Consider the following 57,671-nt stretch of genomic DNA (forward strand, 5'->3'; position numbering starts at 1 on the left):
ACGGTCTTGGTGATCCCGGCCAGCAGCCCATCCGGCCCGACCAGCGACACTCCTTCAGCCTTGGCCCGCTCGATCAGCTCAGCCGCGAGCTGGACATCCAACCCGCTACCTGTCTCGTCCTCATCGTGGTTGGTCACGCATGATCCTTCCCGGCCGGGGCCTCAGCCCCAGCCTTCCGGATCACCACCCCACCCACACGATCTTTCAGACAGTCCCTCCCATCCTGAAGGACGGGGTCTCCACGATGCAATCATGGAAACTGCATCGAGCTCACGAGCTGGTGTAAGGCCTCCGCGAGCGATGCCAGCGGCGGCGACTGCGTTGAGCTCGCAGCGTGGCGCAAGTCGTCGACAAGCGCTGGCAACGGCGGCGACTGTGTTGAGGTCGCTGACTGGCGCAAGTCTTCGGCGAGTGGCTCGAACGGTGGGGCCTGCGTTGAGGTGGGCGACTCGCGGGGCGTAGTGGCTGTGCGGGACTCGAAGGATCCGGATGGGCCGGTGCTGGCGTTCTCGGCTGGTGCGTTCCAGAGCTTCGTCGAGGACATCAAGGGCGGCAAAATCTGACGCATGTCGCCATACTTGGTGGCGTGTCAGTTGAAGTCGCCGCGTTCAACGTCGGCCGGTCTGTAGCGCAGCTGGCCGTGGGGCGATGGCTCGCGGGGCGTTCTACCAGGGACGCGGCGTCCAAGGATCTCGTTGAGCTCATCAAGCTCGGCTTCCCGGACGAGATCAAGCGGCGGCGAGCGCAGCGGCAGTTCGAGGACATCGCCGACTCGGTCGCCGAAAGGCTGCTGGCGTTCGCCCGGCAGGAGTTCGGCGGCCTGACCGAGGGCGATCGCGAGGCGGTTCTCTTCGCCGTCGTCAGAACGCTCGAGGACGCCGATCTCTCGGACGAGGCGTTCTTCGCAGCCGACGCGGACGCGGTGAAGCTGGCGCGCGGCCTGCGTTCACGACTCTCGGCGTACGCGGCGCGCGGGCAGTTCGGCGAGGCGGGGGCACGGCTGTACAACGTCGTGCTCGATGAGTGCTGCGACTGCCTGGCGAACATCCTCATTCACCTTCCGCAGTTCGAACCACGGGCCTCGGTGGCGATCCTCAACCGGCTGAGCGGGCTTGCCGACCAGGTCAACTCGGTGCTGGTCAGGCTTCCCGTGCGTTCTCTGTCGGCGCCCGAGGGCGATGCCGAGGACGAGGAGTTCACCCGCCGCTATCTGACCGCGCTCAGCCACAATCTGGACACCCTCGAACTGTTCGGCGTCCGCTTCAGCCGGCTCAACCGGCCACGCACCACGCTGAGCGTCGCGTACATCAGCCTCAACGTCACCGAGGAGACCGGCAAGCGCCGCAAGACCGAGCCTGCTTCGATCTCCGACTGGCGAGGCGAGCGTGAAGGTGGTGCGGTGCGGGTGGAGTCCGCGCTCGGCGAGCACCGTCTCATGTTGCTACGCGGCGAGGCCGGTGGCGGCAAGAGCACCTTGCTTCGCTGGTTGGCCGTAACGGCTGCGCGGGGCGCGTTCACCGGCGAGCTGACGGGCTGGAACGGTCGTGTCCCGTTCCTGATCAAATTGCGGAGTCACGCCGACGGCGCCTTGCCCAAGCCGGAGGAGTTCCTCGATGACGTGGCCGGGACGCTGACCGGCATCATGCCGCGCGGCTGGGTGCACAGGCGGCTTGAGTCAGGGCGCGTGCTGCTTCTGGTGGACGGTGTGGACGAGGTCACCGGCGGGCGTCGGCAGGCGGTGCGGCAATGGCTCCAGGAGATCGTCGGCCAGTTCGGTGGCATCCGTGTCATCGTCACATCCCGTCCGGCCGCCGCCGAGGTGGGCTGGCTGAAGAACGAGGGATTCACCACGGCGTTCCTTGAGCAGATGGGTCCAGCCGACATCCGCGCGCTCGTCAAGCATTGGCATGATGCGTTGCGCCACTGCGCGGAGACGCCATGCACACCCGAGCAGTTGCCGTCGTACGAGGCGAAGCTGTTGGCTCGGCTGGAGTCGGCCCCGCATCTCCAGGCCCTCGCGTCCAGCCCATTGCTGGCAGCGATGTTGTGCGCGCTCAATCTGGATTTGGAAACGTTGCCCCGCGATCGCATGGGCCTGTACGCGGCGGCCCTCGACCTGCTGCTCGAGACCCGTGACGCCAAACGCAACGTTCCCAGTGCACGCGAAGTCCAACTGCCCCGCGATCGGAAGATCCGGATCCTGCAGGACGTGGCATGGCATCTGTCGACCAGCGGCCGGGTGGAGCTGCCGAAGCCGATGGTGGAACGGCTGATCGCCGACCGCCTCGCGTCAATGCCGCAGGTGGACGTGAACGCCGCGGACGTCCTGGACATGCTGCTGCAACGCAGTGGCGTGATCCGTGAGCCCGTGCCAGGGCGCATCGACTTCGTGCATCGGACCGTTCAGGAATACCTGGCCGCCAAGCAGGCGGCGAGTCTCGGCGACATGGATCTGCTCATCCGGAACGCGCACCGCGACCAGTGGCGCCAGACCGTCGTCATGGCCGCCGGGCACGCCAATGAACCGCAGTGCCGCGAACTCATCGGCGGTCTCCTCGCCCGGATGGAGGCCGAGCCTCGCCAAGCACGGGCGCTCAAGCTGGTCACCGTGGCCTGCCTGGAAACGCTGCCTTCCGTCCCGGAGGATCTTCGCCAGGGAATCGACCGGTGCCTGGACGACCTGGTCCCGCCACGGAACGAGGCCGCCGCGCGTTCGCTGGCCACGGCCGGGGAGCCGGTGCTGGCCCGGCTGCCGAAGACGCTGGACGGCTTGCCGGTCGCAGCGGCGGCCGCGACCACACGCGCGGCATGGTTGATCAACGGGCCGCAGGCCCTTGACCTCCTCGCTCGGTACGCCGAAGACCCGAGGCTCGACGTTCAACTCGAACTGAACACCGCGTGGGACTACTTCGATCCGGCCGAGTACGCCGAACGTGTGCTGGCAACGACGAGGGAGCATGAAAGCTGGGTCTGGGCCCGGACCCCCGGGCAGGTGAGCGCGCTTGACAGGCTTCCGGCTCGCTCTGAGCTCGGCCTGACTTTGGAGGGCCCTACCGACTTCGCCTTCCTTGCCAAGCATGCCGAGAGTCTCAAAGAGCTCTCCCTCATCTGCAGCGCGGACGTGGATCCTCGGCGGATGCCCCCGCTTCCCGAGCTGAGGCGCCTCAGTCTCATTCGGGAGGGCCTTGCGGACCTGGGGTTCCTCAACGACTATCCGCTGCTGGACACGATCAGCCTTCCGCGGTGTGGGAAGGTCGCAGATTTCTCCCCGCTGAAGCGCTATTCGTCGCTGCTGACTCTCGAACTGGGTCATGCCCGACACCTGACCGATGTGGACATGCTCCCGCCACTCCAGAACGTCAGGTCACTAGGGCTCTGTCGAAGCCGCCTCGCCTGCGACCTCGCTGAGATCACCCACTCCACGCCACACGTTCACACCCTCGACCTGTCCGGATGCCCGTGGGTCTCCGACCTGGAGGCGGTTTCCCACCTGCCGCTCCACACGCTCGCCGTCGAACAGTGCCCGATCCGGGATGTGAGTCCTCTCGCCGGGCTCGACAACCTCGATTTCCTGGACGTGTCGCACACCGAGGTCGCGGATCTGACACCGCTCAGCGGCTTGCCGAACCTGCGGGCCCTGCACATCCGGGGCTGCGGGAAGATCAAGGACCTGAGCCCGCTGGCAGACCTGCCCGCACTCCGGCTGCTCTACATCTCCGGTATGCCACCTGGCATCGACCTGTCCCCTCTTGCAGGGAACCGCCAACTCGTCATCAAGCACCACGCGGGCCAGGAGATGCGCGGCGCCGAAGCGTTCCGCCACCGCATGGAGATCTACTAGGGTCGGCTTCATATGCCACTCGCCCTGATCGCACAGTGGGAGCAGGTGGTGAAAGGAACGTCGCTCATGTACTCGTACGTCTCACACTCGACGTCGTCGAGGATCTCCTCCCAGGCCGAGTCATAGCCGTCGGGCACGGCGAATCCGGGCTCCGCCTTCCAGGCGACCGGTGTGAAGGCCTTTGACCCGGCGCGCGCGTCCGCCGGCGATCGTCGACGGCTACCGCTTGGGATGGATGATTGTGCGGAAGGTCATCGACACTCGCCGCCCACGCGGGACGCGCCCTGTCGCACCAGGGTCGCTCTTGCGCGCGGCGATGGCGTGGCGCCAGGTGAATCGGGCTGGACCGGTCATGACAAGAAGGCTGCCCGGCGCCAGACGCACCGCCAGCTTCAAACCGTCCTCGGGGTGGGTGAAGTCCATGAGGCAGCTGGAGCCCAGGGAGATCGCCGCGACGACCGGGCCGAAGCACGGCACGCAGTCGACATGGGCGCTGATCCCCTGCCCCGGCTGATACTCATTGACGATCACTTGATCCGCTTCCCGGTCCATCAGCCCCTCACCGACCAGGCGGGCTGCCGCTTGCCGTGCCCAAACCGGAAGCGGCGGCGAAGCTGCTGCCACGCTGCGGCGACCGTAGTCATATCGATGGCCGTAGTGCTGTACGCGCCGCTTCAGCTCCGTCGACCACGGCTCGGCGTCGATGTCCGCGAGCAGGGCGTCTGTGACGTCTGGACTGATCCAGTCGGCGATGTAGTGCAGTCCCGGCACCGAGGTGGACGGCGCGGTGTGAGATCCGAAGTCGCTGTCGAAGGGGAGCTGACCGGAAATCTCAGACATGAGCGAACAGTAGCCAGCACCGCCGGCCACGCACGGGCATTCTCGCCATCTTGGACGCACCAACGCGATCATGAACTGGACGGCCTCGAAGCTGGCGCGATGACGTCTCGCCCCTTGCCTGATGCCACAGCGGCGCCGTTCACCCGCATCAAGGTTCGCGTCAGATGAGCCGCAGCCACGAGATCGGCCTGATCCAATGGGTGGACTACCGCACGACCGCCGACCTGCCGATCTTCCCACCGATAGGCACGGCCGTCCCCGGTACCTCTGCCGGTCGGGTCGGTGGGTCAGTTTTCGATGCGGCCGCCGCCTCCGCCGCTGGTAGTGGAGCGGACGCAGCTGAGGAAGTAGGAGTTGGTCAGGCCGCCGATCTCCTTGCTCCTGGTGATCCAGTTCGTCGAGGTGACGCGGCCGACCTCGTTGCCGTTGCCCGAATCGTGCGCACGGCACGTGACCGAGACGCTGAACGTGCTCGGGGCGAACGCAGTGATCAGAATCGCGCCGCGAGTCTCCGGGATCGAGCTGGTGGAACAGCCGTATGCGCCGTACGGGATGCTGCATGTGCGGGCCAACGCCAGCGCCGGTGTCGCGGGGACGACGACGATCGCCGCGGTGACAGCCATTGTGAGAGTCGCGCCGACGAACCCATGACGTACTGACTTCTTCATTTCCGCTCCGGTGGGGTCGGGGCCCTCATGGTTTCCCCGGCGATGACCCCCCACAAGCGCAAACCATGTCCGAGTCCGGCCGCCGGTCAGGTCGTGGTGCGTTCTGCGAGCTGGGACCTCAAGGCGTGGAGTATTGGCGAACGCAAGTCTTGCGGAGGATTGACAGGCTCGGGCCGCTCCGTCAATGTAAGCAAGCGCTTCTTTGGAATGCGGGAGTCGCTCTGCGGCATCGGGGGCAGGCGGAAGGAAGTCGGCGGTGCGAAGACCCCTGGTGTTCGGTGTCGCATTGTCCATCGCGTCGTCCGGCCTCGGTGCATGCTCGGACGCTCCGAGCGGCCCGTGTCGAACGGTCGTCGTCGCCGTGGCCGTTGGGGTGGCCGCTCCACTGCGTACCGCGGCCGCGCGGTTCCAGGGGACCAAGGTGGACGGGCGGTGCGTCTCGGTGCGGATCGAGCCAAGGTCCCCCGCGTCTGTCGCCGAAACCCTGGCAGGCACCGTCGAGGAGCCCGGCGCCCCTCCACCGGACGCGTGGATTCCCGATTCATGGCTCTGGGTGCCGCTGGCACGCAGCGGCAGCACAGGCGCCGCGGCGGTGGCCTCAGTCGAGCCCTCGCTGGCCAGCTCGCCCATCGTCTGGGTGCTCTCGGCGAGCACCGCCCGCAAGTTCAGCGCCCAGGGAATGAAGGCGAGCTGGCGCTCCCTCATGCCCGGCGGAATCCCCGACCCCCGGCAGCGAACGGACGCCGACGCACCACGATTCGTCGTCCCCGAACCGGCCACCTCGACCACGGGAATGGGGCCGCTGCTGGCCCTGCACACCCTCGCCGGAACCGGACAGCGCGGCCTGCTGAACTTCGCGACCGCGATGCTGGCCCTACGCACGATGACGGTCAAGGACCCCGTCGCGGTGCACGCTGCGGTCGGCGACACCGGACGGACCACCATCGGCGTTGCTTCCGAGCAGTCTCTGCTGGAGAACGAGGCGGTCGGCGAACGCAGCCTGGTGCCTGTCTACCCTGCGGAGGGCACGGTCGTGCTCGACTATCCGTATGTCCGCGTCACCCACGACAGAAGCCAGGGCAAGGCCGCCGACGCCTTCGGCAGATTCCTCAGAGAACCGGCCACACGTGAGCTGCTGACCGACGCCGGCTTCCGTACCCCCGAGGGTCAAGCCGGCAGCGCCCTGGACCCCAAACTCGGCTTCACCCCGGCACCGCCCCGGCGAATCCAACTGCCCGACTCCCCCACCGCCGTGAAGATCCGCGACATGTGGAACCGGATGCGGCTGGGCGCCCGCTTGCTCGACGTCCTCGACGTCTCACCGTCCATGCGCCAGCCGGTGCCCGGCACGTCCACCAGCCGTCTGACCGCGCTCAGCCGGCAGATCCAGCAGAGCCTCCAGCTCACTCCCGATTTCGTGGAGATCGGGCTCTGGCAGTTCGCCACCAGGCTCGACGGCACCCGAGACCACCGCGAGGCGGTCCCCATCCGGGCGATGGGATCGGTCGACAACGGCGTCAGCCAGCGCGACCGGTTGATCTCAGCGGTCGCCCGCTCCAAGCCGATCCCCGGAACCTACACCGGCCTGTACGACACGATCCTGGCCGGCTTCCGCGAGGTCAGCCGCAATTACCGGCCCGAGGTCTTCAACGTGGTGACCGTCTTCACCGACGGCGAAGAGAGCGACCCGTACAACGGCATGAAGCTCGACGAGCTGATCCGCACGCTCCGCCAGGAGTACGACCCCGCGCGCCCAGTCAGCATCATCATCGGCGCCTACGGTGACGACATCGACACCCGGCCACTCCAACAAATCGTGAACGTCACCGGCGGCAAGGTCTACTTGTCCAAGGACCCGCAACAAGCGCAGCGCATCTTCGGCGATCTGCTCGTACGCATGCTTTGCACCGGCACCCAGTGCCCGATCACCTAGCGCGCCCGCCGCAACGCCACCAACCAGATCCGCTGAACGCGAGGTCACGTGAGCGCTGCACCGGCTCACCGGTCAACGGTGATCTGCTGGCGGTCACCGGACCTGCCGATAGCCTGTGGCCTGCCACGCACGAACACCCGCGCCGCGCCGCCGTCGCTCAGCACCAGGGTCAGCGGAGCGATGTCGAAGTGTACGGACTCGCCGTGCTTGGCGTACCGGTTGAACAACACCTTGTTCCCCGCTGTGCTGGCGAAGACATGGCAACTGGCCCCGGTGACCGTCACGGTCACCAGCCGCTGGGCCGGGCTGGCCTTCTCAGCCACCGTCTCAGCGGGCGCGCTCGGCGATTCATTCCTGTCCAGCAGGCCCACCGTGAGCACGCCGCCGCCCACGCAGGCGAGCACGGCGACAAGACCGATCGGTATCCCCACAGACATGACATGCCGCTTGGCGTTCACCTTTGCCCGGTGCCGAGCCATAGCCCGGAGGCTACAGCCGACACCCTCACCCGGCCAGAGGCACGTTCAAGCCCCGATCGCCACGATCGAGCCGCCCTGCACAATGCGCGGCCGTGGCGGGTGGGGTGTGATGCGGCTGTCCTGCGTCACGCCACTCAGAGCCGCCCGCAGGCCCGCTAGGTGTGGTGTGGGTCACAGATGAGTCGAGTGGTCTCGACGGCCTTCCTCTGTGACAGCGACGTACGGAGGCGCGATGAGGAAGGTCCGCTGGAGCTCATGGACACTCGCCGTTTCGGTTCTGGAAACGCGCTGCTCACGTACCGGCCAGGGCGAGTGTCAGGTATGTCACATCGACTTGCCCTCAAGTTTGGTTGAGGTTCCATCCTGAGGGGGTGGGACCAGCGCAGAATGTCCGAGGCTCCCGGAATACTCCTGGGACGAGCCGGGTTTAATCGCTCGCAAAGTGTCAGTCACTGCAGTATTTTCCAGTGACACCCCCAACATGATCTTTCACCTCTGGCGCCCGTGTGCCCGAGCCTGACGATTGGAAGTTTCACTTGACCGCCCCAGCATCCCCAAAGGTGGCCGACACTCCACCGGAACCCTCCGGTTCCGGCGGTGGCCTTGATCGTGGCGTGCTCGCGGTGGCCATGGTCGTCGTGCTCGGCGCGATCATGTCCATCCTTGACGTGACCGTCGTCAATGTCGCGATCAACGACCTCGCCAAGGAGTTCAAGACTCCGCTCGCGACCATCCAGTGGGTGGCCACCGGTTACACCCTCGCGCTCGCCACCGTCATCCCGATCACCGGCTGGGCTTCGGCGCGGTTCGGCACCAAGCGCCTCTACATGATCTCGATCACGCTCTTCGTGCTGGGGTCGATGCTGGCCGGCGCGGCCTGGTCGGCCGAGTCGCTCATCGCGTTCCGCGTACTGCAGGGCCTCGGCGGCGGCATGATCATGCCCGCCGGCATGACGATCCTCACCCAGGCCGCGGGCCCGTCCCGGGTCGGCCAGGTGATGAGCGTCGTCGGCATCCCGATGCTGCTCGGCCCGATCATGGGCCCGATCCTCGGCGGCTGGCTGGTCGATGACGTGTCCTGGCGCTGGATCTTCTTCATCAACCTGCCGATCGGCATCATCGCGCTGGTCATGGCCGCGCGGATCCTCAAGCCCGACAGCCCGCAACGCGGCGAGCGCCTGGACTTCTTCGGGCTGCTCCTGCTCTCCCCGGGTCTGGCCTTGCTGATCTACGGTCTGGCCAAGGGCGCGGAGCTGGGCGACTTCACCGAGACCGAGGCGCTCATCCCCACCGTCATCGGCGCCGCGCTGACGGTCGCGTTCGTCTTCCGCGCGCTCAGCGCCGAGAGCCCGCTCATCGACCTGCGCCTGCTCAAGCGCCGTTCGGTGGCCGCCGCTTCGGGCACCATGGTGCTCTTCATGGCGGCGTTCATGGGCGCCATGCTGCTGATGCCGCTGTACTACCAGTCGGTCCGCGGCGAGGGCGCGCTCATGTCCGGCCTCCTGCTCGCTCCGCAGGGGCTCGGCGCGATGGTCACCATGCCGGTGGGCGGCAAGCTCACCGACAAGATCGGCCCCGGCCGGGTCGTCCTGGTCGGCCTGACGGTCGTCGTGTTGTCGGTGGCCGGCTTCGCCGCGCTGCTGCAGGCCGACACCTCCTACTGGAGCCTTGGCGCCGTGCTGTTCGTGATGGGTCTCGGCATGGGCATGACGATGATGCCCACCATGGCCGCGGCCATCCAGACCCTGGTGCACGACGAGGTGCCGCGGGCCAGCACGATGCTCAACATCATCCAGCAGGTGTCGGCGTCCGTGGGCACGGCGATGATCGCGGTGCTGCTCGCCAACCAGCTGAGCGACAGGCTCGGCAGCGGTGGCGGCGGCGAGATCGGCTCGGCGGAGAAGGTCCCGCCGGAGGTCCTCGCCAAGATCGCGCCTCCGATGGCCGACGCCTACCAGCACACCTTCTGGTGGGCCGCGGGGCTGCTGCTCCTGGCGTTCCTGCCGGCGCTCCTGCTGCCGCGCAAGAAGCCGGCCACTTCGGCGGTCGACGCGCCGATGCCGATGCACTAGAAGATCACCGAGCGACCCCGCCAGGGGCGCTCAGCGGCCGAACGCCCCGGTCCAGGGATCAACTCCCCGGCCCGGGGCGTTCGCCGTGTACGGGCCCCTCAGCGCCCTCAGGGCGCTCTCAGACGAGGCACCTCCTACCAGAGCCGCCCCAGGCCCGGCCACCGCCAAACGGGGCCATCCCAGACCGAACCACTCCCGCCAGAGCCGCCTCAGGCACGGCCCGCCCGAGACCAGACCGGGCCACATCACAGGGGCCGCCCCAGACCAGGAGCAGGCTCAGGCCCGAGCCGCCCAAGACCGGGTGCCGCCTCGAACCGGGCTGCCGAGACCACGTGCCGCCTCTGACCGGGTGCCATCTCAGACCGGGTGCCGCCACGGGCGGGAGCGGCCTCAGGCCGGGGTGGGGCGTTGCTCCTGCCAGTACTCGTCCTTGAGGAGGCGTTTGTAGAGCTTGCCTGTGGGGTGGCGGGGTAGTTCGGCGCGGAAGTCGACCGAACGCGGGCATTTGTAGTGGGCCAGATGTTCGCGGCAATACGCGATCAGCTCGGCTTCGAGCGCGGGGCCGCCGTCGTCCATCGACAAAGGCTGGACGACGGCCTTGACGGCCTCGCCCATCTCGGCGTCGGGCACGCCGAACACCGCGACGTCGGCGACCTTGGGATGGACGGCCAGGACGTTCTCGGCCTCCTGCGGGTAGATGTTCACGCCCCCGCTGATGATCATGTACGAGCGCCGGTCGGTGAGGTAGAGGAAGCCGTCCTCGTCGACGTGGCCGACATCGCCGAGGGTGGTCCAGCCGTGCCCCCACGGGTCGCGGGACGCCTCGGTCTTGGCCTTGTCCCCGTGGTACTCGAACGCGGGCCCACCGCCGAAGTAGAGCGTGCCGGACGTCCCCACCGGAAGCTCGTTCCCTTCCTCGTCGCACACATGGATCTCGCCGAGCAGCGGTTTGCCCACCGTGCCCTTGTGGGCGAGCCAGTTATCGGAGTTGGTGTAAACGAAGCAGTTGCCCTCGGTGCCGGCGTAGTACTCGTGCAGCACCGGCCCCCACCACTCGATCATCTGCTCCTTCACCGGCACGGGACACGGCGCCGCGGCATGCACCGCACACCGGAGGCTGGAGAGGTCATACCGGTCCCGTATCTCCCGGGGCAGCTTCAGCATCCGGATGAACATCGTCGGCACCCACTGGCTGTGCGTCACCCCGTACCTCTCGATCGCCGCCAGAGCCTGCTCAGGATCGAACTTCTCCATCACCACCACGGTCGCGCCGAAGCGCTGCATCGTGAGGCAGTAGCGCAGCGGCGCGGCGTGGTAGAGCGGCGCCGGTGACAGGTAGACCGAGTCGCCGTCAGGCTGGAAGAGCAGCGACAACAGCTGGAAGAGCACGCCCGGCGTGCCCATCTCGGCGAGGGAGATCTGCGGTTTGACACCCTTGGGCCGTCCCGTCGTGCCCGAGGAGTAGAGCATGTCCGAGCCTTCGCGTTCCTCTGCGATCGGCGTGACGGGCTGGGCGCCCACCTGCTCCTCGTACGAGAGGAAGCCCGGAGCCGTCCCGTCGAGCATGAGCCGCAGGGGCACGCTGACCGTCCCGGCAGCGGCTTCGAGCGCCTTGCTCGTGATGAACGCCTTGGCCTCGCAGTTGTCGACGATGTACGCGATCTCGTCGGGCTGCAGGCGCGAGCTGATGGCCGTGTAGTAGAGCCCGGAGCGCTGCGCCGCCCAGGCGATGGCGAGGAAGAGCGGATGGTTCTCGAGCATGAACGCGATGTGGTCCCCGGGCCGCAGCCCCTCTGTGTAAAGCAGATGCGCGAGCTGGTTGGAGGCCTCGTTCAGTTCCCGGTAGGTGATGACGCGGCCGGAGCCCGCCATGATGACGGCGGGCTTTTCGGGCGTCTGCTCAGCAATCTGCCCCAGGTGCATGCGACCGCACGGTACCTGGCCCGGCCGCAGAATGGAACGCGATTCGGTTTACTGAGCGTTCAGACGAGCATGTGATCGAAGTCGCCGTCCTTGGCGCCTCCGACGAAGGCCTCGACCTCCTCCCGGGTATAGACGAGGACCGGACCCTGCGGGTACCGGGAGTTGCGCACGGCGATCTCCCCGGTGGGGAGTTCGGCCATCTCAACGCAGTTGCCGCTCGGGTTGCTGCGGCGGCTCTTCTGCCAGACGAGTTCCCAAGCAACGAAGTCCGACAGCTCGTCGTCCATCTGTTTGCCCCCTTTGAAGGCGTCTGCGCCTCCCTCTCGGGAGGCCGCGGATCTCGCCCCACCCGTTGCCATGGTACGAGATGCACGTGCATTCGTTCTTGCATTCGTTCATGCAGACGGTCTTGCATCTGCACGACATGGGGAGCAAGATAGCGAACGCCCGCCACCGACCGACCCGCACGCCCCTGGGGTTTGACAATGATCGTTGACCAGGCAGACGTCGAAACCTTCCCCGCCGACGGTGCGCGGCGCCCATGGCGGCCGCCGGCGCTGGACCATGAGCTCTGGCCGGACACCCATCAGTCCGCCGACCAGACACCCGGCGCCGTACCTGCCGTGACCGTGGCCGTCGTCCCCGGGCTGGCCGGCCGATGGCCGACCCCGCCCGCCGGCGACCCGCGCACCGCCCGGCGCGTTCTGCGCGCCGACGCCACCTCCTCGAAGACCGCGCGCGACTTCACGCTCGCGACCCTCGCCGAGTGGGACCTCACCCACGCCGCGGAGGACATCGTGATCGCGGTCTCCGAACTGGTGACAAATGCGTTGCGCCACGGTCTGCGAGACCTCCCCCAGCCGGCGCCGACCCACCCGATCCAGCTCGTCCTGCTCGGCCACCCCCGCCGGCTGGTCGTCGCCGTGACCGACCCGGGCCCCGGAACCCCCGTGCCGGTGGAGCAGATCCCCGAGCGCTTCGGCGAAGGCGGCCGCGGCCTCCTGGTGGTCGGCGCGATCAGCGGTGCCTGGGGCTGGGCCCCCCTGACGACCGGTGGCAAAGCAGTCTGGGCCGCCTTCGACCTCCGCCCCGCCCAAGCCGCCTGACCAGCGAACACTCCCATACCGCAGGCCACCCGCCCGCGGAAGGTCCCGCACGCCACATCCAGGCAGGCGGGCCCAGGACGGCCACCCCCGCCGTCACACACGCCTGACGCGCCATCCCCGCATGCACCCGCTTACCCACGGACGGTCATGCGCGCCGTCACGCATGCCACGCACATTAAGCGGTACCACCTTGCCGTCAGGCGGGCCGACACACTCGTGCTGTCGCCCTCAGGCACGCATCCGGCCGCGTGGCGTCCACGCGCGCCTGATAGCCGCAGAACGGCCGCAGCCACCGCCATCCAGACACGCAACCCGCTCGCACGTGCCGCCAGATGCGCCGACACAGACAGGCTGCCACCCTCGGTCGTGTGGCGTACACGCACGCCTGGCAGCCGCAGAACGGCCGCACCCCACCGCCACCCAGGCACCCGAGCCGTTACGGACATGCCGTACAGCGGGCCGACACCGCGAAACTGGCACCCTCAGGCCCGCATCCGGTCGCGTGGGTCCACGCGCGCCTGATAGGCGTGGAACGGCCCGCAGCCACCGTCCAGGCACGCGAGCCGTTACCCACGTGCCGTCAGATGGGCGGACACACGCGCGGTGGTGCCCTTAAGCACGCATCCGGTCAGGCAAGCACTCGGTCCAAATGGCGCCTACGCGGCCGGTCTGGTGCGTGCGTCCATGCCACGCGGGCTCCGCGTGGGGCTGGTTCGCAGGGGTCATGCAGATAGAGCGTCGTGCACGCGGCGGTGCAGGTTGGTGGCTTCACCCCGGGGTTCGCGTACGCGCGCCCTGCGTTCGTGGCGGCCAGATCACATCGGCACGTGTGGATGGCGGCCATGGGCGGCGTTTCTCCTGGGCATGCGGCTCCGCTGCTGTTGGAGCTCATGACCTCATGTACGCCACTTTTCCTCCGCCGACGGCTCGCTGGTCGCGGTCGCGGCTGGGGGTGGGAGATTCAGGGACGTGGGATTGCTCCAGGGCGGTCAGGAAGTCTTGGGCCCAGCGGTCCACGTCGTGTTCGATGACGCGTTTGCGCATGGCTCGCATGCGGCGGCCCTGCTCCATGGGGTCGGCGTTCAGAGCGGTGAGGAGGATGCTCTTCAGGCCGTCGATGTCGTACGGGTTGACCTGGAAGGCGCGCTTGAGCTCGGCGGCGGCGCCGGCGAACTCGCTGAGGACGAGGGCGCCGCGCAGGTCGCTCCGGCAGGCCACGTACTCCTTGGCGACGAGGTTCATGCCGTCGCGGAGTGGGGTGACGACCATGACGTCGGCGGCGAGGTAGAGCGCGGCGAGCTCGGATCGGTCGTACGAGCTGTGCAGGTAGTGGACCACGGGGAAGCCCAGTTCGCCGTACTCGCCGTTGATGCGGCCGACCTGCTGCTCGATCTCTTCGCGGAGGAGCTGGTACTGCTCCACGCGTTCGCGGCTGGGCGTGGCGATCTGGACGAAGACGGCCTGGCCCGGCTTGAGGTGGCCGTCGCCGAAGAGCTCGCCGAACGCCTGGAGGCGCTGGGTGATGCCCTTGGTGTAGTCGAGGCGGTCTACGCCGAGGAGGATGGTCGCGTCGCCCAGGTCGGTGCGGATCTCCTCGGCGCGTTCGCGGACGGCGGGCTGGGCGATGAGGTCGTTGAGCTCGTCCACGTCCACGGAGATGGGGAACGCGCGGGCGCGGACGATCCGGTCGTCCCAGAAGACGTCCTGCTTGACGTAGCGCGCGTCGAGTAGGCGGCGGCAGAGGCGGACGAAGTTGGACGCCGCGCCTGGGAGCTGGAAGCCGACCAGGTCGGCTCCCAGGAGGCCTTCGAGGATCTGGCGGCGCCACGGCATCTGCCAGAAGAGCTCCAGGGGCGGGAACGGGATGTGCAGGAAGAAGCCAATGCGGAGATCTGGGCGCAGCTTGCGGAGCATGGCCGGGACCAGCTGGAGCTGGTAGTCCTGGATCCACACGATGGCCTCGGGCGCCGCCACCTTGGCGGCGGCGTCGGCGAAGCGCTGGTTCACGCGTACGTAGGCGTCCCACATCGCGCGGTCGTAGATCGGCGGCGCCACCACGTCGTGGTAGAGCGGCCATAGGGTCGCGTTAGAGAAACCTTCGTAGTAGAGCCGCACGTCCTCTGCCGACTGGGGCACGGGAAACAGGTGCATGCCGTCGGTCTCGAACGGCTCCAGCTCCTCGTCGGCCGCGCCGGACCAGCCGATCCATGTGCCCTGCCTGCTTCGCATGACCGGCGCGATGGCGCTGACGAGGCCACCCGGGCTGCGCCGCCAGCCGTCTTCTTCTCCAGCCCGGTCGACCGGCAGCCGGTTGGCCACCACTACGAACTCACTACCGCCCGACACGCGACCTACTTCCCGAGAAGTCCATTCAATGATCAACATGCCCAGAAAAGGTCATCTGGGAACATCTTGCCATGGCTCGGCCAAGCAGATCGCGACCGGACACGCCGCGGCCGGTGTACGCCTGCGCGCACACCGGCCGGTGACGGGTCAGGCGGCCACCGATTCCCGTTCCCGGCTGCCGCGACCGAAGAGCACGCCGTCCAGGCTGAGGCGGCCCGCGCCGGTGAACGCCAGCGTCAGCGCCGCGGCGCCGAGGATCATCACGAACTCGTAGCCGCCCTTGTCGGCGAAGAAGCCCTTGTCCATGTGCACGTACCAGAACGCGCCGGCCATGTTGACCGCGAGGAGCACCCCGGCGACCGGCACGAGCAGACCGGCGATGAGCGCGATGCCGCCGAGCAGCTCCACCCAGGTCGCGAACGTGGCGGACACGGCGGGGAGCGGGATGCCGATGCCCTCGAACATCTTGGTGACGCCGGCGTGGCCGGTGTCGGTGAGCTTCTGCCAGCCGTGCGCGACGAAGAGGACGCCGAGCGCCACGCGGCCGATCAGCAGGCCGACATCGGGAAGGAACGGGAACTGGCGGGCGGGGAGCATGCACTGCCTCCTGGACTGTTGAAGGTTCAAATCTTGACTCAAGCTATCAGGGATTAGTTCAAATTCAAACCACGCAGTAGAATCGGGCTCGTGAACGATGACGCCCTCAACCCCTCCGAACTCCGCGCCTGGCTCGGGTTCCTCACGGCGTCCCACCTCATGGAGCACGAGGTCGAACGGCAGCTCAAGGCCGACGGCGGCATGTCCCACGGGGAGTTCGAGATCCTGATCAAGCTGCTCACGGCCGACGGCCGGCGCCTGCGCATGTCCGACCTGGCACGGCAGGCGATGATCTCCAAGAGCCGGCTCACGTACCAGGTGACACAGCTCGAACGGGACGGATTCGTCCGCCGCACCGACTGCGACTCCGACCGCCGCGCCGTCTGGGCCGAGCTGACCGTCAAGGGCGAGGAGGCGCTGGCCAAGGTCCGGCCGGGCCACCGCCAGGTCGTGCGCGACAATCTCATCTCGCAGCTCTCTCCCGAGGAAGTGCAGCTGCTGGGAGATCTCATGAACCGGGTCGCCGACCGCCTCCGCGACAGCCGCGACCAGCGATGACCGGCGTGGCAGCACCAGAGATGACCGGCGTGGCGGGACCGTGCGCGACTTCGGGGGGATGATCGACCGCACGCCGGGCGAGGTGCTGCGCCCCGCCTCCGCGCGCGAGATCGCCGACGTCCTGCGCACCGCGCGGACGGACGTGGTCGCGCGTGGCTGCGGGCATTCGACCGGCGGTCAGCCGCTCACGGACGGCGTCGTGCTGGACATGCGCGGGCTCGCGTCCGTCCACGAGGTACGCGGCGATCGCGTCACCGTGGACGCCGGCGCCACCTGGCTCGAACTCCTGGACGCGACGCTGCCGCACGGCCGCACCCCGCCGGTGCTCACCGATCTCCTGGATCTGACCATCGGCGGGACGCTCTCGGCGGGCGGTGTCGGCGGCGCCTCGCACGTCCACGGCACCCAGGCGGCCACCGTGCTCGCCCTCGACGTCGTCACCCCGGACGGCGAGATCGTGTCCTGCTCCCCGTCACGCCGCGCCGAACTGTTCGACGCCGTACGCGCCGGGATGGGCCGCCACGGCATCATCACGCGCGCCACGCTCCGCCTGATCCCCGCGCCCGAACGGGTGCTCTCCTGCAAGGTCGGCTGCTCATCCGCCGCCGAGCTCATCCAGGCACAACGCCGCGTGCGTGCCGACCACATCTCAGGCCAGGTGAAGACGAGCGGCTATGAACTCAAGGCCGTGGTGTACGACGGAACGCACCCTCCCGCAGGCCTGGACCCAGCCGAAGTAGAGGAACTCCCCTACCGGGACTTCGCCGACCGGATGCGCCCGGACGTCGAGGAGCTCAAGGCCATCGGCGAGTGGGACCGCCCGCACCCGTGGGCGACGATGATCCTGCCCGCCGCGCATGCCGCCGCGTTCATCGAGGCGGCCATGCGCGCGACGGCCCCCGAAGACCTGGGGCTGAGCGGCGTCGTCCTGATCAAGCGCTTCACCCCCGGCTGGGTGCCGATGTTGCGTGCGCCGTCCGACTCCGTGCTCTTCGGGCTGCTGCGCACCGCGTCGCCCGGGTGCCGGTCCGCCGCGGAGATGGCGGCGGCCAACCGAGAGCTGCACGAGCACGCCCGTGCACTCGGCGGCGTCCCCTACCCGCCCGCTCCATAACCGGCCGACCCTACGAGGCAGGCTTCCGGTGGCCCTGTTCCGGCCACTTGAAGAGCACGCGGAGCTTGCCGAGGGCCTCGCGGTCACCGGTCACGGCGACCTCGCCGTTCTTGATCGCATCGGCGAGGCCGCGACCGCGGGTGAAGACCTCCAGGAACGTCGCGTCATCGGTCTCGATGACGAGGTCGGGCCGCTGGGCCGGGCCGTGCGCGGTCTCGATCGTGCCGTCGTCGATGTCGGCGTAGAACACCTCGTCGCCGACGCGGAACTCGTACACCACCCGCAGGCCCGCGGCCGCCTCCGCGACGAAGCACGTCCTCAGGCCGAGGACGGCCCAGCCCGGATGGAACACCTCGCCCTCGCGGCGCTCCCCCATCGCCCACTTCATTCCCCACGTCGCCAGCGCCAGAACCGCGGGCGCCAGCTCCTCACCGGCATCGGTGAGGGCGTAGGCGGGGGTACGTGCGGGCGGCGGCAAGGTGATCTTCCTGGCCAGGCCCTCGCGTTCGAGATGCTTCAGCCGCGCCGACAGGAGCCCGGTACCGAGCCCCCGGAGGCTGTTCTGGAGATCGCCGAACCGCCTCGGTCCCGTCATCAGCTCGCGGATGAGGAGCAGCGTCCAGCGTTCGCCGACGATGTCGAGCGTCCGCGCGGTGGCGCAGTACTGGTTGTACGTCCGCTGTTCCACTTCTTCATTCTAATCTGCGGACTTCCGGTTCCTGAATGACCGAAAGACTCATCCCGCGGCCTCCAGCAGACCGTCGGCGACGGGCCGGGGATCGGTCAGCGGCACGTCGTGCGGGGCGTCCAGGCCGATCGCACGGTAGCCGAGGGACACGGCCATCCGCTCGAACGGCAGCACCTGCGGGCGGCAGAAGATCCCGGTGCCCGGGATCGTGCCCACGGCTCCGCTGAGCCGTGTGGCCTCGGTGAACGTCCGCAGGAACTGGGGACGGAGCCGCTCGGCGAGCCACCGTGCGTCCTCGGGGTCGGTGATCCCGAAGCGTTCCGGAGCCGGAGCGGGGATCTCGCCGTCAGGCCCGGCCCACGACCGGATCGCCTCCACGAACCCCTCCGGCGCAAGGTCGAAGAGGCTCATCCCGTCCGCTCCGGCCCACCCCTCGATCATCACGATGTGCTTCACACGGCCGGGCCTGAGGTCGGCGGCCTCCCGGGCCACCAGGGCCCCGTAGCTGTGTCCGGCCAGCACCACGTCGCCGGCCGCGTCGAGCACCGAGACGACCTCGTCGACGTGCGTGCGCAGACCGGCGTCCGCGGCATGCGTGAGGTCCGGCGCGATCGTCTTCGCCCCCTCGCGTTCGAGCAGCGGAACGACGCGATCCCAGGTCCACGGGCCATGCCAGGCGCCATGGACGAGAACGAACGTGGTCATGAAAGGTCTCCTGTGCGTACGAGGGGCAGGACCCGGTCTGCGAACTCTTCGAGAGCGGCGGTGTGGTCGTCGACGGCAAGGCGGATCACCACGTGCCGGGCGCCGGCCTGCGCATAACGCGTGAGCCAGGCCGCGGCGTCATCGGGCGTCCCGGCGAACATCGCCTGGATCGACTCGATGTACTCCAGCGGAGCGTTGTAATAGCGCTCGATGCTCGTCCGCAGCCTCCGCCGTGCCCGTTCGGGTTCGTCGTCGAGGCACAGCGTCGCGTACAGCCCGGGTGTGACTGAACGCTCCGCGTCACCCTGCACGGCGGTCCACTCACCCTGCACGGCGGCCCACTCGCGCCCATAGGTCTGCGGCTCAGGCGGGTAGGGAAGCCAGCCGTCCGCCAGCCGCGCCACCCGCCGCAGGGCGGACTCCCCGGACCCCGCAAGCCAGATCGGCGGCCCACCCGGCCGCGCAGGGCTGGGCGCCAGTGTCACGTCCTCGAACGCGAAGTGCCTGCCCTCGTACGACACGGCCTTCTCGCTCCACAGCAGCCGCATCGCCACGATCGCCTCCTCCAGCCGGCTGATCCGTGATCTGAACCCGATGCCCAGCGCCGCGAACTGACCCTCGGTCGCCGGATTCGGGAAGCCGCCGCCCATCCCGGCGACCAGCCGCCCTTCCGAGATCCGGTCCAGCGTGGCGAGCTGCTGGGCGAGCGGGATCGGGTGGCGCAGCGCCCCCAGGAGCACGGCGGTGCCGAGCGTCACCCGTTCGGTGCCGGCCGCCACGGCGCTCAGCAGCATCAGCGCGTCGGCGCGCGGGCGGGTCACCGGGCTGTCGCCCGCCCAGACCGAGTCCAGGCCCAGTTCCTCCGCGCGCTGCGCCTGCCGGATCAGCGGCGTCACCTCGTGGTCGCCCAGCACGGCCCGGTCGCGCGTCGGCAGAAGGTAGCCGATCCGCAGTCCTGTCATGTCCCCTCCGAAGTGATCACCGAACTCCCTGAACTCTAGACCGCTACTTCCTGATTTTGAAGTCATAAGTTCCAAATAAGGTAGCGCTGCATGACAGTGAGGGCCGCCCCCTTCACCTGACTTCTTCCGGGCTCATTGACAAAATCTCCTTTTACATAAAAACTGATTTGTGCAATGAGAGACGTCCTGTATCTGGATCAGATCGAGCAGGCCGAGACCCTGCTCAAGCCGCAGCGCATCGAGGTGCTGCGGCAGCTCGCCGAGCCGCGCTCGTGCACGGAGGTCGCACAGCGGCTCGACCAGACCCAGCAGCGGGTCTACTACCACGTGAAACGCTTGGTGGAGGCAGGCCTGGTCACCCAGGTCGCCGAGCGCAAGGTCCGCGGCATCCACGAGGGCGTCTACCAGGCGAGCGCCCGCTCGTACTGGCTGTCTCCCCGCTTGGTGGGCCGGATCGGCGGCGGCCTGCGGAGGAAGCAGGACGAGATGAGCCTCGGCTACCTGCTGGACCTCATGGAAGAGGTCCAGTCCGATGTCGCGACGCTCGACCGGACCGCGCCCGAGCTGCCCTCCATCGGCGTCTCCGGCGAGATCCGCGTCCCGGTGGAGCGCCGCCAGGAGTTCCTGGACGACCTCCGCGGCACGCTTCAGGACCTCTTCACCCGATACGGCGGCGCGGAGGGCGACGCCTTCAAACTCGCCGTCGCCTGCTACCCGAAGGGAGAACGACCATGACCACTCCGATGAGGCTCCGCGCGCGGGTCGAAGCGCCGGGCAAGGACGTCCACCAGGCGCTTACCGACGCGGCCGCGATGCGCATATGGCTGGCCGAGAAGGCAGAGGTCGAGCTGCCCACCCGGTACGAGTTCTGGGGCCGCTACACACCCGAGGGCGACGTCCCGCGCCAGCGCCTCCTCCACGTCGACGAGCGGACGTTGCGCTACACGTGGACGCTCGACGGCCAGGACACCACCGTCGAGTTCTCCATCGAGGACGAGGGCCCCGGGTCGTCCATCATCACGCTCTCCCAGACCGACCTGCCCACCCTGCAGGAGTCGATCGCGGGCCACGGCAGCCGGCACGTGATGCACACCTACTGGGCGATGTACATCGCCAACCTGGTCGACCACCTCGAGGGCCGCGAGATCACCATGAGGTGCGACTTCACCATGCCGGAGATGCGCGAGCAAGTCGTCATCGACGCGCCGCGCAGCGCGGTGTACGACTCGCTCATCGACGCCAGCAAGTTCCGCCGCTGGTTCGGCGCCAACATCGACATCGAGCCGCACGTCGGCGGACGCGTGGCCATGGGCGGGTTCGAGCTCGATCCCGACCCGGAGGCGCGCATCCTCGAGATCGAACCTGACCGCAAATGCACCATCCAGTGGGGCCCGGACATGGTGTCCTCCTGGGAGCTCGAGGACTCCGAGGGCAAGACCCGGCTCACGTTCGTGCAGAGCGGCTTCGACGATGGCCGGCCGGACTACGGCTCCTGGCTCGGCTGGATGTCGGGCGTCGCCGAGCTGCGCCGGTTCCACGAGCTGAAGGACTGGCGGCCGATCTGGCTGGAGATCGACGTGGAGGGCATGCCCGAGGGGATGCTCTACAGCGAATCCCGGTGAGGTGCGAATCCCGGTGAGTGCGCGTGTCCCGGTGAGTGCGCATGCGGGTCCTCGTGAGCGCGCCTCCGGCTCAGTCGTTCAGCGGGAGCGCCGCCAGCTCGCCCCTGGAGGCGACTCCTAGCTTCGGGTAGGCCTTGTAGAGGTGGTGTCCGACCGTACGCGGGCTGAGGAAGAGCTGGGCGGCGATGTCGCGGTTGGACAGCCCCTGCGCGGCCAGCCGGACGATCTGCAGCTCCTGCGGCGTCAGCCGGGAGAGCGGGCCGGGGGCCTGGCGGTGCTTGACCGCCAGGCCGGTCGCGTCCAGCTCGCTGTTGGCGCGTTCGGCCCAGGGCCGCGCGTCGATGCGGTCGAACGTCTCCAGCGCGGCCCGCAGGTGCTCGCGCGCCTCCGACTTGCGGCGGGCCCGGCGCAGCCACTCCCCGTAGAGAAGCTCCGTGCGCGCGTGCTCGAACGGCCGGCTGTCCTGCTCGTGCGAGCGCAGGGCGGCGGTGAAGTGCTCGTCGGCCCGGTCGTCGGGCGACAGCAGCGCCCGGCAGCGTTCGGCGAGCGCGTCGATCGGAGGGCGGCCGATCCGCCGGGCCGCGGCCTCGAACCGGGTGAACGGCTCGGCGGCGCGGGCGGGTTCACCGATCCGGACGGCCGCCTCGACCAGATCGGGAACGCTGCGCTCGCTGGCCAGCTGATGGCGCCCGCCGCCCCGGCCGAGGTCTTCGAGCCGCTTCAGTGTCGCCTCGGCCCGGCCACCGCCGAGGTCGAGCAGGGCGAGCGCCCACTCGGCGCGGGAGGCCCCCGGCGAGAAGATCCGGCCCGCGGCCTCCGTCCGGGTCCGCGCCGCCAGGTCGCGACAGCGCTGCTCGTCCCCCTTCACGGCGGCGAGGAAGGCCATGACGCCGTTCGCGAGACTGGACCATCGCCACTGGCCGGTGTCGCGCCCGATGTCGTCGGCTTCGGCTGCGCTGGCCAGCGCGTCGCGGTAGCGGCCGAGGTTGGTCTGGGCGGCGGCCACGTGATACAGCGCCGCCGGCAGCGTCCCGACGTACCCCTTCGCGCGGGCCTCGGCGGTGATCTCGGCCGCCAGTGCGCAGGCCTCGGCGTCCCGGCCGGCCACCAGCTCCAGCCCGGCGATCTCCATGAGGGTGCGGGTATGACCGGCGTAGATCTCGCGCGCCGCGGCGACCACGCCGGCCATCGGCGGCAGCCGGTCCGTGGCGCGCCCGATGACCAGTGAGACGATCCAGTCCTGAAGCTCGCGTACCGGCGTGAGGCGGTCGCCCGGGTCCAGCTTGATCTCGTCGAGCTGCGCGGCGGTCTGGACGGCCATGTCGCGATCTCCGCCGAACCACACGTTGCCGAACGCCTCCATCAACAACGTGATGGCGGCGTGCGGATCGTCCTTCCTGATCCTGGCGACCTCGGCGAGCAGCAGTTCGTGGGAGGCGCGCAGCGCGCCCTCACCGGAGTGGGCCGCCGCCAGCACCAGCACCAGCCGGGCGGCGATCAGCGGATCGTTCACCTGCGGCTGTGCGCGTTCGGCGAGGGAACGGGCGCTGCGGAGCTCGCCGGCCTCGATGGCGGACTCGGCCGCCTGGGTGAGCAGCCGCCCCCGCTCGGCACGGTCGGCGGTCAGCCCGGCCGCCCGTTCGTAGGCGGCGGCCGCCGCGGAGTGCCCGTTGCGTTGCGCGGCCTGGGCGGCGGCGCGGGCCAGCTCGGCGGCCGCGTGCTCGTCGGGCCCGGTGGCGGCGGTGGCCAGATGCCAGGCGCGCCGGTCTGCCTGGTCCGTCCCGGTCAGGGCGTCGGCGAGGGCCCGGTGGACGGCGATGCGGCGGTCCAGCGGGGCGCCCTGGTAGACGGCCGCCCTGACGAGGGGGTGGCGGAACGACAACCGGCGGCCGACCTCGTCGAGGCGGACCAGGCCCGCGTCCAGCGCGGGCGGCAGGTCGTGGAGCTCGGCGACCGGAGCAGACGTCGAGGCGGACTTCGCGGCGGACTTCGCGGCGGACTTCGCGGCGGACTTCGCGGCGGCCAGGACCACGGCGAGCTCGCCGGTGCCGTCGGCGGCGGCCACGAGCAGCAGCGCCCGCGTCGCCGCGGGCAGGCGTGCGACCTGGCCGTGGAACGCGGCCTGGAGCCGGCTGGTCAGCGGCAGCGACGCGCCGGGCGGCAGGCCGGTTTCCACGGGCAAGCCGTTCTCACCGGACACGCCGCCGTCCATGGACAGGCCGCCGTTCAACGACAAGCCGCTGCCTAAGGACAGGCCGCTCTCACTTGCCGTGAGCGCCGCCGGGAGCTCGATCAGCGCGAGCGGGTTGCCCCCGGCCTCGGCGAGCACCCGGTAGCGGACCTCCGGTGACAGCCGTGCGGCCTGGCCGTCGACGAGCGCGGCGGCGTCGGCCGGGCCGAGACCGGACAGCCGCAACTCCGGCAGGCCCGGTGCGGGGAACGGCGTCTCGCCCTCCCGTACCGCGAAGATCACCGCGACGGGCTCGGCCCCCAGCCGCCGGGCGGCGAACAGCAGCGCCTCGGCCGACGGCCGGTCCAGCCACTGCGCGTCGTCGACCAGGCAGAGCAGCGGGGTCTCGTCGGCGAGCTCGGCCAGCAGGGTCAGCACGGCCAGGCCGACGAGCATGCGGTCGGCGGGCACGGCCGGGCCCAGCCCGAAGGCGCCTTCGAGCGCGCGTTGCTGCGGCTCCGGCAGCCGTGCCAGCTTGTGCAGCGCCGGTCTCAGAATCAGATGCAGTCCGGCGAACGGAAGTTGCGCCTCGGACTCGATGCCGAGGCCGCGGAGCACCCGCATGCCCCCCGCGAGCTCGGCGGTGGCGTCGAGGAGCGCCGACTTGCCGATCCCCGGCTCGCCGCGGACGACCAGCACTCCGCTGACGCCGTTCCGGGCGCCGTCGAGAAGGTCGCCGACGACCTGCTGCTCGGTGGTCCTGCCGTACAGCACAGTCGCCTCCTACCTACACCGCGGCCGGTGCCGAGCCGCAATTCCTTATGCGGTGACTGATTCCCGAGAAAGCCATCGTACGTAGCGTTCCGGACATCAGATCGTCGAAGGCGGGAGGCTCCCGATGCGCGACCATCACCGGCTCATCGCCCGGTACGTGGCGACTCGCAACGAGCAGGATCCGGCGGCGCGCGAGGCCGCGATCGCCGAACTCTGGACCGAGGACGGCACCTACGCCGACCCGCTGGGCATCGCGCGCGGCAGGGACGCCGTCGCGGCGGCCATGGCGGCGGCGCAGGCACGCTTCCCCGGTCTGGTCTTCGCGCTGGACGGCCGTGTGGACGTCCATCACGACGCCGCCCGCTTCGCCTGGCGTCTCGGCGTCCCGGACGGTGTCCCCGGCGGTGGCCGCGTGATCGTCGCCGGAACGGACGTCGCCACGTTCACCGGCGACGGCCGCATCCGGGGCGTGCGCAGCTTCCTCGACGACATCCGAGTCGACATCCCCACCTCCCCACCGGAAAGCGAGATCACCATGAGCACCATCCTCGTCCTCGGCGGCACGGGCAAGACCGGCCGGCGCATCATCGACCGGCTCACGGCCCGCGGCCTCGACGTCCGGGCGGGCTCCCGCTCGTCCGACCCTCCGTTCGACTGGGCGGACAGCTCGACGTGGGCCCCGGCCATGCAGGGCGTCGACGCGGTCTACATCTCCTACTACCCGGACCTGGCCGTGCCGGGCGCGACCCAGGCGGTCGGCGAGCTGACGCGGCTGGCGGTCGCGTCGGGCGTGCGCCGCCTGGTCCTGCTCTCCGGCCGGGGCGAAGAGGAGGCCCAGGCCTGTGAACGGATCGTGGCCGCCGCGGGCGTCCAGTGGACGGTCGTGCGGTGTGCCTGGTTCGCACAGAACTTCAGCGAGAACTTCTTCCTCGAATCCGTCCTCGCGGGTGAGGTGGCCCTCCCGTCCGGCGACGTGCCGGAGCCCTTCGTCGACGTCGAGGACATCGCCGACGTCGCCGTGGCCGCGCTCACCGAGGACGGCCACAACGGCGAGATCTACGAGCTGACCGGCCCCCGCGCGCTCACCCTCGCCGAGGCCGTCGCCGAGATCGCCGCGGCGACCGGCCGCCCCATCCGCTTCGTCCCGGTGACCCCCGACGACTTCGCCAAGGCGCTGGCCGCCGAGGGCGTCCCCCAGGAGCTCACCGACTTCCTGGTCTACCTGTTCACCACGGTGCTGACCGGTGCCAACGCGAGCACCGCCGACGGCGTCCAGCGTGCCCTCGGCCGCGAGCCGCGCGACTTCGCCGACTACGTCAAGGAGACGGCCGCCACCGGCATCTGGAACGGAGGCCCGGCATGAAGACCATCTCGCTCGTCGTCCTGGTCCTCTCGACGTTCACCACGGGTCTCATAGCCGGCTTCTTCGCCACGTACACCAACAACGTGATGCCCAGCCTGGGCCGCACCGACGACAGGATGTTCGTCACGACGATGCAGCACATCAACAAGGTCGTCCTGAATCCCTTGTTCCTGCTGTGCTTCACGGGGGCCCTGCTGCTCACCATCGCCGCCACGATCCTGCACCTGGGCGGCGAAGCCCGGCCGGCCCTGCCCTGGATCATCGCGGCCACCGTCCTGTACGCGGCGATGTTCATCATCACCATGGGCGTCAACGTGCCGCTCAACGACAAGCTGAACGCGGCGGGCGACCCCGCCCGCATCACCGACCTCGCGGCCGTGCGCGACGCGTTCGAAGCGAAATGGAACACGTGGAACAACGTCCGGACCCTCACCTCCATGGGCGCGTTCGGCTGCCTCATCTGGGCCCTGGTCGTGCACATCCGCAACACCGTCTGAGCAAGCCGCAACCACCATCGACGTGCGATCGACACCACCGACCGGCAGCCGGGGCCACGCCCCGGCTGTCACACGTCGTGGGCCGTCTGGAACGCCAGCCGCTCCTCCGCACCCGCGGCGATCCGGTCCAGCAGGTCGTCCAGCTTGATGAACGCCTCCCAGGCCGGCTCCCCGGACGCCGCCGCGAGCCGGTCGACGACGAGCTGTTCGAGCTCGGGGACTCGCTTGGCCTTCCAGACCTTGTCGGCCAGCGTGACGAGCAGGTCTTCGATCTCGATCCCCGGCCCGTCCCAGGCGGCGTGCGTGCGGGCGAAACGCGCGAGCCGTTCCTCCACACCGAGGTCGCGCAGCAGGGCGTACCCGACCGGCTCGTGCTCGGCGCCCGGCCCGGAGAGCTCCGCTGGATGCCGGACCTTCCCGATGTCATGGGTGGCGGCGCCGAAGAGCACGGCCTCACCATCGACCACCACCGACGGGTACCGCTCCCCCAGCCAGGTGACGATCTCGCAGGCCACATCGTGCACGGCGCGCAGATGGGCACCCAACCGCGGCGGGGCGCCGAGCTGTTCCAGCAACACCGCAGCGCGTTCGGGAAGAGGCCGGAAGCCAGGTCCGGTCAGCGCGCTGTCCAGGCTCATTTCTGGGCCACTACTTCTGGGCCAGGGATATGACCTCGGCTCCGGAGAGATCTGCCAGGCTCTTGCCGGGCAGGAGGACCTTGGACCTGCGCAGGCCGCTGCCGATGACGACGTCGCCCGCCGCCACCACGGCCTCGTCCACCAGGATCGGCCAGCCTTCTGGGAGCCCCACGGGTGTGATGCCGCCGTATTCCATGCCGGTCAGCGACGTCGCCTCGTCCATGGGCGCGAACGAGACCTTGCGGGCGCCCAGGTGCTTGCGGACGACGCCGTTCACGTCGGCGCGGTCGGTGGCGAGCACCATGCAGGCGGCGTAGGTCACCTCGCCGCCGCGCTTGGCCGCCACGACCACGCAGTTGGCGCTGCTCTCCAGCGGCACCTCATAGCGTTCGCAGAACGCGGCGGTGTCGGCCAGCTCGGGATCGATCGCGGCGACCTTCATCTCGGCCCCGACGGCCGCCGCCACCGGCGTGGCGAGCAGGGCACGCCCCTCCTCCGCCGGGATCCATTCCAGATTGCCGACCATGTCTCTCCTCTCCTCACGTCCACCCTGCCATGCGCCCGCGATCAGCTACCCGGAGGGGCTTCCGTGAGGCGTGTGAGGTCGTAGAGGATCTCGGAGACGGTGGCCGGGTCGAGGTCGCCGAAGCGGCGAGGGCCCTCCCCGCCCGGCTCGTAGTGGCGGGGTCGGTCGGCCAGCCACACGGTCCTGATGCTCTGGTCGGGGTACTCGCCCGCGCGCCCGTATCTCAAGCCCGGCCACAGTTCGACGACGACGTAGTGGTCGGCGGCCCTGCGAGCGATCCAGTCGCCGTCGCTCGCCTCGTTGTCGGCGCTCCATCGGCCTTCCGACAAGCCCTTCGCCTTGCCGTACGGAGCCGTGGCTCCCTCGAACCGCTTCAGGAGACCGCTGTCGCGTTCCTCTGGGGTCAGGGCGAAGGTCGGGCGGCCCAGCTGGGGGAACGGCTGGAGGATCTCGTAGTCGGCGAACAGCTCTGACCAGGTGCCGAGGTCCTCTCCGAGGTGGAGGGGGTGAGCGACCGTGATGCGAGCGGTTTCGGGAGGTTCGAAGGTGGTGTCGTCCACGTCGGCGAAGGTGCGGTCCTCGGCCAGGCGGAACGGGGTGCCGTCGGCCAGCCAGACAAGACGGCGGGTGATGTGCCACATCAAAGGGTGGCCGACGAGATACGTCCGGAACTCCTCCAGGGACCAATGGCGGTGGGTGACCATGGCCTGTTCGAGCTGGCGGATCTGGCCTTCGGCTATCGCCTTCACTTCTTTGCGCAGGGCGGTGAAACGCTTCTTGGTCTCGGGCGCGACCGTGGCGTCGTCGGTGGCGGCGGGCTTGGGCAGATCCTTGCGGTGCTTGCCGTTCTCCTCGATCACGTACGGCTTGAGCTGCTCATCGAAGCCGACCGTGAACGTGCGGGGACCGTAGTCGAGCGTCATGCTGCCATCGGCGTCGAGGCCGAAGTCGGGGACGGCGCGGTCGGCCAACTGGTCGCCGCTGAGGCCGAGGGCGGCGGCGACCTCCTGGATCCGTTCCTGGGCACGTGCTTTGAGCGCCTTGAACTTCATGCGCTGCGAGATCCCGTACAGGTGGAGAAGGGCGACGTCGGAGCCGATCGCGGCGAGGATGTCCAGGCCCGCCACGGCGCGGGCGCTCAGATTCTCCCTGGGCCAGGCCCGGATGAGCGGCGCGAGCCTGCGGACGGTGTCGTCGTCGCCGAGCCAGCCGAGCTGGTGCAGTGCCCAGTTGTCCTTGGACGGTGCGCCTTCGAGCTGCCATCGCTGGAACACGGCCCAGCCGAATTGTGCGAGGGACTGGGGAGCGCACATCTCGCGGACGGTGTCCAGACCGGCGTACACCCTGCCGGGCTTGGACATCGCGAGCATCTCGAGCACATGCCGGGTGGCGGTGTCGGGAAGGACGCGCTCGCGACCTCGCAGGTGGATGGGCGGGAGCAGACCGGGGTCGGCCCAGGCGCCGATCGTGGGCGGGCGGGACGGCAGCAGCTCGAGGGGATCGGTTGCGAGCATTGAGCCGATCGCACCTGCCGCCTCGTCACCGTGCACGCGCGCGGCTTCGATGATCGCCTCGGGACCGTGCGCGGCGGCCAGCAGGCGCAGGGCGTTCTCCGCGTTACGCCGGTCGTCACTCGGCCTGTCGAGGGCGGCGGGGAGCAACAGCGGCACCGCGTCCACGCCGTGCCTCTCGAACCAGCGGCGCGCGACATCCCCGGCCGACTTGAGGCGGCCCAGCCAGTCGGCCATCACCCAGGCCACCTCGGCGTCCAGGAACGGCAGCAGCACCTCGCTGAACGCGGCGGGAGCCGAGTCGGCAACGCTCATCGCGAGGGGTAGCGCGTCCAGCTCGAACCGGCTGATGAGAGGCGGCAGCCACACGTTGGCCTGGGCCACGTCCCACTCCCCCGCCTGGCTGAGGAGTGGCCGGAGGAGCTGCTCTGGAGCGACGGCGAACAGCCCTGCTTTCGCGGCGCCTCCCATGTGCTCGCCGCGGCACCTGGAGATCGGGTCCTGCCAGTCGCCGTCGTACTCGGTCGACCAGTAACGCATGCGCCGGGGGTCGGCCTTGGCCCAGCGCTCCCGTTCGCCTGGCTCCCAGAGCATCCGGGAGTCGCCGGGCTCGGTCAGCCCCTCCAGCACGAACGGCTTGTGCTTGGGCCGCTTGCGTGTCCACGGCGGCTCGACCAGGAGCCGGGGCAGGTCGCCGGCCTCGGCCTCCTCGGTACGGGTGATCGCGGTGATGATCGGCTTGAGGGCGTTCCGGGTCTCCTCCGGGAGCCGGGGCAGCAGGCCGGGATCGCCCAGCAGATGAAGGGTCAGGAGAGTGGTGGCGATCTCGGACGTGTTGGCGAGCGGTGCCAGCAAGCGCGCGGCCCGGACGGGAAACCGCCTCATGGCCTCGCGGACCACGGGCACGACGTTCTTGTCGTCCAGGCGGTCGGCGAGCGCCTGGAACGCCGCGTCCGTGGGCAGCAACGCCAGCGCCTCCAGGACCGGGGAGTCATCGTAGTGCCGTTCCCCTTCCATGACCCTGGCCAGGAGCGACACGACAGCCTCCACCCCGACGCCCTCGACCAGGGAGGCGATGAGGCCGGGGCTCCACCCGATCCAGGTCGGCCGCGCCTCGATACCGATCAGGTCGACCTGGGCGGGCGAGCCCAGCGAGCTGATCAGGTGTTCCTGCATCGACAACTCGTGATGGTTCGCGCAGCACTCGTCGACCCAGTCCTGCTCGGCCGGCACCAGGTAGGAGATCAGCACCTGGTCTTCCGGGGAACGGCGATACTCCGCCAGCCCCTTGACCGCCTCCGCGTATTCCGCGTCGTCGGCCCGGGAAAGGAGGATTCGCAGCTGCCGGGTGAAATCCTCCGGCATCCACCGGGAGCCCCGACGATCGGGCGCTGCGCCGTCGATCCTGTAGCGGATCCCGATGTCGGACGGACCCGGGCGCGACCCGGCCGCGTAGGCCACCACCACGATGACGTTGCCCCGGTCCGGCTCTCTGGGCGGCTCTATGACCTCGATGCGGCGGTATTCGGCGAAGGCGCAGGCGGCAAAGGCGACCCCGTGGTCGGTCACCCATGCGTCCAGCAGGCCCAGGTACTCCTCCTCCTTCCAGAACCACCGTCGCCAAAAGGCGATCACCGCCACGGCCGCCGCGCCGGCGGGATCGGGTGCCCCGTCCAGGTAGGCCCGGACCCGATCAGCCAGATCCTTCTCCGTCTCCGGATGTTCGAGGACGGCTTCGATCGCGTACCGGCACTCCTTGACGCGGTCACGTACCGAAGCGGTCACGGCCGGGTCGATCTCGATGTCGGGGACGTGCCGCCCGCCGCGTCTGGGGTGCGACTCTCGCCACCAGGACTCGGGAAGCACCAGGACGTTCTCGTCAGCAACGTTCATGGCGCACAACCGTAGAAGCGACCACGGACAGAACGCCCTGTGGCGACCAAGGCCTTGCGGCGACTAGGCGCGGGCGAAGCGGTCGCGGTAGGCGGAGGGGGTCAGGCCGGTCTGGCGCCGGAGCTGAACGCGGAGGTTGGCGGTGGTGCCGAGGCCGCTGGCACGGGCCACCGCGTCGAGTCGCAGCTCGCCGTTCTCGATGAGCCTGCACGCCAGCGCCACGCGTTCGGCCGTCAGCCAGGCGAGCGGGGTGGTGCCGACCTCGTACTGGAAGCGCCGGTGCAGGGTGGCGGGGCTGACGGCCGCGCGGGCCGCCAGGTCGGTCACGGTCAGCGGCCGGTCCAGGCGTTCCTGCGCCCAGGCGAGAACGGGCGCGAGCGAGGTGTCGGGGATATCCGGCACGGGCCGTTCGACGAACTGCCGCTGTCCGCCGTCGCGGTGCACGGCGAACACCAGCCGCCGGCTGACCGCGTTCGCGATCTCGGCGCCGTGGTCGCGGCGGATGAGGTGCAGGCCGAGGTCCAGCGCGGCCGCGCTGCCCGCGGCGGTGAGGACGTCGCCGTCATCGACGAAGAGCACGTCCGGTTCGAGCCGTACGGCGGGGAAGCGGGTGCGGAACAGCTCGGCCCAGCGCCAGTGCGTGGTGGCGCGGCGGCCGTCGAGAACACCGGCGGCGGCGAGGCTGAACGCGCCGGTGCAGAAGCTCACCAGGCGGGCGCCGCGGGCGGCGGCGGCCCTGATCGCGTCCAGCACCGGAGGCGAGGGATCATTCGCGGGATCGGGCCGGTTGGGCACGATCAGCGTGTCAGCCCGTTCCGCTGCCTCCAAGCCGGGCACGCCGGACATCGTGAACATCCCGGCGTGCATCACGACCGGGCCGGGAGCGCAGAGCGTGAAGTCGTACCAGGGGCGGTCCAGCTCCGGGCGGCGCAGGCCGAACAGCTCGGTCGCGACACCCAGCTCGAACGGGTTCGAGCCCGCGTCAACGATCATGACGACCTGGTGCGAGGATCCTTGCGGCATATGCGATTCCTAGCACTCACACCACGGCCGCGCCAGTGGGCAGGGTTGATGCGTGAGCAACGAACCGATCGAACTGCAGTCCGCGCTGGCCACGTTCACAGAGCTGTGGAGCCCGCGCATCGTGACCCAGGTGAACGACTACGACGTGCGCATCGCCAAGGTCGCGGGAGACCACGTCTGGCATGCCCATGACGACACCGACGAGTTCTTCCTGGTCCTTGACGGCGAGCTGACCATCGCACTCCGGGAGGATCAGGGTGAACGGGCCGTCACGCTGGCCCGGGGCTCGGTCTTCGTCGTCCCTCGCGGCGTCGAGCACCGGCCGTCCGCCCCAGGCGGCGCCTCGATCCTCATGTTCGAGCCGACGGGCACGCTGAGCGTCGGCGACCGGCACGAGGACGTCCCCGACCACGTGGACGCGACCGTGGGGCACGTCCTCTAGGGGCGCCGGGGTGGGAGGGTGGGGATGGCCAGACGGGGGCGGGCCTGCGGATTGGGCGTGTGGGCGGGATGCGCCTTGAGCTGGTCGAGCGCCACCTCGACGGCCTTGCGCAGCTGGGTGTCGACGTTCCGGGCGTAGTCCTGCGGCGTGATGTCGACCTCGATGTCGGGGTCGGTGCCGTAGTTCTCCACGCGCCAGCCCACGTCGTCGAAGGCGAACGAGAACTCAGGCTGCGTGGTGATCGTCCCGTCGGCCAGTTTGTGGCGCGGCCAGATGCCCACGACGCCGCCCCAGGTGCGGCGCCCGACAAGGGGCCCGAGCTTCCGGAGCTTGAACGCGTGGCAGAAGATGTCGCCGTCAGAGCCCGCGAGCTCGTTCGTCAGGGCCACGATGGGGCCGCGGGGCGACTCCTCGGGGTAGGGCGTCGGCACGCCCCAGCGCGGATAGTCATAGCCGATGCGGTGGCGGGACAGCTTCTCCAGCAGGAGCGCGGAGACGTGCCCGCCGCCGTTGAACCGCACGTCGACGATGAGCGCCTCCCGGTCGAACTCGGCCAGGAAACCCCGGTGGAACTCGGCAAAACCCTCCGGCCCCATGTCGGGTATGTGCAGGTAGCCGACCCGTCCACCGGCCAGCTCGTGGACGAGGGCCCGGTTGCGGTTCACCCAGTCGCGATAGCGGGCCGGGACCTCGTCGGCCAGGGCCTTCACCACGACCGTGCGCAGCTCGGTGCCGCGGAGCACCGTCAGCTGGACCTCCTGGCCGGCTTGGTTGACCAGGCGCTGCCCGGGACTCGCGCCGGGGCCGAGAGGCTGGCCGTTGATGGCGACCACGACGTCGCCGGGGTGGACGTCCACGCCGGGCCGGGTCAGGGGCGAGGTCGCATGGGGATCCCATTCGTCGCCTGTGGCGATCCGCGCGATGCTGTAGAGCCCGTTGCCGGTGACCCAGTCGACGCCGAGCTTGCCCTGCCAGTAGTGCGGCCGTTCGCGGTATTCGCCGCCGCTCTCGTACGCGTGGGACGTGCCCAGCTCGCCGAGCAGCTCCCACAGGAGGTCGGAGAACTCGCCGCGCGTGGAGACCCGGTCCACGAGAGGCAGGTAACGCTCGTAGACGCCGTCCCAGTCGAGCCCCGACATGTCCTGGGACCAGAAGTGCTCCTTCTGGAGCCGCCACGCCTCGCGGAACATCTGCCGCCACTCGGCCTCGGGCAACACCGACACCTTGACCCGGCCGAGGTCGACCCAGCCGGACTCGCGGCTCGGCTCCTTGTCCTCGGGCGGCGGCTCCCCGGCCTCGATCAGGCGCAGCCGGTCGCCGGACTGGTAGAGCAGGGTCTTGCCGTCGCGGCCCAGGCGGAAGTCGGTGACCTCGGAGACCAGCTCCGTGGATTCCTGCTTGTCGAAGTCGTAGCAGTGCAGCGTGCCGGTCTCGGACTCGGCGTACTCGTCCTCCAGGGCACCCTCGACAGGGAACGTCGTGTAGATCACTTTGCCCTTGATGCCCGCGAGACGGTCATAGCGCGCCTCCGGCAGCGGGAACTGGATCAAGCGGGCCGGCAGCTCGTCGAGATCGATGACCATCGGCCCGTCCTTCTCGCCGTTCTCCTCTTTGTCCGCGCCGTGCTGGTCCTTGCCGTCGTCCGGTTTGGAGTCGCCGTCGTCCGGTTTCACGACGGGACGCGGCTCGGCCACGAACGGGGACCCCACGTCGGCGCGGAGGGCGATGGCGTACGGCCGGCTGCCCAGCGGGAACCCCAGGTCGAAGTTGAGCGAGTCGTAGACCGGATTGAAGATCCGTTCACCGATGAAATAGAGATAGCGGCCCTCGGGGTCGAAGGAGGGGCGGAGGTCGCGCCGCACCGGCCGCGTCGCGCTGTGGGACTCGCCGGTCGCGGCCCGGCACACCTTGATGCCGATGGTCTGCGCGCTCACCGGGCAGGCGTACGCGAGCCAGGTCCCGTCGGCCGACCAGGCCAGGTCCACGATCGGGCCGTACGGGCTGGCCTCGACCATGGTGACCACCGGCTCGTCGCCGCCCGCGGGCAGCTCGATGAGCAGGAGCTCGTTGCGGTGGTTGGTGACCGCGAGCCGGTCGGCGCCGGGTGACACCTCCAGCTCCAGCACCCGCCCGGTGTCGGCGCCGTCCAGCCGTACGGTCCCGGGCGAGCCGTCGGTGGACAGGACGACCAGCACCTCCCGGTCGCCGTCGTCGCTCGCCGCCGCGACCAGCCGCCGCTGGTCGTTCAGCCAGGTGAGCAGCCGGTAGCGGACGCCGTCCAGCTCACCGTGCTGCCGGACGGGGCCCTCCCAGCCGGCGAACGAGAACGCCTTGCCGCGCGTGGTGATCGCCATCCCGCTGCCGTCGGGGCTGGGCGTGGCGCTGTCGAGGAACTCCGCCGCGTCGGCGAACTTGCGGTTGAGCTGGCTGCGCGAGCTGCCGAGCCGGACGTGCAGCCGCTGCGGCTCGTCCTCCGCGGGATCGAGCAGGTAGAGGTCGGCGCGGCAGTGGTAGACCAGGCGCCTGCCGTCGCCGGACAGGTTGCGCGCGTAGTAGTCCGCGTGGTCGGTGTGGCGCCGGAGGTCCACTCCGCCGGGCGTGCACGAGTAGACGTTCCCGACGCCCTCGTGATCGGACAGGAAGTAGATCCGCTCACCGGTCCAGCACGGCGAGGCCAGGTTGCCGGGCAGCGCGATGAGCCGCCGGAACTCCCCCGTTCCCGCCGGGTCGATCCACAGATCACCGGCGGTGCCGCCGCGGTAACGTTTCCACCGGGCGGGGTCGGCGGTGTTGCGGCCGAGCACCATGCCGCCGGACGGGCCGTACGAGATGGTGTTGGCGGGTCCGTAGGGCAGCCGTTCGGGCGGGCCGCCCGGCTCGACGCGGTGCAGCCAGCGGAGGCCGTGGAACGGCTGGCCCTCGTCGCTGGCGTAGATGATCCCGCCGGCCGGATCCCAGCCCGTGACGGAGCAGGACACGCCGTGGAACGTGACCCGCCTGCCGGTGCCTCCGGTGGCGGGCATGACGTAGACCTCCGCGGGCCCCTCCTCGCGCCCGACGAACGCCAGTTGCGAACCGTCGGGCGACAGGCGCGGATAGGTCGCGGCGGCGACGCCCGCGGTGAGCCGGAACGCACGTCCGCCCACCGCGGGCACCATCCACAGGTCGTCTTCGCTGACGAAGACGATCACGTCATGGAAGATCGCGGGAAACCGCAGATATCCCGGCACAACCCTCCATCAGAAATCCGGTGGAATCGGTTCACTCGTCGATCGGACGCGACGCGTTCGGCGACTGGTCCGCGTTGGGACGCTGCTGGTTCGCCGACCGCTTGTCCTGCTGCTGCTTCCTGTCCTGCTGCTGCTTGGCGTCCCGGCCGGTCTTGCTGGCCGGTTTGCTGGGCTTACCCGACTTGGATGGCTTGTTCTGGGCCATTGTCCCCCCTTGTAACTCTGCGCCCCGTAATCGGCGCATCACCCTCGGTGATACCCAGAACACCCCGACTCTCACGCGTCACTTCGGACAATCCGGTTTATGCCGCCGCCGCGACGTCCTCGGCCCGCAGGCCGCACCCTATGAGCCGAGATAGCGCAGAACGGCGAGTACACGGCGGCTGTAGCCGCTGGCGTGCGACAGGTCGAGCTTGTCGAAGATGGCGTTGACGTGCTTTTCCACGGCACTCTGCGAGACGTGGAGGTGCGCCGCGATCGACGCGTTGGTGTGTCCCTGCGCCATGTGGTCGAGCACGTCCCGCTCGCGCGGGGTGAGCCGGCTGAGCGGGTCGGCCTTCGAGCTGCGCACGAGCAACTGGCGGACGACCTCCGGGTCGAACGCGGCGCCGCCGTCCCCGACCCGGTCGAGCGCGTCCAGGAACTCGTCGACCTGAGCCACCCGGTCCTTGAGCAGGTAGCCGACGCCGTGCCGCTGCCGGCCGGTGTCGCTGGTGATGAGCTCGGTGGCGTAGCGCTTCTCCACGTACTGCGACAGGACCAGCACCCCGACCTGGGGCCAGCGCCGCCGGATCTCCAGAGCCGCGCGCAGGCCCTCGTCGGTATGGGTGGGCGGCATCCGCACATCGACGACGACCACGTCCGGCGGCGCGGGCTCGACCGCCGCCAGCAGCGCGTCGGCGTCGCCGACCGCCGCCGCGACCTCGTGCCCCTCCTCGGCCAGCAGCCGGACGAGGCCCTCGCGCAGCAACGTCGAGTCCTCGGCGAGCATCACGCGCACGGCAGCTCCGCCCTGATCACCGTCGGCCCGCCGGGCGGGCTGTCGACCCCGAACGTCCCGTCCAGCGCGGCGACCCGGCGGGCCAGCCCGGCCAGACCGCCGCCCGCCGGGTCGGCTCCCCCGTTCCCGTCATCCTCGATCCGCACGTGGATCATCCTCTCGTCCCCGGTGAGCCGGACCGCCACCCGGTCGGCGGCCGAGTGCTTGTTGGCGTTGGTGACGGCCTCGCAGACGATGAAGTAGGCGGCGGTCTCCACCGCGTGCGGCGGCCGTACGGCCAACTCGTAGTCGATCGTCACCGGCACCGGCGAACGTTCGGCGACCGTCTCCAGCGCCGTCTGCAGGCCTTCGCCGTCCAGCGCGGCCGGATAGACGCGCCATGCGACCTCGCGCAGGTCCTCCAGGGCCCGCTGCGACTCCTCGTGCGCCTGCCTCAGCAGTTCCCGCGCCCGTTCCTCGTCGCCGCCCGAGGCCCGCCGGGCCCGCCCGATCAGCATGCCGAGGGCGACGAGGCGCTGCTGCACACCGTCGTGGAGGTCCCGTTCGATCCGGCGCCGCTCGTCGTCCACGGCGTCGATGACCTCGGCCCGGCTCACCGACAGCTGGGCGATCCGCCGCTCGTACGCCTCCAGCGGGCTGGGCCCGAGGCTGCGCCGCGCCACCTTCCGTTCCAGGACGACCACGCCGACCAGCCCCTGGATCGCGATGAAGGCCAGCACCAGGCAGAAGATGGCGGTGTAGGCCACGATCCACGGCTCGGGCGGGATGCCGTCCATGTATTCGCCGGTGATCCACCAGCTCGCCGCCAGCGCGACGACGACGACCGCCCCGTACACCGTCAGGAGCAGGATCACACCGCCGAGCAGCCCGATGGGGACCCGCAGCACCAGATAGGCCAGCGCCCGCACAGCCCCGTAGTCGGCACCTTCCGTATGGCCGAAGAAGACCGACAGCCGCCGCCGCTCCAGCTCGCTCAGCTTCAGCGCGCCATCGGCGACCACCTTGGGAACGGTGCGCTGCCCGCGCGAGAAGGCCAGTGCGTACGCCATGACCGGCGCGGCCACGGCCAGCAGGAACAGCTCGGCCCCGGCGCTCATGGCCCCCAGCAGCAGCCCTGCCGCCGCCCAGGCCAGGCGCGCGACGAAGCCGCGGCGCCGGTCCTGCTGCGCCGCGGCCTCGGTGGGCTCAGCCGACTCGATCACGTTCGAAGTCTCGTTCATGGTCGATGCGGTGGGCGCCCGCCCGCTGCGGCGGAGCGGCCCGTCGTGCCTTCACGATACGTACGACCAGGAAGACCAGCGCCAGCAGGACGGCCACGGCCAGCACACCCTTGGAGTAGACGCCCACGTACTCCTCGACCGTGCGCCAGTTGTCACCGAGACCGTAGCCCGCCATGACGAACGCCGCGTTCCAGATGAAGCTGCCCGCCGTGGTGAGCGCCAGGAACGTCGTCAACCGCATGCGCTCGACGCCCGCCGGGACCGAGATCAGACTCCGGAAGATCGGGATCATCCGCCCGAAGAACACCGCCTTGGCGCCGTGCTTGGCGAACCACGCCTCGGTCCGGTCCAGGTCCGCCACCTTCACCAGCGGCAGCCGCGCCACCAGCGCCCGCACCCGGTCCCGCCCGATCGCCGCGCCGATGCCGTACAGCGCCAGCGCGCCCACCACCGACCCGATCGTCGTCCAGACCAGCGCAGCGATCAGGTTCATGTCCCCCTGCGCCGCCGTGAACCCGGCCAGCGGCAGGATCACCTCGCTGGGCAGGGGCGGGAACAGGTTCTCCAAGGCGATCGCCAGCCCCGCACCCGGTGCGCCGAGCTTCTCCATCAGGTCGGTGGCCCACCCCGCGACGCCCCCGACAGGCTCGGCCTCCGCCGCCATCGCTCGCATCATTTCGATCATGCTTAGACGCTAGAAACCAGGCGGTCCGGCCACCATGCAGCGGGCCGTCGACCTCCCCGGGCGCGCGCCGCAGCCCCACCCTGCGGAAAACCACAGGGTGGGGCGTGAAAGACGACGTCAGGCCGGGATGATGATGACCAGCTTCCCGGTGGCGTCAGATCAGGCGGTGACCGGCTGCGTCAGGTGGGCGGCGCGTTCGCGCTCGTCCTCGAAGGCGATCACTGTGACGGAGCCGCCGGCTGCGCGCGGCACGAGGATCAGGTAGGGGACGCCCGCGCGCTCGGCCAGATAGGTGGTCTCCAGCTCCCCGCGTTCGTACGACCGGGCGCCGGGGAACGTGGCGAGGACGTCGTGGTCGTACGGGAAGGTCTGCCGGTCCATGCGGGCCCTCCGGATGGGTGGTGACTCGGCGACCATCCCCTCACGGACGGGTGTCGCCGTCATGACACGGCGATGAAGCCCCGATCAAGGCTCTCCCAACGGAGAGCCGTGGACGCTCCGGCGAGTTCTAGGCGGTGTTCAGGGCTTCCAGAGGGTCGGTTTCGGGTGGGGTGGTGTCCGGGGAGCGGGCGGTGGTGGACGCGGGGAACCAGAGGATGAACGTGCTGCCGACGCCCTGCTCGGAGAAGAGCCTGACCTGGCCTCCGTGGGACTCGACGATCTGGCGGACGATCGCCAGTCCCAGGCCGGTGCGGCTCTCCCTGGAGCGGCGGGATTCGCTGCCCCGCCAGAAGCGGTCGAAGACGCGGGCCTGGTCGTCGGGGCCCAGGCCGGGGCCCGCGTCCCGCACCGCGATCCACTGCCAGCCGTCCACACGGTCGGCGGCCAGGAGGATGTCGCTCCCGGAGGGGGCCAGCCGGACGGCGTTGGACAGCAGGTTGCCGACGGCCCGGCGGAGCGCGTCGGGATCTCCGATGGTGGCGAGGCCCGGGCGGAGCCGCCGTTCGATGGTGAGCTCGCGGATGCCCGCGATCGAGTCGAACTCCTCGGCGGCCTCGCGGGCGACGGCCGCCAGATCCACGTCGGTGTCGTGCAGCGCGGGGGCGGAGCGGCGGGCGGTGGCGAGCAGGTCCTCGACGAGGCGGGTCATGCGGGTGGTGGCCCGGTCGACCACCTGGACGGCCCGGCGCCGGTCGGACTCGTCGGCGTCGGGGGCGGTGAGCACGGTGTCGAGGTTGGCGCGGATGATCGCCAGGGGGCTGCGCAGCTCGTGGGACGCGTCGTCGATGAGCTGGCGCTGGGCGCGGAACGCGGTGTCCAGGCGGTCGAGCATCGAGTCGATGGTGTCGGCCAGATAGCGCAGCTCGTCCTTGGGCCCCGACAGCTCGATCCGCCGCGACAGGTCGGTGGCCTGGATCTCCTCGGCGGTGCGGGCGATCGCGCGGACGGGTTTGAGCGCGCGGCCGGACAGGATCCAGCCGATCGCCAGGCTGGCCAGGAACATCCCGCCCAGCGTGATCAGCGAGAACTTCTTGATGGTCCGCTGGGTCTTGTAGTTGACCGCCTCCTCGACCTGCCGCACCTTGACGACCTCGACCGGCGACCCGAAGGGCACACGGGTGCCGTCGGACTGCACGACGACCTTCTCGGCCCGGAAGGTCTTGGTGATGGGGTGGGCGTCGGTGCTGCGCTCCACCATGAAGTAGACCCCGCCCAGGACGAACGCGGTGAGCGTGAACAGCAGGGTCGAGTACAGCACGGTGAGCCGGAACCTGATCGTCTGCATGAATCCCGGCAGCGGCGGCTTGATCTTCATGACCTGTCCGGTACGTTCTCCAGGAGGCGGTAGCCGTGCCTGACGACCGTCTCGATGAGCTGTTCCTCGTCCTCGACCGCGAGTTTGCGGCGCAGGGTCCCGACCGTGACCCGGACGGTGTTGGTGAACGGGTCGGCGTTCTCGTCCCAGACGTGTTCGAGCAGGTCCTCCGACGACACGACGTCGCCGGGCCTGCTCATGAGATAGCGCAGCACCGCGAACTCCTTGGGCGTCAGCTGCAGCCGGCGGTCGCCGCGGAACGCCTCGTACCGGCCGGTGTCCAGCCGCAGGTCGCCGACCTGCCAGACGGCCGAACCCGCGGCGCTCTCGCGGCGTAGCAGCGCCCGCACCCGGGCCAGCAGCTCAGGGAACGCGAACGGCTTGACCAGGTAGTCGTCGGCGCCCTCGTCCAGGCCGCGCACGCGGTCGTCGAGCCGGTCCCGGGCGGTGAGCATGAGGATCCGCAGCCCCGGCCCGCTCTCCCCGTTCAGCTCGCCGGCGCGGACCGCGCGGCACAGCTCGAATCCGTCGCCGTCCGGCAGGTTGAGGTCCAGGATCATCAGGTCGTACGAGGCGGCGTAGAGCTTCTCGGACGCCTGCGCGATGTCCAGCGCGATGTCGACCGCGTAGTCGGCCCGGACCAGCCCGTACCGGAGCGCCTCGACGAGGTCCTCCTCGTCCTCCACCACGAGCACTCTCATCCTGTGACGTTACCTTTCTCCCGTTTCGTTCCGCAGGAGGACTCGGCATGGGGGCTCAGCAGGGGCTCAGCGGATGATCCGCTGGGCCCCGTCGACCGCGCGGTCGACGGGGATCGCGAAGCCGATGCCGATCGACCCGCCGCTCCCGCCGCGGCTGAGGGTCGCGATCGCGGTGTTGACGCCGACCACCTCGCCGCGCGCGTTGACCAGCGGCCCGCCGGAGTTGCCGGGGTTGATCGACGCGTCGGTCTGCAGGGCGGTCTGACGATCGCCGTCGCCGAGGCGGACCTCTCGGCTGAGCGCGCTGACGATACCGGACGTCACCGTTCCGGCCAGGCCCAGCGGGGAGCCGAGCGCCAGCACCGGGTCGCCGACCCGGACGTCGGCGGACCGGCCGAAGGCCAGCGGCGGCGGGCTGTCGGACGCGGCGATCGAGAGCACGGCCAGGTCGTTCGCCCGGTCGGCCCCCAGCAGCCGCGCGGTGACCCGGCGGCGGTCGGCGAGCACCACGGTCGCGGTCCCGCCGCCCTCGACGACGTGGGCGTTGGTGAGGATGTGACCGGCGCGGTCGATGACGAAGCCGGAGCCGGTCCCGCGCGAGCTGCCGGAGCGGACCTCGATCGACACCACGCTCGGCTGGACGCGGGCGGCGACGTCGCTGAGATCGCCGGCGCCGTTCGCGGGACCCGCGGTGGACTGCGCGAGAGGGCCCGCTTCACGGTCGCCGGTGAGCAGGCCCCCGGCGGCGCCCGCCACTCCCCCGGTCAGCGCGGCCGCCAGGATCGCCGCGACCATGATCCGGGACGCCCTTCGCGCCGGTGCGCTCTCCGGGACGGGTGGTGGTGCGGGTGCGGGCGAAGTGTCGACGGGCCAGACCGGAGTCGGCGGAGGGGCGACGAAGTCCGGGCCTCGCGGCTCTCCGAGTCCGAATCTTCCGTCGGACGAACCGGCTCGGTGGTTCATGCTGGCTCCTTACACACGTTCACTACGGGAGGCGGGAGAACCACACGAGGGAGGTTCCGGCGGTGGCGCAGGCGAGGATCAGGCCGGCCGCGACGAACCACGCCCACACCTCTCGCTGCTCGACGCGGTAGCCGATGCTGCTGCCGATGTCCTGGTAGACCTGACGCAGCTCGCTTCCGGTGGCGGCCTCGTAGAAGCGGCCGCCCGTGTCCTGCGCGAGGGTCTCCAGCGCGGGCCCGTCCACGGGCACTCTGATCGGCGTCCCCCTCTGGTAGATGACGCCCTCCGCGGTGCCGTACGCGATCGTCGAGACCGGCACCCGGGCGTCGGCCGCCCGGCGAGCGGCCTCGGCGGGGCTGCGCCCGGCGGTGTTGGTGCCGTCGGAGAGCAGGACCACGCGTCCCGGCGGCGCCGCCTCGCCGAACTGGGCGCCGAAGCTCGCGATCGCCTCCAGCGAGGCGATGACGCCCTCGCCGATCGCGGTCCGCGGCCCGAGCGCCAGCCGGTCCACCCCGGCGCGCATGGCCGCGCGGTCGGTGGTCGGCGGCACGGTCACCGTCGCGGTGCCCGAGAACGCGACCAGGCCGACGTTGAAGCGCGCGGGCAGGCCGTCGACGAACGAGCGGGCGGCGCGCTTGGCCGCCGTGAGCCGGTCGGGCTCGACGTCGGTCGCCTCCATCGAGGACGACACGTCCACCGCCACCATGATCGTCGCCTGTTCGCGCGGGACGCGGACGTCGGCCGCGGGCCGGGCGAAACCGGTGACGAACAACCCGAGCATGAGGAGGAACGCGGCGGCGGGCAGATGCCGCCGCCAGCCCGGACGCGCCGGGGCGACCTTCTCCAGGAGGGCGAGGTTGGTGAAGCGGACCGCGTAACGGCTCCGCCGCAGCTGCATCACCACGTACACGCCGAGGAGGAGCAGCAGCGCGATCAGGAACAGCAGCCGGAACGGCGCGAGGAAGCTCAGGCTGCTCATGCCGCGCCTCCGGGCGGTGGTGGGTGGGCCACCGTGGCCAGCCGCCGCTGGATCATGACGTGCTGGACGATGTCGCGCATCCAGTCGCCGTCCGTGTGCAGCCGCAGATGGGCCGCCCCGGACCGGCGCAGGGCCGCCGAGATCGCCGCCCGCTGCTCGGCCGCGGCGACCGCGTACCGCTCGCGCAGGCGGCGGCTCGCCGTCGGGATCTCCCGGCGCCGGCCCGTCTCCGGGTCGACCACCGTGAGGAGCCCGACGTCGGGGAGCGACAGCTCACGTGGATCCACGACCTCGACGGCCAGGACCTGGTGATGCCGGGCCAGCAGCCGCAGCGGCCGTTCCCACGACTCGACCGTCTCCAGGAAGTCGGAGACCACCACGGCCAGCCCCCGGCGGCGCGCCGTCGTCCGGAGCAGGAGGTCGGCGCCCGCGCCGAGGGACGGCGCGCCGTGCCCGCCGGGACGGTTCCGCGGCACCTCCAGCAGGGACCGCAGCAGGCCGAGCAGGTGCGGCCGCCCGGTCCGCGCCGGGACGTGGCGCAGCCCGCTGCCGTGCAGGATCTGGGCGCCGACGCGGTTCCCGCTCCGCTCGGTGAGGTAGGCGACCGCGGCGACGGCGTACACCGCGAGGTCGCGCTTCTCGACCTGGCCGGTGCCGAAGTCCATGCTCGCGGTGGCGTCGACGAGGAGCCAGGTCTCCAGCTCCCGGTCGGCGATCCGGTCCCGGACGTGAGGGACGGTCGTGCGGGCCGTGAGGTTCCAGTCCATCGTCCGGACGTCGTCGCCGGGCAGGTACTCGCGCCCTTCCGCGGCCTCGGTCCCCGGCCCGGGCAGCAGGCCCAGGTGCTCGCCCTGCAGCAGCCCGTCCAGCCGGCGCATGATGATCAGCTCCAGCCGCCGCAGGGCCTGTTCGGGCGCGAGGGAGCGCAGGTCGAGGGCCGTCACGCCGCCGCACCCCCGGCCCGGCGGTCCGGCACGTCAAGATCATGGCCTCCCGTGCCGCCGAGACCGCCCGCGCCCTTGTGGTCACCCATACCGTCGTGGTCACCCGTGCCGTCGGGGCCGGCCGCGGTGTCGTCGTCACGCGGGGCGATCCGGGGCAGCGGGAGGGCGTCGACGACCTTGCCGATGATCGTCCGCGGTGAGATCCCGTCGGCGAGCGCGTCGAACGAGAGGACGAGCCGGTGCGCCATCACGTCCGCGGCGAGATCGCGCACGTCGGCCGGCAACATGTAGTCCCGGCCGCGCAGCAGCGCCAGCGCCCGCCCCGCGGCCACAAGGCCGAGCGTCGCCCGCGGGCTGGCGCCGTACGAGATCAGCCGGGGCAGGTCGGCGATCCCGTGGGCGAGCGGATCGCGGGTCGCGGCGACCAGGCGCACGGCGTACCGCGCCACCTCGTCATGCACGAAGACCCGTTCGGCGGCCTGCCGGAGAGCTGTCACCCGCTCGGTGTCCAGGATCGGTGAGGGCGTCGGCGGGTGCACGCTCATCCGGTAGAGGATCGACAGCTCCTCCGCCTCCGTCGGGTAACCGACGTCGATCTTCATGAGGAACCGGTCGCGCTGGGCCTCGGGGAGCTGGTAGACGCCCTCGGACTCGATCGGGTTCTGCGTGGCGAGGACGAGGAAGGGCGCCGGCACCGGGAACGTGCGCCCGCCGATGCTGACCTGGCGTTCCGCCATGACCTCCAGCAGCGCCGACTGCACCTTGGCGGGGGCCCGGTTGATCTCGTCCGCGAGCACGATGTTGGCCATCACGGGGCCGAGCTCGATGTCGAACCGCTCTGTCGAGGGCCGGTAGATGCGGGTGCCGACGATGTCCGACGGCACCAGGTCGGGGGTGAACTGCAGCCGGGCGAACGAGCCGCCGACCACCGTCGCGAGCGTCTCGGCGGCGAGCGTCTTGGCGACCCCCGGCACGCCCTCCAGCAGGCAGTGCCCGCCGGCCATGACCGCCACGAGCAGCCGCTCGATCATGCGGTCCTGGCCGACGATGACACGCTTGACCTCGAACAGGGCGCGCTCGGCCAGCGCGCCCTCGTCCGCGGGGTGGGGCGAGGTCATCGGCTGTCCGCCGCCGGGCTGCCGGAGCCGGAGCCGCCGCCGCGCTCGGGGCAGTCGTGGCCGTCGGCGTCGGCTCCGGTGACGCCCGTCGCGCCCGCCCCGCCGAGCGCCTCGTCGCCGACGATCTGCAGTTCGACGCCGCCTCCACCGCCGGGATCGGCGAGGGCCGTGCCTCCCATGGCGAGGCCCGCCGCCCCCGCCATCCCGGCCACCACGATCGCGATCTTCGTACGTCCGCTGAGCGTCATGCTCGTTCCTCCATGGTCGTTCGCGCGTCGTTCGCGCCGCCCGGCCTTCCGGGGCGACAGGCACGATCACAACAAGCGGCAGCGAAAGCGGACTTAAGGACGATGGAGCCGCAGCCGCTGGATCAGGTTCGACCTCTGATCGCATGGATTTCGCGTAGGGAGAAATTTCCTCCTGGAGGGCGCACCGCTAACGGGTGATCGAACTGCCGATTCCGCAGGCGAACGGCCAGGTGAGGACGGCGATCTGGGGGTTTCGGACCACTCCGGGCGTACGTCCGCACCCAAAGATTCTTTTCTGATCGACTTTTCCGTTAGGTGCCTTTCCTGTAGTTTCTCAGCGTTTTGTGAAGTGAATTCATGATCGGTCTCCCCTCGCAACAAGATCATGAAAGGACGCCAGGATGGCCACGGCTACGGGCCTCATGGCGGCCGCCCTCCTCGGTCTGCTGGCGCTGCTGGCCGCCCTGGGACGCGGTCGCGGAGGCTCCCCCCGGAATCCGCAGGCACAGTCGGACACGACCGCTCCCGCCACCGTGTCCACCGGTCTCGAACACCCTGAATCGCTCACCGCCGTGCTGGAGCCCGGCGCGGAGGAGTATCTGGCCTGGCTGGCCGATCACTGCTGGCCGGGCGACGAGTATCTGGAGCTCGAGCTGGAGTGGCTCAACGAGCTCGGCGCGCTCGAGGCGCCGGACCTGACCGAGGTGCCGCCCTGCCCGCAGTGCCACCGGCGCCGCGAGGACGTGTGGCCATGCCCGCAGTGCGGCCGGTTGCTGCACTCCTCGTGCGGGCACGGAATGCGGCGGCGGCAGGTGGAGCACCCCTACCGCACGCACGGCACCAACTCCGAGGCCGTGATCGCCGAGTGGATCTGCACCGGCTGCACGTCCGTGGTGGGACTGGACGTCGACCACGGCGACGAGGCGGACGACGACCTGCTTCGTTGATCGTCCGCAAGGCCTGAAGGTAAAGTTTCGGGCGATCCCTTGCATAATTCGGGTGTCCGGATGCAAGCTGCGGTATGTCCTAAATCACAGGACACCCGTGGAGGATCTCGTGCCCGTCCCAGCCAACGCAGTCTGTGTGCACCAGCCGCCCTGTCCGGAGGCCGATGGTTTCGACCGCGAGGCGGCGCGGATGGTGGCCTGCCATCCGGAGCAGGGCTGGAGCCTCCTGTGCAACGGCACCGTGGTCTTCGAGGACACCGGCGAACTGCTGCCCGACGGCCGGATCATCGCCCCGCACCGCCCCACGGCCCCTTCCGCGGCCTGACGCCCGCCTGATCGCCGCAGGGCGGTCAACCGAGGCAGTCGACCAGGGTCCCTGAGAACGATCAAGCCGGTGGTCGACCAGGGGCGATCTTCACTGGAACGCCGTTGAGCCGGGCCATTCCGGCGAGAGGTTCGAGATCGGCCGGGTCCGGAGAGGCGAGCAGGTTGACGTTCGCTCCCCCGGCCGCGTTGGCCACCTGCCAGCCGCCGTCGTGTCCCCAGCCGTGCGGGACCGCGATCGTGCCGGGCGTCATCTCGTCGGTGACCTTGACGGGCAGGACGACGGAGCCGTGCTCCGACGTGACACGGCACGGGGCGCCGTCCTGGAGCCCGTACTCCGCCGCGTCCTTGGGGTTGACCCGCGCCGCGTGCGCACGCTTGCCGCGCATCAGGGCGGGCGCGTTGTGCATCCAAGAGTTGTGCGAACGCAGCTCGCGCATCCCGATCAGCCGCAGCGGATAGTCGTCCGGGGGCGCGGGCGCCGCCGCCAGCCGTTCGATCTCGGCGACGATCTCCGGCGGGGCCACGTGCACCTTCTTGTCCTTGTGCAGGATCCGGCTGCGCAGCGTGCCGGCGCGCTGGTGATCGCCGAGGATGATGCCGTGGGGGTTGGCACGCAGCTTGCGCAGGCTGAGTCCGCCTCGGCGCAGCCCGTACCAGTCGCCGTACGGGCCGGTGCGCAGCAGCGCGTCCACCATCGTGCGCGGTGAAGGCCGTACGCCCATCCTGTACAGGAGACGCTGCGCGCCGACCGAGCCCAACGGCAGCCTCATCCGGCGCGCGAGCGAGTCGATGATCTCCCACTCCTGCCGGGCCTCGCCGCGCGGCGGCACGACCGCCTCGGTCCAGGTGACGTACGGGGTGAGGTGGTTTTGCAGGAAGGGCAGCGGGAAGTCCTCGCGTTCGAGGAACGTGGTGGCCGGCAGCACGTAGTCGGCCTTGCGCCCGGTGTCCGACACGTACAGGTCGATGCAGACAAGCAGGTCGAGCTCGTCCAGCGCCTCGCCCAGAGCGGCGCTGCCGGGCACGGAGTTGAGCGGGTTGCCCGCCGACACGATCAGCGCCCGCATCCGTCCCGTGCCCGGCGCCCGGATCTCCTCGGCCATCACCCCGGCCGGGAACGTGCCGAGCACGTCCGGGTAGCCGCCCACGCGCGACCGGACCGTGCCGTATGTGGCGACCCCCGATCGTTTGGCGATCTCGTCGATCCGGATCGGCGACTGCCCGAAGATCGCCCCGCCCACCCGGTCGAGCCCGCCGGCCACCAGCGTCACCACGTCGATGAGAAAGGCCGTGAGCGTCCCATACCGGCCGAGACACGTACCAGTACGCCCATACACCACCGGCCGCTCTGAGGCCGCCAGAGACCGCGCCAGAGCCCGTACGTCTCCCGCCGCCACCCCGCTGTGCACCGCGGTCTGCTCCGGCGGGAAGTCCTTGACCGCCTCACGCAGCCGCTGGACGCCCCGGGCGCGATCACAGGCCCCCCGGTCCTCCAGCCCCTCCGCGAAGATCACATGCAGCAGCGACAACAACAACCAGGCATCGCCGTCCGGCGCCACCGGCAGATGTTCGAAGGCCGCGGCGGTCTCCGTCCGCCGCGGATCCACCACGACGACCCGCCCGCCCCCGCGCACGATCGCGGCGAGATCCTCCTTGATCCGCGGCGCCGTCACCAGGCTGCCGTGCGAGACCAGCGGGTTCGCCCCGAGCATGACGAGCAGGTCCGTGCGTTTGAGGTCGGGGATCGGCACCAGCAGGGGCGAGCCGTACAGCAGCGCGCTGGCCGCGAAGCGGTTGTTGACGTCCTGCGACCCTGCCGAGTAGAAGTGCCGCGACCCCAGCGCGCCCATGAAGCCGCTCATCCAGAGCGGGTGGCTGTAGGAGAACGAGGCGGGGTTGCCGAAATACCACCCGATCGCGCCGCCCCCGTGCTCCCTGCGGATCCGGTTGAGCCGCGCCGCGATGTCGGCGAGCGCCTCATCCCAGCTCACTCGCTCGAACTCGCCGTCCGCCCGCCGCCGCATCGGATGCAGGACCCGGTCCGGATCGTTCTGGACCTCGGTCATCGCGATGCCCTTGGGGCAGGCGAACCCCTTGGACAGCGGATGCTCCCGGTCAGGCCTGAGCCGTATCAGCTCCCCGCCCTCCACGGTGGCCTCAAGCCCGCACAACGGCTCGCAGATCCGGCAGTAAGTGAACGCTTGCGCCATGCCCCCGATTGTGCCGCATTCTCCCCAGATCTCAAGCAGCACACCTCAGCACCACCCGGCCGGAGGGGGTCAGGCGGCGACTTGGTGGCAGGGGTCGTAGGCGCGGGAGCGGAGGTGGGAGTCGGCGTGGGGATAGGCGTGGCAGACGGTCGTGAGCGCCCAGCGCATGCGGGCCGCGTATTCCTCAGGATGATCGCCGGCCTCCTGAGCCACGTACGCGGCACAGCAGTCGGCGTCGCACACGCGGAGGCGGTCGGCGATGGCCGCGCGCACGCGGGCGTCCGTGGGGTGGTCGGAGGCCTGCAGCCTCGTGGTGAACAGCACCTGTGCCAGGTCCGAAGCGGTCATCGGAGCCATGACGTGCTCCTTCTCGTCCGGCGGTGTGGTCTTCCGCGTTGTCTTCAAACTACGGGCCGCCTCTGACATTTTCGGGCATGATCACGTGGCCGGGCACCCGCCGGCGCCCGCCGATCACCATCGCTCGCCCCCGGTCGGGTAAACGCTCGGGCCGACATCGACCCTCCACCGCATGTCATACACGCGTTCAATGGACCCCACGAGTAGCGTTCAGCTAGTTTGCCCATTACGCAAGGTCCTTACAAAAAATCGTCTCGCGGGAGGGACGGCGTGGCGTGATCTCAGCATTGGTCCTCGGCATGTTCGCCGGCCTGTTCATCATGAGCATGCGGCGGCTGCTCCGGCCTGCCCTCCCTGCGCGTTCCCCGGACGCCGGGGGCGGAGCGCCGGACGATGCGGCGCCGGGTGATGACGGCGGCGGCTACCCCGAGTCGATGACGGCCGAACTCGATCCCGGCGACGAGGAGTATCTCGCGTGGCTGGCCGACAGCCTCTGGCCGGAGGACGAGTATCTCGATCCTGATCATGCCGATGACGAGGAGGGACCCGGCAGCAGCGTGCACGCGTGAGGCGCTCGGAAGAACGTGGAGGAGCGCGGAAGAGTCGGCCACACGCGCCCGTGGCCGACTGCCACATCGGATCAGGGCCGCAGATCGGCCGCGATGATCTTTTCGATGTTCCGTTCGGCGAGCGCCGTGATGGTGACGAACGGATTGACGCTGGTGTTACCGGGGATCAGGGCGCCGTCGATGACGTACAGGCCCGGGTGGCCGTGCAGGCGGCCGTGGTTGTCGGTGGCCTTGTTCAGCACCGCCCCGCCGAGCGGGTGGTACGTCAGATGGTCACCCCAGATCTTGTAGGTGCCGAAGAGGTCGGTCCGGTAGATCGTCCCCTCCTTGGAGTTGATCTTGTCGAAGATCGTCTTGGCCATGTCGATGGCGGGCTGTTTCCAGGCGGTCTGCCAGTTCAGGTCGACCTTGCCGCCGCTCCAGGAGAACTGCCCCCGGTTCGGGTTCTTCGTGATGGACAGGTAGAACGAGGCGTACGTCTCGATGCCAGTAGGCAAGGGCGCGACCTCGGCGAACACTCCGCCCGCAGCCCAGTTGTCGATGCCGGAGCACGGGATCGTTGACTGGAGGGCTCCGGTCGGGTCCCACATGTGGTTGGCGCGGCCGCACATGACGTTGCCGTTGTCGCCCCAGCCCTTGCCGACCTCGCTGTTCAGGTTGGGCAGGGCTCCAGTGGCCTTCAGCTTGACCAGCAGCTTGCTCGTGCCGACACTGCCCGCCGCGAAGAACACCCGGTCCGCGGTGACGGTCTTGGTGGCGGTGACACCGCCGCTGGTGGTGAGCTGCTCGATGACGACCGTGTAGCCGCCACCGCTCGCCGCGGAGACCGAGGTGACCCTGTGCAGCGGCGAGATGTTGACCCTCCCGGTGGCCTTCGCCCGGGCCAGGTACGTGTGCTGCAGGGTCTTCTTGCCGTGGTTGTTGCCGTACAGGATCTCGCCGGCCAGCGCCGACCTGGTGGCCGTGCCGGCCGCCTCCCGCTTCATGTAGTCCCAGTCGTACACGTCGGGCACGAAGACGAACGGGAAGCCGGAACGCTGGGCGTGCTTACGCCCGACCCGTGCGAACTGGTAGCAGTCAGTCGTGTCGAACCAGGCCGGGTCGATGGTGCCGACTCCGAGCCCGGTGTTGGCGCGCGGGTAGTAGACGTTGTACATCTCGTCGGCGTTCACGGACGGGAGGACGGCGCCGAAGTTCTCGCGCCTGGGCGTGACGGCCATGCCGCCGTTGACGAGCGAGCCGCCGCCGACGCCGCGGCCCTGGTAGACGGTGATGCCGCTGAAGTCCTCGGCGTCCAGGATCCCGGTGTACTTGGGGATCTCCCGGTCGATCGGGAAGCCGAGGAAGTTGCTGAGCGGCTGCTTGGTCTTGGTCCGCAGCCAGTAGGACCGGTAGTCGGGGGCGGTCGTGGCACAGAAGATCTTGCCGTCGGAGCCCGGGGTGTCCCAGGCCATGCCCATCTCGATCATGTGCACGTCCACGCCCGCCTGGGCGAGACGCAGTGCGGCCACCGAGCCGCCGTAGCCGGTGCCGATCACGAGCGCCGGGACGTGGGCCCCATTGCCGATCGGGGCCGCAGCCGCGGCCGGAGTGGCGCGCAGCCCGAGGGCCGTCGCACCGAGGATAGAACCAGTTCCAGCGATGAATCTGCGGCGCGAGAAGGCCGCTGTACCACTACTACACGCGGTACCGTCACCCATGTGATTTACCTCACTTTCACCCGGGTGAAACACGTTCTACATGTTCCAGACCCGGTGGGCCACGGTCTACTCAGAGGTAACTTGAGTTCGACCACGCATCCGGAACCCCAGCGTCACAGCGCGTCCACCACCGACGCGCAGCGCGACCACCCGGTGACGTCTTGACAGCGTGATCCCCGCACGAGAAGGTCCCGGCCGTGGAGATCGCCAACCTGACGCCCGCCGAACGCCGCGTGTGGTGGGCCTTTCCGCGCGGCGAGACGGCCGACTTCAGCCGGCCCGGCGACGAGCACGCCGAACACGGGGGCTCATGGGGCCCGGAACGGACCGTCCGCGCGGAGGTGCTGAGGAGGCTCCTGCTCAGCGGCGAGCCCGCCGACGGCGAGATCGCCGCGCTCCGGGTCACGGGCGCGCGCGTCACCGGCACGCTCGACCTGCACAACGCCGACGTCCCGTACGGGATCCGGTTCCATGAGTGCCACTTCGAGTCCGAGCTGATGCTCTACGGCGCGGAGATCCGCCAGCTCAGCCTGTCACGTTCCTACTTCCCCAGCTTGGAGGGCACCGCCCTCAGCGTGACCCGCATAGTGCACTTCTCCAACTGCCGCATACCCGAAAGCCTGCGCCTCGGCGGCGCGCGGTTCGCAGGGGCACTGTTCCTCGACGGAGCGCACATCGGCGACGCGGACTCGCCCCAGGACCAGGTACTCCAGCTCAACCACGCCACCGTTGAGAACGACGTCGTCGCGCCCGGGCTCGTGGTCCACGGGGAGATCCGGCTGAACGGCGCATCCATCACGGGGAGCCTGGTCCTCGATGAGGCCGTGCTCCGGCATCCCGGCGCCACCGTGCTCTACGCCAAGACGCTCAGTGTCGGCACCGACGTGAGCGCCACGCGGTTGCATGCGGTCGGCCGACTCAACCTCCGCGGCCTCCGCGTGGCCGGGCAGATGGACTTCGCGCACGCCAGGCTCGCCAACCCCGGAGGCATGGTGCTGCGGGCCAGCAGCATCGTCGCCGGTGAATTCTGGCTCCGCGAAGCGGCCCCTATCGAAGGCCGCGTGACCCTGCGCCGTTCGCAGTTCGAGCTCCTGCACATCACGCCGGACGCATGGCCCGACTCCGTGCGGTTGGACGGCCTCACCTACGGGACCCTTGACCCGCATCTACCCGCAGAAGAACGCTTGAGGCTCCTGGAACGCGAAGAGGACGGCTACGTCCCGCACAGCTATGAGCAGCTCGCCCTCTCCTACCGCCGCATAGGCGACGATGACGCGGCCCGCACCGTGCAACTCGCCAAACAGCGCCGCCGTCGCGGCACGCTACGAGGGCCGATCAAGCTCTGGGGTCACCTCCAGGACGTAATGGTCGGCTACGGCTACCGCCCCATGCGCGCCGCCGCCTGGCTTCTCGCCCTGATGCTCACCGGCTCTGTCGCTTACGGACTTCACCACCCCAAGCCCCTCAAGCCCGGCGAGGCCCCCGACTTCAACCCGGTTTTCTACACCCTCGACCTCCTCCTCCCGATCATCGACTTCGGCCAGGAGAAGGCATTCAAGCCTCAGGGCGCCCACCAGTGGCTGTCGTACACCCTCATCATCACCGGCTGGATCCTCGCCACCACTATCGCCGCCGGCATCACCCGCGCACTCAGCCGCCAGTAGATCTCGACCGCCGAGAAGGCATCGCGACTGGGTTTTCAGCCCTTGGCGCGCGGGTCTGCCGAATCCAGGGCGGGCAGGTAGCCGAGCTGGTGCCCGCGGGCGGTCGGGTGGTACGAGTCGTCGATCGGAATGGTGACCGCTTGCAGCCAGCGGTGGCCCGAACAGAGCTCATGGCCCGCGAACTCGTCCCTTACGTCGGAGAAGACGAATCGGGCCCTGGAAGCGGCGGCGGCCACGGTGGTGACGAGCGAGTCGGCGCCGCGGTTCAGCGCGGTCCGCTTGCCTCTGGACATCCCCGCACAGTTATCGACGATTTTGTAGAGCCGTGGATAGCCGAGCACCACGACACGGGCCGTCGGCGCTTTGCCGCGGATCGCCCGATAAAGGGCGTCGAGCCGATCCGGCAGGGTGGTCGCCATATATTCCTCTGCATCCGACACCGCCTTCCTGCAATCGCTCTCGGAACGCAGGACACAGGTCTCCATCACCCGCCCGAAGCCCGCGTCGTTGCCGCCCACCGTCACGGTGACGAGCGTCGTGGCAGGGCTCAACACGCCGAGCTGGTTCGCAAGCACTCCGGTCGTCCTGGCGCCCGAACACGCCATGAATTTGAAGGACGTCACGGTCTGCCGGGCCGCCCACAGCCGCGGATAGGCGTACCTGCTCCGCTTGCACGCGCCCGCCTCATAGGCGCCCGCGCCCGTGCCCGACGCGTACGAGTCGCCGAGCGCGACGTAGTGGACTTCGGCGGCCTCCTTGTTGTCGGCGCAGGCGACGGGGCCGGAAACAAAGGCGACCGCCGCGACGGCAGCCGAACAGAGCCGGGGAACGCGCACAGGTACTCCGCAGGAGACGGAAAGAATTGTGTCTCCCTGCTCATACCCGCGACTCCGATAACGGAAGCCTTCAATTGCGGGGATAAATTGCCTCTTTTCGCGCCCGTATGATCATCTTTTAAAGGCGAAGATCCCGAGTCAGGCGATTGGGGACTGGACGGACATGGACGCGCGGCGTTCGCTGGCGTATGTCTGGGGATCGCGGCTTCGGGGAGGCGGTCGTGCGACAACGGACAGGCTCCAGCAGGTCATGGCCGGCCGGCACGTTCCTCAGCCGGCTCAGCGAGCAGAGCCGGGCGAGGCTGCTCGGCCTGGGGCGGTTCCATCCCGTCCCGCCGCAGCGGGAGCTGGTGCGGCAGGGCGAGCCCGGCGGGTCGGTCTGGCTGCTGATCGACGCGCTGGTCAAGGTGAGCGCCCGGGTGGAGAACGGGACTGAGGCCCTGCTCGCGTTGCGGGTGAGCGGTGACCTCATCGGGGAGATGGCCGTCCTCGGCGAGCCGGTGCGTTCCGCGACCGTGACCACCTGCGGCCGTGCGGTCGTGAGCCAGATCAAGGGCGGCGCCTTCGTCGACCTCCTCCAGCACGATCCGGCCGTCGCGCTGACGCTCAACCAGATGACGATCGAACGCCTGCGATGGTCGAATCAGCGGCGCCTCGACTTCGCCGGATACGAGACCAGCCGGTGCCTGGCCCGGGTGATGCTGGCCCTGGCCGGGCGGCACGGCCAGCCGTGCACGGACGGGATCGATCTCGGCATCCCGCTGACCCAGGCCGAACTGGGCGGGCTGGTCGGCGCCAAGGAGGCGACCGTGCAGAAGGCCCTCCGCGAGCTCACCTCCATGGGCCTGGTCACGACCCCGGGCCGGCGGCGAGTGATCATCACCGACGTCGAGGGGCTCCGGACGTTCGCCGATCTGTCCCGCTTGGGACAAGTTACGGCGAACCCGGATTAATCCGGCTTCACCCCTCCGGTCGTCGCCGACGCTGTGCGTCAGGCCGATCACCTGGAGGGAAGATGCACGACCACCCCGTTCCCGAGTACCGCGTCCTGTTCACGGTCGACATCGAGGACTACAGCAGCCGGAACGACGCCGAGCAGCGGACGTTGCAGAGCGCGCTGAGCCAGATGCTCGACGACGCTGCGGACTCGGCCGAGCTGAACCGGCAGGCCTGGGAACGGCAACACGGCGGCGACGGCGTCTACGCGATCCTTCCTGCCGGAACGAACGTGACGCCGCTGATGGACACCTTCGTCCGCGAACTGGACGCCGCGCTCGGCTCGTACAACCGGCGCCGTCACGATGTGGCATGGAGCCGCCTGCGTCTGCGGATGGCCGTCCACATAGGTCCCGTCCATCTGAACGGCGCGATGGGCTGGCCGGGGCAGCACGCGGTCCAGCCTGCACGGCTGCGGGATTCCAAGCCGCTGCGCGCCGCGATGGGCGCACTCTCGGAGGCCGACCTCGGTGTGATCGTGTCGTCGGAGATCTACCGCGACTACATCACCCAGGGCCCTGGCGAGCCCCGGCCGACGCTCTTCCGGCCAGTCCGGGTGGAGATGAAGAAACAGTCGTACACCGCCTATCTCTACGTGCCCCGCTTCAACCTGCACAACATCGAGGCCCTCGCGGCGTACGCCCCGTCCAGCGGAACCGAAGGCGGCGACCCACCGCCCGCCGGACGATCCCCGGCCGCAGCGATACCCGCCGATAGGGCTGGCCACGTCAACGTCGCCTACGGAGCGGGCGATGCGTTTACCGGCGACAAGGTCGGCGGCAACAAGAACACCTCCTACGGGGACCACCACGATGGCTGATGACGAAGCCGCCACTGAGGCAGTCGAGGCGAAGGGCCAGGTACTCGGCCCGCAGGAGCGGCACGAGAACGACGGTCTCCGCACGCCGCCCGAGGCGAAGCTGAGCGCCGCCGAGCAACGCCGGTTCTCCGAACAGCTCCGTGAGCTGCGAACCGGCTTCATAGCCGGAGCAAGCTCACGGAACGCGGCCTATGGTCCCGGCGACGCGTTCACCGGTGACAAAGTCGGAGGCGACAAGAACATCTTCATGGCCGGCGAGAGGCGCGACGGCTGGATCGTCTCCCCCGTCGCCGCGGAACGCAACCGCGACATCAGCGCCCGCTTCGCCGGAACCCCCACCAAGGAATGCCTGATAGGTCTCCTTGACGACAACCTCGTCGCGGTCCTGAAGGGGCCACCCGGCACCGGCCGCAAGACCACCGCCCTCGCCGCGCTCGCGCACCGTCAGGACGAACTCCGCAGCCTCCGCGCCAAGGAGTCCCCCGCGCTCCTGGAGAAGAGCAAGCTGCAACCCGGTCACGGCTACCTGTACGACGCGACCGGAGCCACGTGGACCAAGCGCCTCACCGAGGCGGACATCCTCGGCTGCAGCGAGGTGCTCGCGGCGGTGGGCGCCCGCCTCGTCATCCTGGTGGGCCTGGACTCCGACACCCGGGCGTTGCCAAGCCTCGTCGCGGAACACCTGCAGCCCGACCCCTGGGACGTTCTCAAGCGCCAGCTCCATGACCGGCTGCCGGTCGGGCAGCACGACGTGCAGGCCATCACGGACCAGGTCACGGTGCGCCTGTCCAGCCCCGGCGACGCTCGCGACCTCGCCCTCGCGATCGTGAACGGCCTGCCGAAGGGGCGCACGGTCGGGGAGATCTGCGCCGAGATGCTCGGCCCTCTCCGGCGCGAGGCACGCAAGGTGCTCCGGCAGGAGGAGGACGAGAAGGATCTCGGCCGCCGCGCCTTCGTGATCGCGGGCGCGGTGCTGGACGGCCTGCCGACCGTGCAGGTCTGCCGGGCGGCCTACGACCTCGCCAAACTGCTGTTCAAGGTGGAGAAGCAGGGCAAGCGCGCCCGGCTCGGGCTGCTGCCGTTCGCCGACATGCTCGACGACTGGCTCGGTCACGCCGGCGAGGAACGGTCGTACGTCGTCCAGGAGGTCGACCGGACCCTCTCCTTCCGCGCGGGATTCGCCCCGGCCGTGCTGGACGCGGTCTGGCTCGACTATGTCGTCGCCCACAAGGCCTTGCTCGAATGGCTGACGGGTCTGGCGGAAAACGAGGCCGGCGATCCGGTCACGCGGTTGAAGGTGGCCCAAGCGATCGCGTGGTTCGCCAGGTACGACTTCGAGTTCGTCTACAAGGAGTGCATTCGAAACTGGTCCGAGAGCAGCTCCGAGGCGTTGCACATGGCCGCCGCATGGGCCCTTGAGGCGATCGCAGCCGCATACCCGTCCAGGCATCCCCGCGTCGCGCGGCTCGCCTGGGAGTGGGCCAAGGAACGTAACTTCCGGCTACGGTCGACCGCCGTGCGCCTGTTCGGCACACTGCTCGGCGCGGAGGCCGCCGACGAGGCCCTGCGGGCGCTCTACGCTCTCGCGTGGCGCGATCCTCTCGTCCTTCGTCATGCCGTTCGGGACAGCGTGGTGGAGCTCTTCAGGGACGCCCCCAGCACGGTTCTGCGTGAGCTCCTGGTCTGGAGCAGGTCTCCGAAGCCGTTGCTGCGCCAGCTCGTGGCAGGCGCGCTGGCGCGGATCGCTCTGCTTCCCTACACCGAACGACCAGCAGTGCTGGCCCAGTACGCGGAGGATCCAGCCACCGTGGGCGAACTCTGGCTCCGCGTCCTGACGTCACGTTCCTGCGGCCACGAACCGTGGAACGCCCTTCGCGAGTGGGCCAAGGCAGGGGTCGACTTCGCGGACCTGCGAACCCACCTCTATGCCGAGCCGGCCCTGCGTCCACGGCTGCGTTTCTACGGGCTCGCCCCCACCACCCCTTCGAAGGAGTCGTCAGCATGAGCACCCTGAAAACGGCCTGCACCCATCACGGCCCCGTCCAGAAGGTCCAGCTCCATCCGGCGGCAGGTACCCGGCTGTGGAGGTGGCTTCGCCGGACCGGAGACG

General features: G+C 69.8%; 52 protein-coding genes (1 of these 52 running past the window's edge). 20 read left to right on the forward strand and 32 right to left on the reverse strand.

The annotated features are described in order from the left end of the window. Window positions 1-263 precede the first annotated feature (263 nt). A complete protein-coding gene (locus tag F8566_RS47150; protein ID WP_151570587.1) occupies window positions 264-563 on the forward strand; it encodes a DUF397 domain-containing protein in 300 nt (99 codons plus the stop codon). A gap of 23 nt (window positions 564-586) precedes the next feature. After that, window positions 587-3,841 (forward strand): NACHT N-terminal Helical domain 1-containing protein, encoded by a 3,255-nt coding sequence (locus F8566_RS47155; RefSeq protein WP_151570589.1) that lies wholly within the window; start codon window positions 587-589, stop codon window positions 3,839-3,841. A gap of 219 nt (window positions 3,842-4,060) precedes the next feature. On the opposite strand, the gene F8566_RS47160 is transcribed toward F8566_RS47155, so the two are convergent. Beyond that, window positions 4,061-4,711: an alpha-ketoglutarate-dependent dioxygenase AlkB gene (locus F8566_RS47160; RefSeq protein WP_225994180.1), complete on the reverse strand. Its 651-nt coding sequence runs from the start codon at window positions 4,709-4,711 to the stop codon at window positions 4,061-4,063. Between the two features lie 257 nt (window positions 4,712-4,968). After that, complete coding sequence (locus F8566_RS50665) at window positions 4,969-5,304, reverse strand: hypothetical protein (protein WP_192810257.1); 336 nt, start codon at window positions 5,302-5,304, stop codon at window positions 4,969-4,971. A gap of 301 nt (window positions 5,305-5,605) precedes the next feature. Between F8566_RS50665 and F8566_RS47170 the strand changes: the two genes are divergently transcribed. After that, complete coding sequence (locus tag F8566_RS47170) at window positions 5,606-7,282, forward strand: substrate-binding and VWA domain-containing protein (RefSeq protein ID WP_192810258.1); 1,677 nt, start codon at window positions 5,606-5,608, stop codon at window positions 7,280-7,282. 65 nt (window positions 7,283-7,347) lie between these two features. Here F8566_RS47170 and F8566_RS47175 read toward each other — a convergent pair whose 3' ends face one another. Continuing rightward, complete coding sequence (locus F8566_RS47175) at window positions 7,348-7,761, reverse strand: hypothetical protein (RefSeq protein ID WP_151570593.1); 414 nt, start codon at window positions 7,759-7,761, stop codon at window positions 7,348-7,350. Between the two features lie 560 nt (window positions 7,762-8,321). Between F8566_RS47175 and F8566_RS47180 the strand changes: the two genes are divergently transcribed. Beyond that, complete coding sequence (locus tag F8566_RS47180) at window positions 8,322-9,833, forward strand: DHA2 family efflux MFS transporter permease subunit (RefSeq protein ID WP_225994181.1); 1,512 nt, start codon at window positions 8,322-8,324, stop codon at window positions 9,831-9,833. Between the two features lie 390 nt (window positions 9,834-10,223). On the opposite strand, the gene F8566_RS47185 is transcribed toward F8566_RS47180, so the two are convergent. Next, on the reverse strand, window positions 10,224-11,756 hold the full coding sequence (locus F8566_RS47185; protein ID WP_151570595.1) for an acyl-CoA synthetase: 1,533 nt from the start codon (window positions 11,754-11,756) through the stop codon (window positions 10,224-10,226). 59 nt (window positions 11,757-11,815) lie between these two features. Continuing rightward, window positions 11,816-12,043, reverse strand: a complete 228-nt coding sequence (locus F8566_RS47190) for a DUF397 domain-containing protein (RefSeq protein ID WP_151570597.1) — start codon at window positions 12,041-12,043, stop codon at window positions 11,816-11,818. A 198-nt stretch (window positions 12,044-12,241) separates the two neighbouring features. On the opposite strand from F8566_RS47190, the gene F8566_RS47195 reads away from it, so the two are divergent. Beyond that, window positions 12,242-12,862 (forward strand): ATP-binding protein, encoded by a 621-nt coding sequence (locus F8566_RS47195; RefSeq protein ID WP_151570599.1) that lies wholly within the window; start codon window positions 12,242-12,244, stop codon window positions 12,860-12,862. A gap of 888 nt (window positions 12,863-13,750) precedes the next feature. Here the strand turns inward: F8566_RS47195 and F8566_RS47200 are convergent. Both F8566_RS47200 and F8566_RS47205 read right to left on the reverse strand, forming a co-directional pair. Further along, a complete protein-coding gene (locus F8566_RS47200; protein ID WP_225994182.1) occupies window positions 13,751-15,208 on the reverse strand; it encodes an alpha,alpha-trehalose-phosphate synthase (UDP-forming) in 1,458 nt (485 codons plus the stop codon). Between the two features lie 147 nt (window positions 15,209-15,355). After that, window positions 15,356-15,805, reverse strand: a complete 450-nt coding sequence (locus F8566_RS47205; RefSeq protein WP_151570603.1) for a DoxX family protein — start codon at window positions 15,803-15,805, stop codon at window positions 15,356-15,358. A 90-nt stretch (window positions 15,806-15,895) separates the two neighbouring features. Between F8566_RS47205 and F8566_RS47210 the strand changes: the two genes are divergently transcribed. Both F8566_RS47210 and F8566_RS47215 read left to right on the forward strand, forming a co-directional pair. After that, the gene (locus F8566_RS47210) at window positions 15,896-16,363 is read left to right on the forward strand and encodes a MarR family winged helix-turn-helix transcriptional regulator (RefSeq protein WP_225994183.1); all 468 of its coding nucleotides are present in this window, start codon (window positions 15,896-15,898) and stop codon (window positions 16,361-16,363) included. A 40-nt stretch (window positions 16,364-16,403) separates the two neighbouring features. Further along, window positions 16,404-17,477: an FAD-binding protein gene (locus tag F8566_RS47215; protein ID WP_151570605.1), complete on the forward strand. Its 1,074-nt coding sequence runs from the start codon at window positions 16,404-16,406 to the stop codon at window positions 17,475-17,477. Between the two features lie 10 nt (window positions 17,478-17,487). On the opposite strand, the gene F8566_RS47220 is transcribed toward F8566_RS47215, so the two are convergent. From F8566_RS47220 to F8566_RS47230, 3 genes are read right to left on the reverse strand one after another with little or no spacing between them, the layout of a single operon-like run. After that, on the reverse strand, window positions 17,488-18,165 hold the full coding sequence (locus F8566_RS47220; protein ID WP_151570606.1) for a winged helix-turn-helix transcriptional regulator: 678 nt from the start codon (window positions 18,163-18,165) through the stop codon (window positions 17,488-17,490). Between the two features lie 48 nt (window positions 18,166-18,213). Next, window positions 18,214-18,870: an alpha/beta fold hydrolase gene (locus tag F8566_RS47225; protein WP_151570608.1), complete on the reverse strand. Its 657-nt coding sequence runs from the start codon at window positions 18,868-18,870 to the stop codon at window positions 18,214-18,216. Beyond that, window positions 18,867-19,832 (reverse strand): LLM class flavin-dependent oxidoreductase, encoded by a 966-nt coding sequence (locus F8566_RS47230; protein ID WP_151570610.1) that lies wholly within the window; start codon window positions 19,830-19,832, stop codon window positions 18,867-18,869. The genes F8566_RS47225 and F8566_RS47230 overlap by 4 nt, the downstream gene beginning before the upstream one ends. Window positions 19,833-20,006: 174 nt before the next feature. Here F8566_RS47230 and F8566_RS47235 point away from each other — a divergent pair, with 174 nt between their 5' ends. Both F8566_RS47235 and F8566_RS47240 read left to right on the forward strand, forming a co-directional pair. Next, window positions 20,007-20,567, forward strand: coding sequence for a transcriptional regulator (locus tag F8566_RS47235; RefSeq protein ID WP_151570612.1), 561 nt, complete (start codon window positions 20,007-20,009; stop codon window positions 20,565-20,567). Next, on the forward strand, window positions 20,564-21,454 hold the full coding sequence (locus F8566_RS47240; protein ID WP_151570614.1) for an SRPBCC family protein: 891 nt from the start codon (window positions 20,564-20,566) through the stop codon (window positions 21,452-21,454). Before F8566_RS47235 ends, F8566_RS47240 begins: the two co-directional genes overlap by 4 nt. Window positions 21,455-21,524: 70 nt before the next feature. On the opposite strand, the gene F8566_RS52530 is transcribed toward F8566_RS47240, so the two are convergent. Next, window positions 21,525-24,398: an ATP-binding protein gene (locus F8566_RS52530; RefSeq protein WP_151570616.1), complete on the reverse strand. Its 2,874-nt coding sequence runs from the start codon at window positions 24,396-24,398 to the stop codon at window positions 21,525-21,527. A 124-nt stretch (window positions 24,399-24,522) separates the two neighbouring features. Here F8566_RS52530 and F8566_RS47250 point away from each other — a divergent pair, with 124 nt between their 5' ends. Beyond that, on the forward strand, window positions 24,523-25,761 hold the full coding sequence (locus F8566_RS47250; protein ID WP_151570618.1) for an NAD(P)H-binding protein: 1,239 nt from the start codon (window positions 24,523-24,525) through the stop codon (window positions 25,759-25,761). Beyond that, the gene (locus tag F8566_RS47255; protein ID WP_151570620.1) at window positions 25,758-26,258 is read left to right on the forward strand and encodes an anthrone oxygenase family protein; all 501 of its coding nucleotides are present in this window, start codon (window positions 25,758-25,760) and stop codon (window positions 26,256-26,258) included. The genes F8566_RS47250 and F8566_RS47255 overlap by 4 nt, the downstream gene beginning before the upstream one ends. A gap of 68 nt (window positions 26,259-26,326) precedes the next feature. Here the strand turns inward: F8566_RS47255 and F8566_RS47260 are convergent, their stop codons facing one another. The 4 genes from F8566_RS47260 to F8566_RS47275 all read right to left on the reverse strand — a co-directional run bounded on the left by F8566_RS47260 (window position 26,327) and on the right by F8566_RS47275 (window position 31,819). Then, entirely contained in the window at window positions 26,327-26,896 is a 570-nt protein-coding gene (locus F8566_RS47260) for an HD domain-containing protein (protein WP_151570622.1), read from the reverse strand. A gap of 10 nt (window positions 26,897-26,906) precedes the next feature. Continuing rightward, complete coding sequence (locus F8566_RS47265; RefSeq protein WP_151570624.1) at window positions 26,907-27,422, reverse strand: YbaK/EbsC family protein; 516 nt, start codon at window positions 27,420-27,422, stop codon at window positions 26,907-26,909. Window positions 27,423-27,463: 41 nt separating this feature from the next. Continuing rightward, complete coding sequence (locus tag F8566_RS47270) at window positions 27,464-30,826, reverse strand: DUF4132 domain-containing protein (protein ID WP_151570626.1); 3,363 nt, start codon at window positions 30,824-30,826, stop codon at window positions 27,464-27,466. 63 nt (window positions 30,827-30,889) lie between these two features. Next, entirely contained in the window at window positions 30,890-31,819 is a 930-nt protein-coding gene (locus tag F8566_RS47275) for a helix-turn-helix domain-containing protein (RefSeq protein WP_225994184.1), read from the reverse strand. 82 nt (window positions 31,820-31,901) lie between these two features. On the opposite strand from F8566_RS47275, the gene F8566_RS47280 reads away from it, so the two are divergent. Beyond that, window positions 31,902-32,291 (forward strand): cupin domain-containing protein, encoded by a 390-nt coding sequence (locus tag F8566_RS47280; RefSeq protein ID WP_151570630.1) that lies wholly within the window; start codon window positions 31,902-31,904, stop codon window positions 32,289-32,291. Here the strand turns inward: F8566_RS47280 and F8566_RS47285 are convergent. The 13 genes from F8566_RS47285 to F8566_RS47340 form a co-directional block, all read right to left on the reverse strand. Next, on the reverse strand, window positions 32,288-35,521 hold the full coding sequence (locus F8566_RS47285) for a S41 family peptidase (RefSeq protein WP_151570632.1): 3,234 nt from the start codon (window positions 35,519-35,521) through the stop codon (window positions 32,288-32,290). The genes F8566_RS47280 and F8566_RS47285 overlap by 4 nt on opposite strands. A 31-nt stretch (window positions 35,522-35,552) precedes the next feature. Next, window positions 35,553-35,726, reverse strand: a complete 174-nt coding sequence (locus F8566_RS50670; protein WP_192810259.1) for a hypothetical protein — start codon at window positions 35,724-35,726, stop codon at window positions 35,553-35,555. A 138-nt stretch (window positions 35,727-35,864) separates the two neighbouring features. Continuing rightward, a complete protein-coding gene (locus F8566_RS47290; RefSeq protein ID WP_151570634.1) occupies window positions 35,865-36,521 on the reverse strand; it encodes a response regulator in 657 nt (218 codons plus the stop codon). After that, the gene (locus F8566_RS47295; protein ID WP_151570636.1) at window positions 36,512-37,741 is read right to left on the reverse strand and encodes a sensor histidine kinase; all 1,230 of its coding nucleotides are present in this window, start codon (window positions 37,739-37,741) and stop codon (window positions 36,512-36,514) included. Before F8566_RS47295 ends, F8566_RS47290 begins: the two co-directional genes overlap by 10 nt. Continuing rightward, window positions 37,707-38,426, reverse strand: coding sequence for a DedA family protein (locus tag F8566_RS47300; protein ID WP_404800408.1), 720 nt, complete (start codon window positions 38,424-38,426; stop codon window positions 37,707-37,709). The genes F8566_RS47295 and F8566_RS47300 overlap by 35 nt, the downstream gene beginning before the upstream one ends. 159 nt (window positions 38,427-38,585) lie before the next feature. Then, window positions 38,586-38,870: a hypothetical protein gene (locus F8566_RS47305; protein ID WP_151570637.1), complete on the reverse strand. Its 285-nt coding sequence runs from the start codon at window positions 38,868-38,870 to the stop codon at window positions 38,586-38,588. 64 nt (window positions 38,871-38,934) lie between these two features. Next, window positions 38,935-40,182 (reverse strand): sensor histidine kinase, encoded by a 1,248-nt coding sequence (locus F8566_RS47310; protein WP_151570639.1) that lies wholly within the window; start codon window positions 40,180-40,182, stop codon window positions 38,935-38,937. After that, complete coding sequence (locus F8566_RS47315; RefSeq protein WP_151570641.1) at window positions 40,179-40,883, reverse strand: response regulator transcription factor; 705 nt, start codon at window positions 40,881-40,883, stop codon at window positions 40,179-40,181. The genes F8566_RS47310 and F8566_RS47315 overlap by 4 nt, the downstream gene beginning before the upstream one ends. A 66-nt stretch (window positions 40,884-40,949) precedes the next feature. Then, window positions 40,950-41,846 carry a S1C family serine protease gene (locus tag F8566_RS47320; RefSeq protein WP_151570643.1) on the reverse strand — a complete coding sequence of 299 codons (897 nt, stop codon included), beginning with the start codon at window positions 41,844-41,846 and terminating at the stop codon, window positions 40,950-40,952. Between the two features lie 22 nt (window positions 41,847-41,868). Beyond that, window positions 41,869-42,816: a VWA domain-containing protein gene (locus F8566_RS47325; RefSeq protein WP_151570764.1), complete on the reverse strand. Its 948-nt coding sequence runs from the start codon at window positions 42,814-42,816 to the stop codon at window positions 41,869-41,871. Between the two features lie 5 nt (window positions 42,817-42,821). Further along, window positions 42,822-43,703, reverse strand: coding sequence for a DUF58 domain-containing protein (locus F8566_RS47330; protein ID WP_151570766.1), 882 nt, complete (start codon window positions 43,701-43,703; stop codon window positions 42,822-42,824). Window positions 43,704-43,765: 62 nt separating this feature from the next. Next, the gene (locus F8566_RS47335; protein WP_151570645.1) at window positions 43,766-44,887 is read right to left on the reverse strand and encodes an AAA family ATPase; all 1,122 of its coding nucleotides are present in this window, start codon (window positions 44,885-44,887) and stop codon (window positions 43,766-43,768) included. Further along, window positions 44,884-45,135, reverse strand: a complete 252-nt coding sequence (locus F8566_RS47340; RefSeq protein WP_151570647.1) for a hypothetical protein — start codon at window positions 45,133-45,135, stop codon at window positions 44,884-44,886. Before F8566_RS47340 ends, F8566_RS47335 begins: the two co-directional genes overlap by 4 nt. 401 nt (window positions 45,136-45,536) lie before the next feature. Between F8566_RS47340 and F8566_RS50675 the strand changes: the two genes are divergently transcribed. Next, complete coding sequence (locus F8566_RS50675) at window positions 45,537-46,082, forward strand: hypothetical protein (RefSeq protein WP_192810260.1); 546 nt, start codon at window positions 45,537-45,539, stop codon at window positions 46,080-46,082. Between the two features lie 109 nt (window positions 46,083-46,191). After that, window positions 46,192-46,407, forward strand: coding sequence for a DUF5999 family protein (locus F8566_RS47350; RefSeq protein WP_151570649.1), 216 nt, complete (start codon window positions 46,192-46,194; stop codon window positions 46,405-46,407). Between the two features lie 61 nt (window positions 46,408-46,468). On the opposite strand, the gene F8566_RS47355 is transcribed toward F8566_RS47350, so the two are convergent. Continuing rightward, window positions 46,469-48,619, reverse strand: a complete 2,151-nt coding sequence (locus tag F8566_RS47355; RefSeq protein ID WP_151570651.1) for a molybdopterin-containing oxidoreductase family protein — start codon at window positions 48,617-48,619, stop codon at window positions 46,469-46,471. A gap of 69 nt (window positions 48,620-48,688) precedes the next feature. Further along, window positions 48,689-48,976 (reverse strand): hypothetical protein, encoded by a 288-nt coding sequence (locus tag F8566_RS47360; RefSeq protein ID WP_151570653.1) that lies wholly within the window; start codon window positions 48,974-48,976, stop codon window positions 48,689-48,691. A gap of 275 nt (window positions 48,977-49,251) precedes the next feature. On the opposite strand from F8566_RS47360, the gene F8566_RS47365 reads away from it, so the two are divergent. Continuing rightward, on the forward strand, window positions 49,252-49,545 hold the full coding sequence (locus F8566_RS47365; protein WP_151570655.1) for a hypothetical protein: 294 nt from the start codon (window positions 49,252-49,254) through the stop codon (window positions 49,543-49,545). A gap of 71 nt (window positions 49,546-49,616) precedes the next feature. Here F8566_RS47365 and F8566_RS47370 read toward each other — a convergent pair whose 3' ends face one another. After that, window positions 49,617-51,083 carry a GMC oxidoreductase gene (locus tag F8566_RS47370; protein ID WP_225994186.1) on the reverse strand — a complete coding sequence of 489 codons (1,467 nt, stop codon included), beginning with the start codon at window positions 51,081-51,083 and terminating at the stop codon, window positions 49,617-49,619. A gap of 359 nt (window positions 51,084-51,442) precedes the next feature. Here F8566_RS47370 and F8566_RS47375 point away from each other — a divergent pair, with 359 nt between their 5' ends. Further along, the gene (locus F8566_RS47375; protein ID WP_151570659.1) at window positions 51,443-52,909 is read left to right on the forward strand and encodes a membrane-associated oxidoreductase; all 1,467 of its coding nucleotides are present in this window, start codon (window positions 51,443-51,445) and stop codon (window positions 52,907-52,909) included. Window positions 52,910-52,944: 35 nt separating this feature from the next. Here F8566_RS47375 and F8566_RS47380 read toward each other — a convergent pair whose 3' ends face one another. Beyond that, window positions 52,945-53,745: an SGNH/GDSL hydrolase family protein gene (locus F8566_RS47380; RefSeq protein WP_151570661.1), complete on the reverse strand. Its 801-nt coding sequence runs from the start codon at window positions 53,743-53,745 to the stop codon at window positions 52,945-52,947. Between the two features lie 221 nt (window positions 53,746-53,966). On the opposite strand from F8566_RS47380, the gene F8566_RS47385 reads away from it, so the two are divergent. The 4 genes from F8566_RS47385 to F8566_RS47400 all read left to right on the forward strand — a co-directional run. Further along, window positions 53,967-54,698 carry a Crp/Fnr family transcriptional regulator gene (locus F8566_RS47385; RefSeq protein ID WP_225994187.1) on the forward strand — a complete coding sequence of 244 codons (732 nt, stop codon included), beginning with the start codon at window positions 53,967-53,969 and terminating at the stop codon, window positions 54,696-54,698. Window positions 54,699-54,760: 62 nt separating this feature from the next. Further along, on the forward strand, window positions 54,761-55,561 hold the full coding sequence (locus tag F8566_RS47390) for a hypothetical protein (protein ID WP_151570665.1): 801 nt from the start codon (window positions 54,761-54,763) through the stop codon (window positions 55,559-55,561). Next, window positions 55,554-57,566 (forward strand): hypothetical protein, encoded by a 2,013-nt coding sequence (locus tag F8566_RS47395; RefSeq protein WP_151570667.1) that lies wholly within the window; start codon window positions 55,554-55,556, stop codon window positions 57,564-57,566. The genes F8566_RS47390 and F8566_RS47395 overlap by 8 nt, the downstream gene beginning before the upstream one ends. Then, window positions 57,563-57,671, forward strand: partial view of a hypothetical protein gene (locus F8566_RS47400; protein WP_151570669.1) — the start only. 791 nt of this gene lie beyond the right edge of the window; only the first 109 of its 900 coding nucleotides appear in the window; it begins with the start codon at window positions 57,563-57,565; its stop codon lies beyond the right edge, outside the window. Before F8566_RS47395 ends, F8566_RS47400 begins: the two co-directional genes overlap by 4 nt.

Source organism: Actinomadura rudentiformis (assembly GCF_008923185.1).
Taxonomy (GTDB): Bacteria; Actinomycetota; Actinomycetes; order Streptosporangiales; family Streptosporangiaceae; genus Spirillospora; species Spirillospora rudentiformis.

Coding starts and splice junctions, on each gene's coding strand:
- F8566_RS50665 (WP_192810257.1), bottom strand. CDS start 5,304: ATGGCTGTCACCGCGGCGATCGTCGTCGTCCCCGCGACACCGGCGCTG.
- F8566_RS47175 (WP_151570593.1), bottom strand. CDS start 7,761: ATGGCTCGGCACCGGGCAAAGGTGAACGCCAAGCGGCATGTCATGTCT.
- F8566_RS47185 (WP_151570595.1), bottom strand. CDS start 11,756: ATGCACCTGGGGCAGATTGCTGAGCAGACGCCCGAAAAGCCCGCCGTC.
- F8566_RS47190 (WP_151570597.1), bottom strand. CDS start 12,043: ATGGACGACGAGCTGTCGGACTTCGTTGCTTGGGAACTCGTCTGGCAG.
- F8566_RS47195 (WP_151570599.1), top strand. CDS start 12,242: ATGATCGTTGACCAGGCAGACGTCGAAACCTTCCCCGCCGACGGTGCG.
- F8566_RS47205 (WP_151570603.1), bottom strand. CDS start 15,805: ATGCTCCCCGCCCGCCAGTTCCCGTTCCTTCCCGATGTCGGCCTGCTG.
- F8566_RS47225 (WP_151570608.1), bottom strand. CDS start 18,870: ATGACCACGTTCGTTCTCGTCCATGGCGCCTGGCATGGCCCGTGGACC.
- F8566_RS47230 (WP_151570610.1), bottom strand. CDS start 19,832: ATGACAGGACTGCGGATCGGCTACCTTCTGCCGACGCGCGACCGGGCC.
- F8566_RS47235 (WP_151570612.1), top strand. CDS start 20,007: ATGAGAGACGTCCTGTATCTGGATCAGATCGAGCAGGCCGAGACCCTG.
- F8566_RS47240 (WP_151570614.1), top strand. CDS start 20,564: ATGACCACTCCGATGAGGCTCCGCGCGCGGGTCGAAGCGCCGGGCAAG.
- F8566_RS47250 (WP_151570618.1), top strand. CDS start 24,523: ATGCGCGACCATCACCGGCTCATCGCCCGGTACGTGGCGACTCGCAAC.
- F8566_RS47255 (WP_151570620.1), top strand. CDS start 25,758: ATGAAGACCATCTCGCTCGTCGTCCTGGTCCTCTCGACGTTCACCACG.
- F8566_RS47260 (WP_151570622.1), bottom strand. CDS start 26,896: ATGAGCCTGGACAGCGCGCTGACCGGACCTGGCTTCCGGCCTCTTCCC.
- F8566_RS47265 (WP_151570624.1), bottom strand. CDS start 27,422: ATGGTCGGCAATCTGGAATGGATCCCGGCGGAGGAGGGGCGTGCCCTG.
- F8566_RS47270 (WP_151570626.1), bottom strand. CDS start 30,826: ATGAACGTTGCTGACGAGAACGTCCTGGTGCTTCCCGAGTCCTGGTGG.
- F8566_RS47275 (WP_225994184.1), bottom strand. CDS start 31,819: ATGATCGTTGACGCGGGCTCGAACCCGTTCGAGCTGGGTGTCGCGACC.
- F8566_RS50670 (WP_192810259.1), bottom strand. CDS start 35,726: ATGGCCCAGAACAAGCCATCCAAGTCGGGTAAGCCCAGCAAACCGGCC.
- F8566_RS47295 (WP_151570636.1), bottom strand. CDS start 37,741: ATGAACGAGACTTCGAACGTGATCGAGTCGGCTGAGCCCACCGAGGCC.
- F8566_RS47300 (WP_404800408.1), bottom strand. CDS start 38,426: ATGATCGAAATGATGCGAGCGATGGCGGCGGAGGCCGAGCCTGTCGGG.
- F8566_RS47305 (WP_151570637.1), bottom strand. CDS start 38,870: ATGACGGCGACACCCGTCCGTGAGGGGATGGTCGCCGAGTCACCACCC.
- F8566_RS47310 (WP_151570639.1), bottom strand. CDS start 40,182: ATGAAGATCAAGCCGCCGCTGCCGGGATTCATGCAGACGATCAGGTTC.
- F8566_RS47315 (WP_151570641.1), bottom strand. CDS start 40,883: ATGAGAGTGCTCGTGGTGGAGGACGAGGAGGACCTCGTCGAGGCGCTC.
- F8566_RS47320 (WP_151570643.1), bottom strand. CDS start 41,846: ATGAACCACCGAGCCGGTTCGTCCGACGGAAGATTCGGACTCGGAGAG.
- F8566_RS47330 (WP_151570766.1), bottom strand. CDS start 43,703: ATGCGCCGGCTGGACGGGCTGCTGCAGGGCGAGCACCTGGGCCTGCTG.
- F8566_RS47335 (WP_151570645.1), bottom strand. CDS start 44,887: ATGACCTCGCCCCACCCCGCGGACGAGGGCGCGCTGGCCGAGCGCGCC.
- F8566_RS47340 (WP_151570647.1), bottom strand. CDS start 45,135: ATGACGCTCAGCGGACGTACGAAGATCGCGATCGTGGTGGCCGGGATG.
- F8566_RS50675 (WP_192810260.1), top strand. CDS start 45,537: ATGGCCACGGCTACGGGCCTCATGGCGGCCGCCCTCCTCGGTCTGCTG.
- F8566_RS47355 (WP_151570651.1), bottom strand. CDS start 48,619: ATGGCGCAAGCGTTCACTTACTGCCGGATCTGCGAGCCGTTGTGCGGG.
- F8566_RS47360 (WP_151570653.1), bottom strand. CDS start 48,976: ATGGCTCCGATGACCGCTTCGGACCTGGCACAGGTGCTGTTCACCACG.
- F8566_RS47390 (WP_151570665.1), top strand. CDS start 54,761: ATGCACGACCACCCCGTTCCCGAGTACCGCGTCCTGTTCACGGTCGAC.
- F8566_RS47395 (WP_151570667.1), top strand. CDS start 55,554: ATGGCTGATGACGAAGCCGCCACTGAGGCAGTCGAGGCGAAGGGCCAG.